This is a genomic window from Streptomyces fragilis, assembly GCF_003112515.1.
Lineage (GTDB): Bacteria > Actinomycetota > Actinomycetes > Streptomycetales > Streptomycetaceae > Streptomyces > Streptomyces fragilis.
Map to the genome: position 1 here is coordinate 1937094 of NZ_BEVZ01000002.1, position 56888 is coordinate 1993981.

General features: G+C 71.6%; 48 protein-coding genes and 1 pseudogene (1 of these 49 only partly in view). 28 read left to right on the forward strand and 21 right to left on the reverse strand.

Translation table 11 applies throughout. The features are described 5' to 3' along the window. Positions 1 to 85 precede the first annotated feature (85 nt). Complete coding sequence (locus Sfr03f_RS10280) at positions 86 to 2233, forward strand: MMPL family transporter (protein ID WP_108953332.1); 2148 nt, start codon at positions 86 to 88, stop codon at positions 2231 to 2233. A 96-nt stretch (positions 2234 to 2329) separates the two neighbouring features. On the opposite strand, the gene Sfr03f_RS10285 is transcribed toward Sfr03f_RS10280, so the two are convergent. The 7 genes from Sfr03f_RS10285 to Sfr03f_RS10315 all read right to left on the reverse strand — a co-directional run bounded on the left by Sfr03f_RS10285 (position 2330) and on the right by Sfr03f_RS10315 (position 10531). Then, positions 2330 to 3331: a sugar phosphate isomerase/epimerase family protein gene (locus tag Sfr03f_RS10285; RefSeq protein WP_108953333.1), complete on the reverse strand. Its 1002-nt coding sequence runs from the start codon at positions 3329 to 3331 to the stop codon at positions 2330 to 2332. A gap of 85 nt (positions 3332 to 3416) precedes the next feature. Then, positions 3417 to 4610, reverse strand: a complete 1194-nt coding sequence (locus Sfr03f_RS10290; RefSeq protein ID WP_108953334.1) for a Gfo/Idh/MocA family protein — start codon at positions 4608 to 4610, stop codon at positions 3417 to 3419. 104 nt (positions 4611 to 4714) lie between these two features. Beyond that, a complete protein-coding gene (locus Sfr03f_RS10295) occupies positions 4715 to 5752 on the reverse strand; it encodes a substrate-binding domain-containing protein (RefSeq protein ID WP_108953335.1) in 1038 nt (345 codons plus the stop codon). Between the two features lie 31 nt (positions 5753 to 5783). Further along, positions 5784 to 6833 carry an ABC transporter permease gene (locus Sfr03f_RS10300; protein WP_108953336.1) on the reverse strand — a complete coding sequence of 350 codons (1050 nt, stop codon included), beginning with the start codon at positions 6831 to 6833 and terminating at the stop codon, positions 5784 to 5786. After that, positions 6830 to 8338, reverse strand: coding sequence for a sugar ABC transporter ATP-binding protein (locus tag Sfr03f_RS10305; RefSeq protein WP_108953585.1), 1509 nt, complete (start codon positions 8336 to 8338; stop codon positions 6830 to 6832). The genes Sfr03f_RS10300 and Sfr03f_RS10305 overlap by 4 nt, the downstream gene beginning before the upstream one ends. 171 nt (positions 8339 to 8509) lie before the next feature. Beyond that, positions 8510 to 9691 (reverse strand): ROK family transcriptional regulator, encoded by a 1182-nt coding sequence (locus Sfr03f_RS10310; protein ID WP_108953337.1) that lies wholly within the window; start codon positions 9689 to 9691, stop codon positions 8510 to 8512. Positions 9692 to 9898: 207 nt separating this feature from the next. Beyond that, positions 9899 to 10531 carry a helix-turn-helix domain-containing protein gene (locus tag Sfr03f_RS10315; RefSeq protein WP_108953586.1) on the reverse strand — a complete coding sequence of 211 codons (633 nt, stop codon included), beginning with the start codon at positions 10529 to 10531 and terminating at the stop codon, positions 9899 to 9901. Between the two features lie 140 nt (positions 10532 to 10671). On the opposite strand from Sfr03f_RS10315, the gene Sfr03f_RS10320 reads away from it, so the two are divergent. Next, a complete protein-coding gene (locus tag Sfr03f_RS10320) occupies positions 10672 to 11658 on the forward strand; it encodes an alpha/beta fold hydrolase (protein ID WP_108953338.1) in 987 nt (328 codons plus the stop codon). 113 nt (positions 11659 to 11771) lie between these two features. Here Sfr03f_RS10320 and Sfr03f_RS10325 read toward each other — a convergent pair whose 3' ends face one another. The 5 genes from Sfr03f_RS10325 to Sfr03f_RS10345 form a co-directional block, all read right to left on the reverse strand. After that, positions 11772 to 13091 carry an extracellular catalytic domain type 1 short-chain-length polyhydroxyalkanoate depolymerase gene (locus Sfr03f_RS10325; RefSeq protein ID WP_108953339.1) on the reverse strand — a complete coding sequence of 440 codons (1320 nt, stop codon included), beginning with the start codon at positions 13089 to 13091 and terminating at the stop codon, positions 11772 to 11774. A gap of 186 nt (positions 13092 to 13277) precedes the next feature. Then, the gene (locus Sfr03f_RS10330) at positions 13278 to 14246 is read right to left on the reverse strand and encodes an acetylxylan esterase (RefSeq protein WP_108953340.1); all 969 of its coding nucleotides are present in this window, start codon (positions 14244 to 14246) and stop codon (positions 13278 to 13280) included. A 307-nt stretch (positions 14247 to 14553) separates the two neighbouring features. After that, positions 14554 to 17103 (reverse strand): NACHT domain-containing protein, encoded by a 2550-nt coding sequence (locus Sfr03f_RS10335; RefSeq protein ID WP_108953341.1) that lies wholly within the window; start codon positions 17101 to 17103, stop codon positions 14554 to 14556. A gap of 193 nt (positions 17104 to 17296) precedes the next feature. Continuing rightward, positions 17297 to 17704: a hypothetical protein gene (locus Sfr03f_RS10340; RefSeq protein WP_108953342.1), complete on the reverse strand. Its 408-nt coding sequence runs from the start codon at positions 17702 to 17704 to the stop codon at positions 17297 to 17299. Between the two features lie 406 nt (positions 17705 to 18110). After that, on the reverse strand, positions 18111 to 18953 hold the full coding sequence (locus Sfr03f_RS10345) for a MerR family transcriptional regulator (protein WP_108953343.1): 843 nt from the start codon (positions 18951 to 18953) through the stop codon (positions 18111 to 18113). 851 nt (positions 18954 to 19804) lie between these two features. On the opposite strand from Sfr03f_RS10345, the gene Sfr03f_RS10355 reads away from it, so the two are divergent. After that, on the forward strand, positions 19805 to 20368 hold the full coding sequence (locus tag Sfr03f_RS10355; RefSeq protein ID WP_108953345.1) for a GNAT family N-acetyltransferase: 564 nt from the start codon (positions 19805 to 19807) through the stop codon (positions 20366 to 20368). Positions 20369 to 20551: 183 nt separating this feature from the next. On the opposite strand, the gene Sfr03f_RS10360 is transcribed toward Sfr03f_RS10355, so the two are convergent. After that, positions 20552 to 21232 (reverse strand): NAD(P)H oxidoreductase, encoded by a 681-nt coding sequence (locus tag Sfr03f_RS10360; protein WP_108953346.1) that lies wholly within the window; start codon positions 21230 to 21232, stop codon positions 20552 to 20554. A 117-nt stretch (positions 21233 to 21349) separates the two neighbouring features. On the opposite strand from Sfr03f_RS10360, the gene Sfr03f_RS10365 reads away from it, so the two are divergent. After that, positions 21350 to 22309, forward strand: a complete 960-nt coding sequence (locus Sfr03f_RS10365; protein WP_245967480.1) for an AraC family transcriptional regulator — start codon at positions 21350 to 21352, stop codon at positions 22307 to 22309. A gap of 116 nt (positions 22310 to 22425) precedes the next feature. Here the strand turns inward: Sfr03f_RS10365 and Sfr03f_RS10370 are convergent, their stop codons facing one another. Then, on the reverse strand, positions 22426 to 22869 hold the full coding sequence (locus tag Sfr03f_RS10370; RefSeq protein ID WP_108953348.1) for a winged helix-turn-helix transcriptional regulator: 444 nt from the start codon (positions 22867 to 22869) through the stop codon (positions 22426 to 22428). A 130-nt stretch (positions 22870 to 22999) separates the two neighbouring features. On the opposite strand from Sfr03f_RS10370, the gene Sfr03f_RS10375 reads away from it, so the two are divergent. From Sfr03f_RS10375 to Sfr03f_RS10455, 17 genes are all read left to right on the forward strand, one after another. After that, positions 23000 to 23872, forward strand: a complete 873-nt coding sequence (locus Sfr03f_RS10375; RefSeq protein ID WP_108953349.1) for an aldo/keto reductase family oxidoreductase — start codon at positions 23000 to 23002, stop codon at positions 23870 to 23872. 1210 nt (positions 23873 to 25082) lie between these two features. Next, positions 25083 to 26603: a nitroreductase family protein gene (locus Sfr03f_RS10380; RefSeq protein ID WP_159105607.1), complete on the forward strand. Its 1521-nt coding sequence runs from the start codon at positions 25083 to 25085 to the stop codon at positions 26601 to 26603. A 43-nt stretch (positions 26604 to 26646) separates the two neighbouring features. Beyond that, positions 26647 to 27831: an acyl-CoA dehydrogenase family protein gene (locus Sfr03f_RS10385; RefSeq protein WP_108953351.1), complete on the forward strand. Its 1185-nt coding sequence runs from the start codon at positions 26647 to 26649 to the stop codon at positions 27829 to 27831. After that, positions 27824 to 29281 carry a class I adenylate-forming enzyme family protein gene (locus Sfr03f_RS10390; protein ID WP_108953352.1) on the forward strand — a complete coding sequence of 486 codons (1458 nt, stop codon included), beginning with the start codon at positions 27824 to 27826 and terminating at the stop codon, positions 29279 to 29281. The genes Sfr03f_RS10385 and Sfr03f_RS10390 overlap by 8 nt, the downstream gene beginning before the upstream one ends. 38 nt (positions 29282 to 29319) lie before the next feature. Further along, entirely contained in the window at positions 29320 to 29580 is a 261-nt protein-coding gene (locus tag Sfr03f_RS10395; RefSeq protein ID WP_108953353.1) for an acyl carrier protein, read from the forward strand. 14 nt (positions 29581 to 29594) lie between these two features. Continuing rightward, the gene (locus tag Sfr03f_RS10400; RefSeq protein WP_108953354.1) at positions 29595 to 30590 is read left to right on the forward strand and encodes a hypothetical protein; all 996 of its coding nucleotides are present in this window, start codon (positions 29595 to 29597) and stop codon (positions 30588 to 30590) included. Continuing rightward, positions 30587 to 31324, forward strand: a complete 738-nt coding sequence (locus tag Sfr03f_RS10405; RefSeq protein WP_108953355.1) for a 4-hydroxy-tetrahydrodipicolinate reductase — start codon at positions 30587 to 30589, stop codon at positions 31322 to 31324. Before Sfr03f_RS10400 ends, Sfr03f_RS10405 begins: the two co-directional genes overlap by 4 nt. Next, the gene (locus Sfr03f_RS10410) at positions 31321 to 32085 is read left to right on the forward strand and encodes a 4'-phosphopantetheinyl transferase family protein (RefSeq protein ID WP_108953356.1); all 765 of its coding nucleotides are present in this window, start codon (positions 31321 to 31323) and stop codon (positions 32083 to 32085) included. Before Sfr03f_RS10405 ends, Sfr03f_RS10410 begins: the two co-directional genes overlap by 4 nt. Then, a complete protein-coding gene (locus Sfr03f_RS10415; protein ID WP_159105608.1) occupies positions 32082 to 33983 on the forward strand; it encodes an AMP-binding protein in 1902 nt (633 codons plus the stop codon). Before Sfr03f_RS10410 ends, Sfr03f_RS10415 begins: the two co-directional genes overlap by 4 nt. Then, complete coding sequence (locus Sfr03f_RS10420) at positions 33983 to 39607, forward strand: type I polyketide synthase (protein WP_108953357.1); 5625 nt, start codon at positions 33983 to 33985, stop codon at positions 39605 to 39607. The genes Sfr03f_RS10415 and Sfr03f_RS10420 overlap by 1 nt, the downstream gene beginning before the upstream one ends. 61 nt (positions 39608 to 39668) lie before the next feature. Then, a complete protein-coding gene (locus tag Sfr03f_RS10425; RefSeq protein ID WP_108953358.1) occupies positions 39669 to 40544 on the forward strand; it encodes a 3-hydroxyacyl-CoA dehydrogenase family protein in 876 nt (291 codons plus the stop codon). Positions 40545 to 40606: 62 nt separating this feature from the next. Then, positions 40607 to 40855, forward strand: a complete 249-nt coding sequence (locus tag Sfr03f_RS10430) for an acyl carrier protein (protein ID WP_108953359.1) — start codon at positions 40607 to 40609, stop codon at positions 40853 to 40855. Positions 40856 to 40881: 26 nt separating this feature from the next. Next, the gene (locus Sfr03f_RS10435; RefSeq protein ID WP_108953360.1) at positions 40882 to 42090 is read left to right on the forward strand and encodes an acyl-CoA dehydrogenase family protein; all 1209 of its coding nucleotides are present in this window, start codon (positions 40882 to 40884) and stop codon (positions 42088 to 42090) included. Then, positions 42087 to 43163 carry an HAD-IIIC family phosphatase gene (locus tag Sfr03f_RS10440; protein ID WP_108953361.1) on the forward strand — a complete coding sequence of 359 codons (1077 nt, stop codon included), beginning with the start codon at positions 42087 to 42089 and terminating at the stop codon, positions 43161 to 43163. Before Sfr03f_RS10435 ends, Sfr03f_RS10440 begins: the two co-directional genes overlap by 4 nt. Further along, entirely contained in the window at positions 43160 to 43939 is a 780-nt protein-coding gene (locus tag Sfr03f_RS10445) for a thioesterase II family protein (protein WP_108953362.1), read from the forward strand. The genes Sfr03f_RS10440 and Sfr03f_RS10445 overlap by 4 nt, the downstream gene beginning before the upstream one ends. Beyond that, positions 43936 to 44667 carry a 4'-phosphopantetheinyl transferase family protein gene (locus Sfr03f_RS10450; RefSeq protein ID WP_108953363.1) on the forward strand — a complete coding sequence of 244 codons (732 nt, stop codon included), beginning with the start codon at positions 43936 to 43938 and terminating at the stop codon, positions 44665 to 44667. The genes Sfr03f_RS10445 and Sfr03f_RS10450 overlap by 4 nt, the downstream gene beginning before the upstream one ends. Further along, positions 44660 to 45301: a LysE family translocator gene (locus Sfr03f_RS10455; protein ID WP_108953364.1), complete on the forward strand. Its 642-nt coding sequence runs from the start codon at positions 44660 to 44662 to the stop codon at positions 45299 to 45301. Before Sfr03f_RS10450 ends, Sfr03f_RS10455 begins: the two co-directional genes overlap by 8 nt. 280 nt (positions 45302 to 45581) lie before the next feature. On the opposite strand, the gene Sfr03f_RS10460 is transcribed toward Sfr03f_RS10455, so the two are convergent. Next, positions 45582 to 46577, reverse strand: coding sequence for a helix-turn-helix transcriptional regulator (locus tag Sfr03f_RS10460; RefSeq protein WP_108953587.1), 996 nt, complete (start codon positions 46575 to 46577; stop codon positions 45582 to 45584). A 158-nt stretch (positions 46578 to 46735) separates the two neighbouring features. Between Sfr03f_RS10460 and Sfr03f_RS10465 the strand changes: the two genes are divergently transcribed. Both Sfr03f_RS10465 and Sfr03f_RS10470 read left to right on the forward strand, forming a co-directional pair. Further along, positions 46736 to 47158 carry a VOC family protein gene (locus Sfr03f_RS10465; protein ID WP_108953365.1) on the forward strand — a complete coding sequence of 141 codons (423 nt, stop codon included), beginning with the start codon at positions 46736 to 46738 and terminating at the stop codon, positions 47156 to 47158. A 267-nt stretch (positions 47159 to 47425) separates the two neighbouring features. Then, the gene (locus Sfr03f_RS10470) at positions 47426 to 47998 is read left to right on the forward strand and encodes a DUF4352 domain-containing protein (protein WP_108953366.1); all 573 of its coding nucleotides are present in this window, start codon (positions 47426 to 47428) and stop codon (positions 47996 to 47998) included. A gap of 116 nt (positions 47999 to 48114) precedes the next feature. Here the strand turns inward: Sfr03f_RS10470 and Sfr03f_RS10475 are convergent, their stop codons facing one another. Then, positions 48115 to 48786, reverse strand: coding sequence for a hypothetical protein (locus Sfr03f_RS10475; RefSeq protein ID WP_159105609.1), 672 nt, complete (start codon positions 48784 to 48786; stop codon positions 48115 to 48117). Between the two features lie 193 nt (positions 48787 to 48979). On the opposite strand from Sfr03f_RS10475, the gene Sfr03f_RS10480 reads away from it, so the two are divergent. After that, positions 48980 to 49183, forward strand: coding sequence for a cold-shock protein (locus tag Sfr03f_RS10480; protein WP_108953368.1), 204 nt, complete (start codon positions 48980 to 48982; stop codon positions 49181 to 49183). A 209-nt stretch (positions 49184 to 49392) separates the two neighbouring features. Here Sfr03f_RS10480 and Sfr03f_RS10485 read toward each other — a convergent pair whose 3' ends face one another. Beyond that, positions 49393 to 49770 (reverse strand): STAS domain-containing protein, encoded by a 378-nt coding sequence (locus Sfr03f_RS10485; RefSeq protein WP_245967481.1) that lies wholly within the window; start codon positions 49768 to 49770, stop codon positions 49393 to 49395. A gap of 160 nt (positions 49771 to 49930) precedes the next feature. Between Sfr03f_RS10485 and Sfr03f_RS10490 the strand changes: the two genes are divergently transcribed. After that, on the forward strand, positions 49931 to 50422 hold the full coding sequence (locus Sfr03f_RS10490) for an ATP-binding protein (protein WP_108953370.1): 492 nt from the start codon (positions 49931 to 49933) through the stop codon (positions 50420 to 50422). A 170-nt stretch (positions 50423 to 50592) separates the two neighbouring features. Here Sfr03f_RS10490 and Sfr03f_RS10495 read toward each other — a convergent pair whose 3' ends face one another. Beyond that, positions 50593 to 51531 carry a GlxA family transcriptional regulator gene (locus tag Sfr03f_RS10495; RefSeq protein ID WP_108953588.1) on the reverse strand — a complete coding sequence of 313 codons (939 nt, stop codon included), beginning with the start codon at positions 51529 to 51531 and terminating at the stop codon, positions 50593 to 50595. 196 nt (positions 51532 to 51727) lie between these two features. Between Sfr03f_RS10495 and Sfr03f_RS10500 the strand changes: the two genes are divergently transcribed. From Sfr03f_RS10500 to Sfr03f_RS10510, 3 genes are all read left to right on the forward strand, one after another. Then, on the forward strand, positions 51728 to 52417 hold the full coding sequence (locus Sfr03f_RS10500; RefSeq protein WP_108953371.1) for a DJ-1/PfpI family protein: 690 nt from the start codon (positions 51728 to 51730) through the stop codon (positions 52415 to 52417). Positions 52418 to 52482: 65 nt separating this feature from the next. Continuing rightward, a complete protein-coding gene (locus Sfr03f_RS10505) occupies positions 52483 to 52800 on the forward strand; it encodes a hypothetical protein (protein WP_108953372.1) in 318 nt (105 codons plus the stop codon). Beyond that, positions 52797 to 53267 (forward strand): hypothetical protein, encoded by a 471-nt coding sequence (locus tag Sfr03f_RS10510; RefSeq protein WP_108953373.1) that lies wholly within the window; start codon positions 52797 to 52799, stop codon positions 53265 to 53267. The genes Sfr03f_RS10505 and Sfr03f_RS10510 overlap by 4 nt, the downstream gene beginning before the upstream one ends. A 188-nt stretch (positions 53268 to 53455) precedes the next feature. Here the strand turns inward: Sfr03f_RS10510 and Sfr03f_RS10515 are convergent, their stop codons facing one another. From Sfr03f_RS10515 to Sfr03f_RS10530, 3 genes and pseudogenes are all read right to left on the reverse strand, one after another. Further along, positions 53456 to 54526: a CU044_5270 family protein gene (locus tag Sfr03f_RS10515; protein ID WP_108953374.1), complete on the reverse strand. Its 1071-nt coding sequence runs from the start codon at positions 54524 to 54526 to the stop codon at positions 53456 to 53458. 266 nt (positions 54527 to 54792) lie between these two features. Next, positions 54793 to 55401: pseudogene (locus Sfr03f_RS10525) on the reverse strand (RNA polymerase sigma factor); the annotation flags it as partial. 149 nt (positions 55402 to 55550) lie between these two features. Beyond that, positions 55551 to 56888 carry the 3' portion of an endo-1,4-beta-xylanase gene (locus tag Sfr03f_RS10530; RefSeq protein WP_108953375.1) on the reverse strand. The gene runs 405 nt beyond the window's last position, so only the last 1338 of its 1743 coding nucleotides appear in the window; its start codon lies off the right edge, out of view; the stop codon is at positions 55551 to 55553.

Genomic DNA, 56888 nt, shown 5'->3' on the forward strand with positions numbered 1-56888 from the left:
ATTCTAAGATCTCTCGATTGTTGAGATACTTTCTCTTTGAGATATGTTGACCTTCGTCATCCGCTCCACGTCCGTTGGGAAGTGCATGAACACCCTGCGTCGACCAGTCCGCTGGCTGGTCCCTCTCGTCCTCGTCGTCGTCTGGCTCGGCCTCGGGGGAGCCTTCGGCTCCTACGCGGGCAAGCTCGGGGAGGTCGCCACCAACGACCAGGCGGCGTTCCTGCCGCAGAACGCCCAGTCCACCAAGGTCATCGAGGAGCAGAAGGCCTTCAACCAGGAGGAGACGCTCCCGGCGGTCGTCGTGTGGACCGCCGAGGGCGGCGGCCCGGTGGACGAGGCCCAGCAGAAGGCCGCCACCGGGCAGCTCGCCTCACTCGCCGACGCCGACGGAGTGGCCGGCACCCCCTCACCCGCGCTCCGCTCCGAGGACGGGGAGGCCCTCCAGGGCGTCGTTCCGCTGAGCCCCGACCTGGGGGACCGGCTCGCCGAGGTGCTGGACGACGTGAAGGCGGCCGCCGCCGAGGTGCCGGGCACCCGCGCGCAGCTCGCGGGCCCGGCCGCCACCCAGGGCGACCTCGGCGAGGCGTTCGCCGGCATCGACGGCATCCTCCTGGGCGTCGCGCTGGCGGCCGTCCTCGTCATCCTGCTGCTCGTCTACCGCAGCGTCCTGCTGCCCTTCACCATCATCGTCAGCGCCGTCTTCGCGCTCGGTGTGGCGTGCGCCGTCGTCTACGTCCTCGCCGACCACGACATCGTGCGGGTCGACGGACAGGTGCAGGGCATCCTGTCCATCCTGGTGATCGGCGCGGCCACCGACTACGCGCTGCTGCTGACGGCGCGCTTCCGCGAGGAGCTGTCGCAGAGCGGGGACAAGGTGGCCGCGGCCGTCGCCGCGACGCGGGGTTCCTTCGGCGCCATCACCGCCAGCGCCGCGACCGTCGCCCTGGGCCTGCTCGCCCTGCTGCTCAGCGACCTGACCAACAACCGCGCCCTGGGTCCGGTCGGCGCGATCGGCATCGTCTGCGCGGTCCTGACCACGCTGACGTTCCTGCCCGCGGTGCTCGCCCTGATGGGCAGGGCCGCCTTCTGGCCGGCCAAGCCCCGCTCCGCCGACGCGGAGACCGGCGGCCACGGCATCTGGCGACGGGTCGCGCACCGGGTGGACACCCACCCGCGACGGCTGTGGCTCGCCACGACGGCCCTCCTCGTCGCCGGAGCCGCCTTCTTCCCCGCGCTGCAGTCGAAGGGCGTGCCGCTGGACGAACTCTTCGTCAACGACGCGCCGTCGGTGGCCGCGCAGCAGACCCTCGGCAAGCACTTCCCCGGCGGCTCCGGACAGCCCGCCGTGATCATCGCGGACGCCGGCAAGCGGGCGGACGTGACGGACGCGGCCGCCGCCACGCAGGGCGTGGCCGACGTCCGTGTGGTCACCGCGTCCGGCAGGCCGGACGCGGAGCCCCTGGTGGCCGACGGCCGGGTCCGCATCGACGCGACCCTCACCGCCGCACCGGACAGCGACGCGGCCAAGGACGCGGTGAGCGCCCTGCGGGAACGGCTCGACACGGTCGACAGCAGCGCTCTGGTCGGCGGATACACCGCGCAGCAGTACGACACCCAGCGCACCGCCGAGGACGACCGGACCCTCATCATCCCTGTCGTCCTCGCGATCATCCTGGTCATCCTCGTCCTCCTGCTGCGGTCCCTGCTCCTCCCCGTGCTGCTGGTGGCGACCGTCGCGCTCAACTACCTGGCGACGCTGGGCATCGCCGGCCTGGTGTTCGAGCACGGCTTCGGCTTCTCCGGGACCGACGCCTCCGTCCCGCTGTACGGCTTCGTCTTCCTGGTCGCCCTGGGCGTCGACTACAACATCTTCCTGATGTCCCGCGTGCGGGAGGAGACGCTGCGCCTGGGCACGCGGCAGGGCGTCCTGCGCGGACTGGTCGCGACCGGCGGGGTGATCACCTCGGCCGGTGTCGTCCTGGCGGCCACCTTCGCGGCCCTCATCGTGATCCCGCTGGCCTTCCTCGCGCAGATCGCCTTCATCGTGGCCTTCGGCGTGCTGCTGGACACCATCGTGGTGCGCTCGCTCCTCGTCCCCGCCCTGGTGCGCGACATCGGCCCCAAGGTGTGGTGGCCCAGCCGTCTGACCCGCGAAGCGGAGGGCGCGCACGAGGACCAGGGCGGCCCCTCGCCCCGCTCGGACGCGGCGACCGCACAGGCGGAGACGAGCTGACCCGTCCCGCTCCCGGGGCCTCGGGGCAGGCCGTGGCCCCTGGGCGCCGCCCGTCGCGCCGCGCGAGGCACGACGGGCGGCGCCGTCCGCCACGGCCTAGTTGCCGCCGAAGGCCGCGTCGAAGGAGGCGGCGGGCGGGTCGAAGTCGAAGGCCTTGAGCCGCCGCAACGCCTCGGGGGCGCCCTGCAGCCGGTCCATCCCGGCGTCCTCCCACTCGACGGAGATCGGACCGGCGTAGTCGATGGAGCGAAGCATCCGGAAGACGTCCTCCCAGGGAACGTCGCCGTGCCCGGCCGACACGAAGTCCCAGCCGCGCCGCGGATCTCCCCAGGGCAGGTGCGAACCGAGCCGGCCGTTGCGCCCGTCGAGCCGTTTGCGGGCCTCCTTGCAGTCCACGTGGTAGATCCGCTCACGGAAGTCCCACAGGAACCCGACCGGGTCGAGGTCCTGCCACACGAAGTGCGACGGGTCGAAGTTGAGCCCGAAGGCGGGCCGGTGGTCCACCGCCTCCAAGGCCCTCAGCGTGGTCCAGTAGTCGTAGGCGATCTCGCTGGGGTGGACCTCGTGGGCGAAGCGCACGCCCTCGGCGTCGAACACGTCCAGGACCGGGTTCCAGCGGTCGGCGAAGTCCTGGTAACCGCGCTCGACCATCGACTCGGGGACGGGCGGGAACATGGCCACCAGGTGCCAGATCGCCGAGCCGGTGAAACCGACGACGGTCTCCACGCCGAAGGCGGCGGCGGCCCGGGCGGTGTCGGCCATCTCCGCCGCGGCCCGCCGGCGGACGCCCTCCGCCTCGCCGTCGCCCCAGATGCGGGCGGGGAGGATCGCCCGGTGGCGCTCGTCGATGATCGCGTCGCAGACCGCCTGTCCCACCAGGTGCTGGGAGACGGCCCGGCACCGGAGACCGTACTTCTCCAGGAGCCGGCGCCGGCCGTCCAGGTAGGACGGATCGGCCAGAGCCTTGTCGACCTCGAAGTGGTCGCCCCAGCAGGCGAGTTCCAGTCCGTCGTAGCCGAAGTCGCGGGCCAGCCGGCAGACCTCCTCGAGCGGCAGGTCGGCCCACTGGCCGGTGAAGAGGGTGAAGTCGCGGGGCACGGTACGTCTCCTCGGTCGGTTCGCGTGAAGGTTGTCGCCCGCGGGGCGGCGGTGGTTCCCCGAATGGCGGGGGCGGGGGAGGGGCTCACCAGACGGGGGTGTAGGCGGACCCCTCGGCGGCGCTGGCCTCCACCGCCGCCAGCACCCGCTGGACGCGCAGGCCGTCGGCGAAGGTCGGGGCGGCCGGCCGGCCGGTGTGCACGGCGTGCACCAGGTCGCGCGCCTGGTGCACGAAGCTGTGCTCGTAGCCCAGACCGTGTCCGGGCGGCCACCAGGCGTCGAGGTAGGGGTGTTCGGGCTCGGTGACCAGGATCCGGCGGAAGCCGGCGCTCGGGGCGGGCTCACGGTGGTCGTGGTACTCCAGCTCGTTCAGCCGCTCCAGGTCGAAGGCCAACGAGCCCTGCGAACCGTTGAGTTCGATGCGCAGGGCGTTCTTCCGGCCGGTCGCGAAGCGGGTCGCCTCGAAGGTGGCGAGGGCGCCCCCGGTGAAGCGCCCGGTGAAGAGCGCCGCGTCGTCCACGGTGACGGCGCCCCTGCCGTCCGACGCGTCCGTGACGGCCAGGCCGCTCGACGCGACCGCGGGCAGCGGGCGTTCGCGGACGAAGGTCTCGGTGAGCGCGGACACCCCGGCGAGGGTGTCGCCGGTCAGGTACTGGGCGAGGTCCACGATGTGGGCGCCCAGGTCCCCGAGCGCACCGGAACCCGCGACCTCCCTGCGCAGCCGCCAGGTCAGCGGGAACTCGGGGTCCACCAGCCAGTCCTGCAGATAGACGACCCGCACGTGGCGTAGCGTGCCGAGACGGCCGGCGGCGACCATCTCCCGGGCCAGGGCGGCCGCGGGCACGCGGCGGTAGTTGAACCCGACCATGGCGATCTGTCCGCGCTCCTCGGCGGCCCGCGCCGCCGCCGTCATGGCCTCGGCCTCGGCGACGCTGTTCGCCAGCGGCTTCTCGCACAGGACGTGCTTGCCGGCCTCCAGGGCGGCGATCGCGATCTCGGCGTGGCTGTCGCCGGGGGTGCAGATGTCGACGAGGTCGACGTCCTCGCGGGCGATCAGGGCACGCCAGTCGGTCTCGGCGACCGCCCAGCCGTGCCGCTGCGCGGCGGCGCGGACCGCCCGGCGGTCCCGGCCGCCGATCGCGGCGAGCCGGGGCTCCAGGGGCAGGTCGAAGACCCGGCCGACGGTGCGCCAGGCCTGGGAATGGGCGGCACCCATGAAGGCGTGGCCGACCATGCCGATCCCGAGGACGGGTCGTGCTGACGGATCGGGCTGTCGCATGCGGTATCTCCTCCTCGTCGAGGTGCGCTGCCCGGACGGGCCCCGCCCGAGCAGCGCACCGTCCGCCCGGCCCCACGGCCGGGGCCGGGACCCGGCGCGCGGGATCAGTCGAAGCCGACAGGCATGTACTGGTCGACGTTGGACTTGTCGACGACGGCCGAGTACGCGGTGACCTGCGAGGGGATCTCGAACTCGGCGAGGCCGGCGACCCCCTTGCCCTGCCCGAGGGCGCGCGCCAGGTCGATCGCGGAGGCCGCCATGGTCGGCGGATAGAGGACGGTGGCCTTCAGCACCCCGTCGTCCGCCTTGATCGCCTCGAAGGCCGACAGCGCGCCCGCCCCGCCGACCATCAGGAAACCCTTGCGGCCCGCCTGGTCGATGGCCCGCAGGGCGCCCACCCCCTGGTCGTCGTCGTGGTTCCACAGGGCGTCGAACTTCGGCTGGGCCTGCAGCAGTTGCGCCATCTTGGCCTGCCCGCTCTCCACCGTGAACTCGGCGGCCTGCCGGGCGACCTTCTTGATGTTGGGGTAGTTCTTCAGCGCGTCGTCGAAGCCCTTGGTGCGCTGCCGGGTGAGTTCCAGGTTGTCCAGGCCGGCGAGTTCGACCACCTTGGCGTCCGGTGTGTCCTTGAGCTTCTCGCCGATGTAGTGGCCGGCGTTGAGACCCATGCCGTAGTTGTCGCCGCCGACCCAGCAGCGGAAGGCCTGCGGCGAGCTGAAGACGCGGTCCAGGTTGACCACCGGGATGTTCGCCCGCATGGCCTTCAGACCGGTCTGGGTGAGCGCCGCGCCGTCGGCCGGCAGGATCACCAGGACGTCGACCTTCTTGTTGATCAGCGTCTCGATCTGGCCGATCTGGGTGGCGGTGTCGTTGGAGCCCTCGGTGATGTCCAGGGTTACGTCGGAGTACCTCCCGGCCCGGGCACGGGCCTGCTCGTTGATGGCGTTGAGCCAGCCGTGGTCGGCCTGCGGTCCGGCGAAGCCGATGGTGACGGCCTTGCCGGGCTTGTCGTCGGCGGCCTGCTGGGAGGAGCCCGTGCTCCCCTTCTCCTTCTCGTTGCTGGTGCAGCCCGCGAGGAGGGCGCCGGCCGAGACGGCGGCGGTCCCGAAGAGCAGTCCCCTGCGGCTCGTGAGGTCTGGCATGGCGGTGGACCCTTCTGTCGGCTCGGACGAATCAGGTCAGCTCGTTCCTGACGGTGCGGGACTGCACCAGGACGGCGGCGACGATGATCGCGCCCTTGGCGATCTGCTGGACGTCGCTCTGCGCGTTGTTCAGCGCGAAGATGTTGGTGATGGTGGTGAAGATCAGCACACCGAGGACGGAGCCGACGATGGTGCCGCGGCCGCCGCTGAGCAGGGTGCCGCCGATGATCGCGGCGGCGATGGCGTCGAGCTCGTAGAGGTTCCCGTTGGTGTTCTGGCCCGAGCCGGAGAGCACGACCAGCATGAACGCGGCGATGCCGCAGCACAGCCCGGACAGCAGGTACAGGTACAGGCGCTGGCGGCGCACGTCGATGCCGGCCAGCCGGGCCGCCTCCGCGTTGCCGCCGACGGCCACCGTGCGGCGGCCGAAGGTGGTCCGGTTGAGCAGCAGCCACCCCGCGACCGTGACCGCGGCGAAGACCAGCACCAGGGGCGGGACGCCGAGCACGTAGGCCTCGCGGCCGCCCAGGTCCAGCACCCCCTCCACGGTCACCCGCTGGGTGCGCCCCTCGGTGATCAGCAGGGCCAGTCCGCGCGCCGAGGCCAGCATGGCGAGGGTCGCGATGAACGGCACCATCGCGCCGTAGGCGATCAGCGCCCCGTTCACCAGACCGCAGCCGAGCCCCACCACGACCGCGGTGAAGAGGACACCGGTGAAACCGAACTCCTGGGTGGCCACGGTGGTCGCCCACACCGACGACAGAGCCACGACCGCCCCGACCGACAGGTCGATCCCACCCGCGGCGATCACGAAGGTCATGCCGACGGTGACCACTCCGATCACCGAGGCCTGGGTGAGCACCAGCCGCAGGTTGTCGACGTCCCAGAACGCCTCGGGCCGGGTGACGCAACCGGCCACGACCAGCGCGGCGAGCACGCCCAGCAGGGACAGGGTCCGCACGTCCAGCCGTGCGAACACGGCCGGCGGTGCGGTGCGGCGGCTCTCCGCAGGCGGCGCCTGCTTCTCCGCGCCGGAGGCGGGCGGGACCCCGCCGGCCGGTGGGGACACGGGGTGCGTCATCTCTGGCTCCCTTCGGCAGCCGTGTCGGTGGCGTGCAGCACGAGATCGAGGACCCGGTGCTCGTCGAGCTCGCCGGCCGGCGCCGTGTGCACCACCCGGCCCTCCCGGAGCACCAGGACGCGGTCGGCGAGGCCGAGCACCTCGGGCAGTTCGCTGGAGACCAGCAGCACCGCGAGCCCCTCGTCGGCCAGGCGGCGGATCACCGCGTACAACTCCGCCCGGGCGCCGATGTCCACACCCCGGGTGGGCTCGTCCAGCAGCAGGACGCGGCAGCCGCGCAGCAGCCAGCGGGCCAGCACGGCCTTCTGCTGGTTGCCGCCGGACAGGGTGCGCACGGCCGTCCCCGGGTCGTCCGGGCGCAGTGACAACTCCCGGGTCGCCGCGCGGGCGGCGGCACGCTCGGCGCGGCGGTCCAGCCAGCCGCCCCTGGCGAACCTGCCGAGTGTGGAGACGGAGACGTTGCGGGTGACGCTCTCCAGCATCAGCAGCGCCTGCGCCTTGCGCTCCTCCGGCGCCAGGCCCAGGCCGGCGCGGACCGCGGCGGGCACGCTGCCGGGCCTCAACGGCCGTCCGTCCACCAGAACCCGTCCGGCGGTGGGCCGGCGCGCGCCGTAGAGGGTCTCGAGGATCTCGGACCGTCCGGAGCCGACCAGCCCGGCCAGCCCGACGATCTCGCCGGGCCGCAGGTCGAGGTCGAGCGGCTGGAACCTCCCCGCCAGGGCGAGACCCCGGACGGTGAGCACCGGCGCCGCCTCGGGCGGACGGGCGGCCCTGGGCGGGAAGGCGTGCTCGACGCTGCGGCCGGTCATCAGGGAGACGATCTCCCGGGTGGGCGTGGTGCGCGCGGGCAGCGCCCCGGCCACCGCCCGGCCGTCCTTGAGGACGGTGACCCGGTCGCCGATGCGGCGGATCTCCTCCAGCCGGTGGGAGATGTACACCACCGCGACGCCCTCGTCGGTGAGGGAGCCGACGATCCGGAAGAGGTTGTCGACCTCACCCGGATCCAAGGCGGCGGAGGGCTCGTCCATCACGATCAGCCGGACGTCGTGGGACAGCGCGCGAGCCATGGAGACGATCTGCCGCTGCGCCGCGGACAGCGCGCCGACCGGGCGGGCCGGGTCGATCTCCGGATGCCCGAGACGGCGCAGCAACCGTGCGGAGGCCTCACGGGCGACACGGGGCCGGACCACGAACCCGGCCCGGGTGGGCTCGTGGCCGAGGAAGACGTTCTCGGCGACCGACAGGTGCTCGACCAGGTCGAGTTCCTGGTAGATGGTGGCGATGCCCCGGCGCACGGCGTCGCTGGGGGAGCGCAGGGAGACCGGCTCCCCGGCCCAGGTGACGGTGCCGCCGTCCGGCCGGTGCACCCCGGCCAGCACCTTGATCAGGGTGGACTTGCCCGCGCCGTTCTGCCCGAGCAGGCAGTGGACCTCGCCGGCCCGCACCTCCAGGTCCACCCCGTCCAGCGCGCGGACACCGGGGAACGACTTCGTGATCGCGGTCATGGTGAGCAGCGGTGCGGACACTTCGGACGGCATGACGCATCTCCCGGCGGTAGGCAGGGCGGTACGGATCGCGAGGCAGGGCGGTACGGATCGCGCGAGGTCACGGCAGGTACGGCTCGGGACCGGGCGGTGGCGCGGCCCCGGCCGTCGGGGGTGGAGCGGTGGCTGCGGTCAGGCGGGGGAGAACACGTGGTCGCTGATCAGTCGGGCGCCGCCGACGACTCCGGCGGCGGACCCGAGCTCGTCCAGGACGATCGGCAGGTTGCCGGTCGCCAGAGGCAGGGACTGGCGGTACACCTGGGTACGGATGGCGGCGAGGAGGTTGTGGCCGAGGCCGGTGACCCCTCCGCCGATCACCACCAGACCCGGGTTGAAGAAGCTGACGAGCCCCGCGATGACCTGCCCCACGCGCGTCCCGCCCTCGCGGATCAGGTCGAGGCAGGCGGCGTCGCCCGCCGCGGCAGCGGCGCCGACGTCGGCCGCGGTGAGCCGGCCGCTCTCGGCCAGCCGCGCGGCGAGCTGCGGTGAACGCCCCTGCTGGGCGGCCTCCACCGCGTCCTTGGCGAGCGCGGCCCCGCCGAAGTGCGCCTCCAGACAACCGCGGTTGCCGCAGGCACAGGGACGGCCGTCGGGGACTGCCTGGATGTGGCCGATGTCGCCGGCGCTGCCGGTGACACCGCGGTGCACCGTGCCGCCCACCACGATCCCGCAGCCGATGCCGGTGCCGATCTTGACGCACAGGTAGTCGTCCACGGAGCGGGCCACCCCGGCGTGCATCTGGCCCAACGCCATCAGGTTCACGTCGTTGTCGACCATGACCGGACAGCCCAGTTCCTGGCTGAGCGCCTCCCGCACCGGGAACCCGTCCCAGCCGGGCATGATCGGCGGCGCGACCGGCACCCCCTCCGGAAAGCGCACCGGCCCCGGCACCCCGATGCCGGCGCCGTCGAATCCCTCCGCCGAGCCCGAGGCCCTCAGCTTGGCGGCCATCTCCAGGACCTGCTCGAAGACCGCCACGGGCCCCTCTCGCACGTCCATCGGCTGGGTGAGATGGCCCAGCACCTCCAGCTCGGCGTTGGTGACGGCGACGTCGACCGAGGTCGCACCGATGTCCACACCGAGGAAACGCAGACCGGGGGCCAGACGGACGTTGTGCGAACGCCGGCCGCCCCGTGAGGCGGCGAGACCGTCGGCGACGACCAGCCCCGTCTCCAGCAACCGCTCCACCTCGACGGCGAGCCGCGACCGCGACAGGTCGACACGGTCACCCAACTGCGCACGGGAGCGAGGACCCTCGTCCCGCAACAGCCGGAGCAGGCGGGCCTGATGGGCGTTCACGGGTCGCGCGGTCATGCGTCTCACGATCCCCTCCCGGCCCAACTGCCCTGACTGAGGCGTGCTTTCGCGGAGAACGTAGCAGCGGCCGCGTGGGGTGGGAAGAAGTCGCGCACGAATCCACGCGACTTCTTCCCGCGACAGGACAAAGCCCCGCCCGCACTCTCCCCGCCCGCACTCTCCCCTCCCGTCCGGGGTCCGCCGGTTCGCTACGGACGCCCGGACTCAGTCGCCGCCGCCCCTGCCCCCACCCCTCCCGCGACCACGTGCCGGAGGGGTGCGCCACCGCAGCCGTTCTCCTTGCGGCCCGAACAGGACCAGGTACTCGACCGGTCCGGCGGAGCCGGCGTTCGCGACCGCGTGCGGAACCCGGGTGTCGAACTCGACGGCGTCCCCAGCAGCCAGGACGAGGTCCTGGTCCCCGAGGGCGAGCCACAGCCGCCCGTACAGGACGCACACCCACTCGTGGCCCTCGTGGGAGACCTGCCGCGGTCGCGCGGGCGGCCCGTCGAGGGCAGGCAGGACGTGCTTGTGGGCGTGCAGACCGCCGAGGTAGCGGGTGAGCGGCAGCACCACCTTGCTGTCGCCGAAGGTCGGCGGAGCCGGAGCGCGCGGCTCACCCACCGCGACGGGTGCCGTGCCGGCCAGTTCGTCCAGGGAGACGCCGTACTCCCTCGACAGCCGCAGCACCACCTCCAAGGTGGGCCTGCGCCGGCCGGTCTCGATCCGCGACAACGTGCTCGGTGAGATGCCGGTCGCACAGCTGACGGCGGCGAGCGTGGCGCCGTGCCGCTCGCGCGCGGCGCGCAGCCGGGGTCCCATCGCCGCCACCGTGCCGTCCACCTCGTCGACCGCCACGGTGACCACTCCCTCCGACCGCCCGCCCCTACCGTTCACCTGCGAGTTTGCCAGTCCGGCACGTTCGGTCGCGTCGCGGGGGCCTCACGCCGCATGATCGACGGGCAACCCGCTTCCGCCCGCGAACCGAGGAGACACCCATGCGATCCGAGCCCGGCACCGCGCTCCGCCACCGCACCGTCGAGGCCCCGGCCGGACGGCTCCACCTGGTGGAACAGGGCACCGGTCCGCTGGTCCTGCTCGTGCACGGATTTCCCGAGTCCTGGTACTCCTGGCGCCGCCAGCTTCCGGCCCTCGCCGCGGCCGGCTACCGGGCGGTGGCGATCGACGTGCGCGGCTACGGCCGCTCCTCCAGGCCGACCGGGACCGACGCCTACCGCATGGTCCACCTGGTGGACGACAACGTCGCCGTCGTGCGCGCCCTAGGCGAGGAGAACGCGGTGGTCGTCGGCCACGACTGGGGATCCAACATCGCCGCCGTCTCCGCCCTGCTCGCCCCGGAGACCTTCCGCGCCGTCGGCCTGCTCAGCGTCCCCTACGCGCCGCCCGGTGGCCCCCGGCCCTCCGAGGTCTTCGGCCGGATCGGTGGCCCCGACCAGGAGTTCTACGTCTCCTACTTCCAGGAGCCCGGCCGCGCCGAGACGGAGATCGAACCCGACGTCCGAGGCTGGCTCGCCGGCTTCTACGCCGCCCTGTCCGCCGACACCATGCCCACCGGCGCCGCACCCGACCCGCACTTCGTCACCCCTGGCGGCAGGCTACGCGACCGCTTCCCCGCCGGCCCGCTCCCCGCCTGGCTGACCGAGGACGACCTCGACGTCTACGCCGCGGAGTTCGAGCGCACCGGCCTGACCGGCGCCCTCAACCGCTACCGCGCCATGGACCGCGACTGGCAGGACCTCGCCCCCCACCGCGGAGCTCCGATCACCCGGCCCGCCCTGTTCGTCGGCGGCACGCTGGACGCGTCCACCACCTGGATGGCCGACGCCGTCGACGCCTACCCCACCACCCTCCCCGCCCTGTCCGCCTCCCACCTCCTGGACGGCTGCGGCCACTGGGTGCAGCAGGAACGCCCCGACGAGGTCAACAGCCTGCTGACCGACTGGCTCGCCACCCTCCACGGCTGAACGGCGAAGTCCCGTGACGGTCCTCTTCGCACGCCACCGGCGGGCCGGACCCCGCCCGGGCTCGCGTCGCGTCGTCCGCGGCGCCGGGCGAGGTTCGGCCGGTGGGCACGGGCTCAGCTCGTCTGGCAGGCCGCGCCGTTGAGCTTGAAGTTCGTCGGCCGGCCGGAGTCACCCGTGTGCGTGGCCTGGAACCCGATGGTGGTCGCGGCGCCGGGGGCGAGCGTCGAGTTGTAGCTGACCCCCTTGGCCGTGACGTTCCCGGTGCTGGGGGAGTAGGTCGCGTTCCAGCCGGAGGTGATGGTCTGCCCGGACGCGAGGGTGAACGTCAGGGTCCATCCGGTGAGCGTGGACGAACCGGTGTTGGTGACGGTGATGTTGTCGGTGAGGCCGGTGTTCCACGCGCTGACGGAGTTCGTCACCCGGCAGGCGCCGCTCGGCGGCGGCGTGGTCGGCGGGTCGGTGGGCGGCGGCGTGGTCGGCGGCGTCTGCTGGTCGAGGCCGAAGAAGGCGATGGCCTTCGCCGCCATGCCGGAGGTGGGCAGGGTGTGGCCGACACCCGCGAGGCTGATCGCCTCGACGGGGGCCTGCGTGCCGGTGCCGCCGTAACGGGTGCGGGTCCAGCCCGACTGGGGGGTGTCCGTGACCGTCGGCGTCTGGCTCACGCCGAGGACGTTGGTCCACTGCTTGATCTCTTCGCCGAAGTTGTTGTAGTGCAGCGTGGAGTCGGTGGCGCCGTGCCAGAGCTGCATGCGCGGCCGCGGACCGCTGTAGCCCGGGTACGCGGCCCGCACCAGGTCGCCCCACTGCTGCGCGGTCCTGCTGATCTGGCCGTTGGCGCAGGCGCTGTTCCAGCCGGAGCCGTCGGTGGTGGCGAAGCATCCGAACGGCACTCCGCTGAAGGCCGCCCCCGCCTTGAACAGGTCGGGGTAGTCGCCGAGCAGGACGTTGGTCGTCATGGCCCCGGACGAGGCGCCGGTGACGTAGACCCGGTCGGCGTCGGCCCCGTGGCGCTGCACGACGTTGCGGACCATGGAGGCGATGCTCGTGGGGTCGCTCCCGCCGTCGTGCTTGAGCGCCTGCGGGGACGACACGTCGAAGCACTGACCGCTGACGTTGGCGTCCGGGTAGACGACGATGAACCCGTACCGGTCCGCCAGCGAGGCGAACTCGGTGCCCGAGTGGAAACCGGGCCCGGTCCCGGTGCAGTAGTGGACCGCCACCAGCACCGGCGGGTGCGCTCCGGCGCTCGTGGGCACGTACTCGTACATGCGCAGGTTGCCCGGGTTGCTGCCGAAGTTGGTCACCTCGGTGAGGGAGGCGGCCTGCGCGGTCGGGGCCGCGAAGAGATAGGCGGCGAGCAGGGGAACCACTCCGCCGAAGAGCGACAGCAGGAGGGTTCGTAACCAGGGCCTTGACTGGGATCTGTCGGTCATGTGCACCCCTTCGGAGGGCCGAAAGTTTCGAGGCAATCCCCGTAATTTGCGGATCAAGTTAGGAACGTCAGCGCCCCGGCGTCAAGACCTCACGCAGAGGGCGGCGGATCCCGCAGGAGGATCCGCCGCCCTGTCGCCGCCCTGTCGCGGGTGAGCGAGCGGGGCGTGCGAACCGCGTCGACAGCGTCAGGCGTACGACCGCAGCCAGCGCAGTTTGGCCGCCACATGCTGAGGGCCACCGCCCTCATGGTCGTTGAAGTCGTAGACCTCGATGGCCTTGTCGGAGCCGGCCCAGGCGTTGAACGCCGCGAAGACCGTCGACGGCGGGCACGTCTGGTCCTCCAGCGCCGCCGAGAACAGCGCGGGCGCACGGCCTCGGGCGGCGAAGTGGACGGCATCGAAGTAGGACAGCGTGCGCAGGGCTTCCTCGGTGCGGCCCCGGTGCGTCCTGAGGTAGAGGCCGACCTCGCGGTACGGGTGTCGGTCCGTGAGCGTCGTGGCGCGGGGGAAGTCGCACAGGAACGGCACGTCCGGCGCCACAGCGACCAGGTCCGGCACCAGGCCGCCCACGGCGATGGAGATGCCGCCGCCCTGGCTCCCGCCGAGCACCACGGTCCGCGACGCGTCCGTCAGCGGGTGCGAGCGGGCCGCCTCCACCGCGCGCACGGCGTCGGTGAACACGCGCCGGTAGTAGTAGTTCTCCGGAGCGTCGATGCCCCGCGTCATGAAGCCGGGGTACGCCGGGGCGCTGCCCACCGGGTCGGCGGTTCCGCCACCGCCGCCCCAGCCGCTGCCCTGTCCCCGGGTGTCCATCACGAAGTGCGCCCGACCACTGGACGCCCACAGCAGATCCTCATGGGGAAGGCCGCGCCCGCCGCCGTACCCCAGGAACTCCACCACCAGCGGTACCGGTTCCTTGGCATCGGCCGGGAGCCGCAGCCAGCCCTTGACCGGGTGACCGCCGAACCCGGCGAAGCTCACGTCGTACACGTGGACCGTCGAAAGCCCCGCGTCGACCGGCTCGAACCGGGCATCCAGGTCGAACTCCCGTGACTCCTCGAGCGTCCTGGCCCAGAAGTCGTCGAAGTCCTCGGGGGCGACCGAGTCGCTCCGATAGTCACGGAGCTCGTCGAGGGGGAGGTCGAACAGGGCCATGCAGGACCGCCTTAGATCAACGGGATGATTGATCACACCGTACGTGGGAGTGTGCACAGCTCACCAGTGCGTTGCGGGCCGCCCCGCCCACGCCCGGTGTCCCGTCCGCATGCGGTGCGGTCCCGCCCCGGACGCCGGTGCCACCGTGGCGGTGCGCACCGCCCCTTCCGCGGACCGGCCGTGGTCGACGCCCCGCTGCACGACCGGCTGATGGCCGCTCGCCCGGGTCTGGCCGACCTCGCCGGCGACACCACCCGGCCGTTCCCACTGGGCCCGCACCGGTCCGGCAAGGCCCACAGGCCCCGCGTCACGTCCCCGCCTGGGGCCGCCACCGTTCGCCCGCGAAGCGTACGAGCGCGTTGTGCAGTTCGGGCCGAATCGCCGCGTCGGCCGGTTCTCCGGTGGGGCTGTCGAGCGGCCACAGGGCGATCCAGCCCGTGCTGTTGACACGGATGCGCGGCCCCGGAGCGGTCTCGGGCCTCAGCCGCAGGTGGAGCATGACGGTGCCGTCGTTCTTCCCGAACGGCGGTTCGTAGGGCCGCGCCGCGACCTCCGCGATGTCCTGCCACTCGAAACGTGTGGTTCGCTTGCCCACCGCGAACTCGACGCCGCCGTCGTCCAGGCGCAACTCGGCCCTGCGCCAGGTGAGGGGCGGGAGCAGCAGGTCGACGACAGGCGGAAGCGCCACGAAGAAACCCACGGTCTGCCAGGCGCCGGGATCGTGCCAGGCGTTCTGGAGGGTGATGACGCCGGTCCATACCAGGGCCAGCGTCCACATCGCCACATAGGCGGCCGGGTTCCCCCGGGTGACCCGGACCCCGACATGGCCGGGGATGCGTACGGACCGCGGGGTGCTGTCCGCCGCGGGAAGCGGCCGGACCGGCCAGGGCGCACGGGTGGCGTCGCGCTGCCGGCGGGGCGCCGGCGCGCCACCGTGGCGGTTGGCCGCGAGGCGTTGCTGAAGTTGGGCGTGGCGGAACTGGTACACGCCGCCGACCTGCCGCAGCAGGCCCACCCGGCGCGCGTCCTCAAGGAACGCCATGGTCGACCACGGCAGCCTCCCCAGGCTCGCGAGCACCACCTTCGCCAGCAGCCACTGCGCCCAGGGACTGAGGGTCACGATCACCGCGGCCGCGCCCACGGATCCGGAGAGCCAACTGCCGAGCAGCACGGCGCGGTCGGGTACCTGGACGGTGAACAGGGTGCCGATGGCCCCGATCACGGGGGCGACACCCAGCAGCATCAGCACCGTGCTGGCCCGCTCGCCGTTCAGCAGTGCCCGCGGTCCGACGGCCTGCGCGGTGTCGGCGGGCGCGCCGACGACCAGCATGAGCAGCGCCGGAACGGTGAGCCCCAGCGCCAGAAGCGGCTCGTCCCGGTACAGGAGGAGGACGACGGGCGTCAGGAACACCAGGAGCCAGAACAGGCCCGGGATACGGGACCGGTGCCTGCCGAACCCGGCGGGCCGACGGGGCAGAGGCCCTTTCCAGACCTGCGAGAGCAGCAGGAGCATGCCGCTCATGATCCCGAACGTCGTGGCGACATGAGCTCCCGCGGCCACCTGGAAGGTCAGGAACGGATTGCCTCCTGCGACCCGGTTCTGGAACCACGAGGAGCCTGCCATCAGCAGGACGTAGCCGGCCACCAGGACCGGCGCCTTGAGGACCGTCGGCGGCTTCGCGCGGTGCAGCTCCCACCAGGCGAGTTCCTTGGTCTTCGTCGCGGTGAGATGGGTCGCGAGGAAGCCGAGGGCGCGCCGCGCTCTCGCATGCCCCCACTCCCGTACCGGGTGGGGCTGGTGGGGCGAGGCCGGCCCGGTGGGGAACGCCGCGGGGACGACGGAGTCGAGCAGATGCCGTTCGATCGCCGCCGCGTCGGGGAAGCGGGACTCGTCGGCGAGTTCGCCGGGGTCGGCGTCCGGGCGGGCGTACACCGTGCGGGCCAGCCACAGCATGAGCGGAGACGAGAGGGCTCTGGTCGCCGCGGCTCCGGGGTGGTGTGCGAGGTGATCGAGGAGCGCCTGCCACTGCCGAGTGCGCTGCGGGTGCGCGGAGCCGCGCAGGTACTCCGCCGACGCCGCCCCCACCACGGGTTGTGCCCTGATCACGGCCGCTGCTTGTAACACGGTCTCCGCTGCGACGAGTTCGGTGTACTCCTCCGTGCGGGAAGTCAGGATCAGCGGCATGCCTTCGGTGCCCGCCCTGTTGAGCCCGGCCAGCGCCGCGGACCGCAGTGGGCGAGGTAGTTCGTCCAGACCGTCGAGGACGGGCAGCACCCGCCGGTCGCGTACCAATGCGCGGATGCGGGCTCGGTTCAGGTCCTTGGACAGACCGACGTACTCCTCGTGGATGCGGCGCGCGAGCCAGACGTCGAAGTGTTCCTTGCCCGCGTCCCAGGAGGACACCAGCAGCAGCACGGGGATGGGCCGCGTCTCGTCCCGCAGGCTCAGCAACTCCAGCGTGAGCAGCATCATCAGGGATGTCTTGCCCGAGCCGGGAGCGCCGATGATCACCAGGCGTCGAGCGGGCAGGGCCTGGAAGGCGGCGGCGAGTTCGGTGAGGCCCGCGGTGCTGCCGGTGATGTCGGCGCCGACGTGCTCACGGTGGTCGGCGACCGTCCAGTCGGCCCGCCAGCCCACCGCGAGCCTGACGCTTCCGGTCAGACCCAGGGCCCCCGCCTCGTCCCGCCACTGGGCCAGCACCACGCGCGCCAACTCGGCGGCGGCACTGTCCTGTGTCGTCCGCGGCGGCGGCGGCAGGTGCAGGTGCACGGCGCCGAAGTCCCGGCCCTGGATGACATACGTGGCGCTGCCGCCGGAGAACACGTTGTGCACATCGCCCTGTGCCCGCTCCGACATGGCCGCTCAACCGGCCTTCCGTCTCGGCCCGCGAGAGGGCTCCACCCCGTACACCCCCGTCACACCGGCGTCGTGTTCGTGTCCCCGCCACGACATCCGGCCCGGGCGAACCGCCCGGGCATGTCTGTACAGGGAGGCAACTGCTGGTTCCGTCTCAGGATGACACAGCACGGACAAATCGTGTCGCTTTCCGTCACGGTTGGTTGAAGGTGATGGGGCCGTGGAAGTCCCGCCCCATGACGACGGTGCTCTGCGTGCCGCCCGTGATCCGGTTGTGTACGTCTCCCTCGCCGGTGCGCACCACGGTCTCCTCCGCGGCGCTCCGCCAAGCCGCGAGGTCCGCGCGGAAGGCATCGTCGTACGCGGCCCGCAGCCCCAGCACGCGGGCGAGCGCACGCGCGCGCTCCACGCTCTCGGCCCGCTCGTCCAAGGCCGCGAGCTCCTCCTCTCCCGACGGGATGCCCTCGGGTGCGTCGGGCGCCAACTCCGGCTCGCTGCGGCGCCGCACGAGATCACGCAGCGACGTCCACGCTTGCTGCCCCGCCGCACCTGCCGTGCCACTGGCCAGGGCCACCAGAAGATCGGCCGCGATCGCTTCCATGGTGTCCTCCGCTCTCCGTCTTCCCCCACGACGAGCCGGGTTCGACGACCTCACCTCCCGCAGGAGGCCGCCATCGAACACGCCCCCTGGTTGCTCCCCACCGGAGGAGCGGTTTGAACTTTCCCGCAATCAGTGGCGGGCAGCAGAAGAGGGGCACCGCCCCGCCGGCCATCCTCGTCGTCCGGGCGCGCGTTCACCACGACCACTCGTCGCTCTCGCGGAGAGGGCTGCGGGCTGGGCCGGCACGGTGTTCGAGCCTCCCGGCGCGGCAGCGGAGCAGGCCAGGCCCGGCCCGGCAGTGGCTACGTGGGGCGGATACCGGAGTTGTACGGCTGGCCGAGGTGGCCGAGGTGGCGCCTCGCCGGTGCTCGGTTCTTCTCGGTGGGGCGGCCCGCTGGGTGCGAGGTCATCCGGCCATGTCGGTCTCGTCGAGCGTGCAGATTGCCGCGGTGGTTTCGACGCCGTCGTGGTGCAGCAGTTGGCGCATGCGGGAGACGTCGATGAAGGCGGCGTCGAGGGGATGCGCGAACAGGCGTGAGAGCGCAGTGCCGTACTTGGCCATCGAACTCTTGCCCGGGATGAAGATCGACAGTTCGTCCCGAGCTTCGAAGAACTGCACCGTGATGTCGCCGGGCAGAGCTGTGACCGTTTCCTCGTCCCCCGTGATGGGGATCTGCACCAGCCAGCGCTGTCCCTCGGCGGTACGCCCCTGCCTCTCCTGCTCCGGGGCCTCTGTGGCCCAGACACGCCAAGGGGTCCCCGAGACAACGACGCCGCACGACTCCACAGTCTTGACCACGTCCTGAACGGTGGCGATTACGGCGGCATCGATTTCCGCCCAGTCGCGAGGGCTGTCCCCGATCCAGGTCCCGGGCACCAGCTTGGACGCCACGGTCATCGCGGGTACGTGCCTCAGGCGCACCGTCGGCCATGAGCTGAGGAGCTCGCGCGCGTCGCTGATCGCCTCGTCCTGGGCCTGCCGCTGGCGATGCACCTCCGTACTGTGCTGCTGCAACAGGGCCGGGGCCACGTCCGGCTCGTCGAGAGCACGTCGGACCAGCTTGACGCTCATCCCCGTGCCGCGCAGTGCGGTGATGAGCATGGCCTGCTCGACCTGCTCGAAGGTGTACGCGCGGTAGCCGGTCCGCTCATTGACGTCGGACGGCACGAGCAACCCCTCGGAGTGGTAGAACCGCAGCGTCTGCGGCGGCAGATGGCACATTTCGCTGAATTCGCTGATCGACAACATGACGCCCAGTCTGGCCTTTACAGCAACTACAAGGTCAATCAGCGCGTCGGGCCCGGGCCCGGGTTGAGCTGGGCCGGGTCAGTTCCACAGGCCCTCCGGGCCCGACCTGTGGTGGTGGCGGCGACACCCGCGCGTCCTCATCGGAGACCTCGGGCGTTCGCTCCGCTCAGCCGGCGCCATCGGCGCTGGCCCGGACGGAGACTGACCGACTGTGGGACAACTTTCTGGCCCCGGAGGCCACCGCCCGGGCCGCTGAGCTAAGGAGCCAGATCGAGCACCTCACCGCCGCCCTGGGCCGAGACGCCTACACCAGGCCATCGTGCACGCCTTCAACCAGCATCCCGACGAGGAGGTGCGAAGCCCGTGACCTCATCGGTGCCGACGCCCGACTGGTCGTCGTGGCCGGCCGACCGCCCGCGGACAACCGCAGCGACTGCAAGGCATAGGTTTCATCAGGGGTAGCTGACGCAACTACTAACGCAGTCGTCGGATACCGCGCCTGCGATCATCAGCCCTAGAACGAGAAGAGCCAGGAAGATCACAGGTACTTTATCGGCGGCCCAGCCAATGTGGGAGGGGACTTCCGGATCGCTGCTCTGGGGGACCTCACCGTGGCTCTCGGACTCGCTATCGGGTCCGTCGTGTCCCTCTGCCGCCATCGTGTCATCCCCCGTCATGATTTGTCCTCTCATCACACGACGTCAGGTTCCGTCCGTCAAGACCTGCGGCGGGTCGCTGTCGAGAAGAACCGCACCGGTTCGACGGATCGTCGCGGACGGGCAGGAAGGACCTCATTCGCGTGGGCGTAATCAACTTGCTCCCCGTCTCGTCGGGCGGGCAGGGTCTGCAGCATGCTCGAACTACGCACCTTGGGAGCAGACGACTGGCCTCTGTGGCGGGAGTTGCGGCTGGCCGCGCTTGCTGAGGCGCCCTACGCGTTCGGATCGACGCTGGCCCAGTGGCAGGGCTCCGGCGACCGAGAGGAACGCTGGCGTGCCCGTCTGTCGATTCCGGGCGCGCACGATCTCATCGCGCTCCTCGACGGCCTCCCAGTCGGCATGGCCAGCGCAGTGCCGGGCGCGGGAGCAGGAAACGTGGAGTTGATCTCGATGTGGGTCGATCCCGCGGCTCGAGGCAAGGGAGTGGGTGACTACCTCATCCAGGCGGTCGAGCGGTGGGCGGCGGAGCGCGGTGCCACGACGCTGTGGTTGTCCGTCATGCCGAGCAACGGCAAGGCGGTCGCGCTGTATGAGCGGCACGGCTTCACGGACACGGCTGAGCCCGGCGATCTTCTGCCCGACGACACGGACAGGGAGCGGGTCATGGCGAAGAGCCTACCCAGCTCGCCCCCAGCCACGAGGATCGGTGCCTCGTCGAACAGCGACCATCGCTGCCCCCGGGCGTCCGTGAACTGAACCTCGACCACACCGGGCCACGGCTTGCCGTCGACCCAACGGTCTGCTCGCACCGCAGCTCAGACGCTCACACTCCCGCAGTCGAACAAGGTCAGCGACGTACGCCGGCATGCCGCGAGACCTCAGCTGTGACATGCGGGACCGCCCTAACGGTGCCCCCTCACATGCGCACCTTCCCCGGCCTCAGGCCGCCACGAACTCCTCGGCGATGAAAGCCTCTACGAACTCCTGTGTGCGACGGTCGAAAGCCGTGTACTGGGCCTCCCGTTCCGCGCCCGTGACCGCGTCGCCGACCAGGAGATTGCCTTCGGTGTCGATGCGCTGAGGGCGCTCCTCCGCGTCGCTGAGCAGGCCGACGGTGGAGTGGGAGAAGCCGCAGTAGTAGGCGATGCCCTCGTTCAGGCTGGTTTCGAGTACGGCCCGCATGCCCGCCGTGATCGGATCGTCGGCGGTGGCGCCGGCCAGGCCCAGCCACAGGATGCGCTTGCCGGCGAGGCGGGGCTTGCTGCGGCCGTAGGCGAACCCGTAGTTCCATACGCGGTCGATCCAGCCCTTGAGAATGGCGGGCACGCTCTGCCAGTACACCGGGAAGACGGCGACGACGGCATCAGCGTCGAGGATGCGCCGCATGTGGGTGCGCACCTCTTCCGAGTACTCCTTCTCCCGGTTTCCCCAGTCCGGCTGGTCCTCCACGGTCATCCGAGGGTCGAAGCCCTCGGCGTGCAGGTCGAGCAGGTCGACGCGGTAGCCGGCTGTTTCGAGCTGTGCGGCAGCACGGCGGGCCGTGTGCGCGGTGAGGGAATCGGTGCGGTGGTGTGCGACGACGACGAGGGCGGTCCTGGCACGGCTGTCGTGCTGCGTCACGGTGTCTCCCGATTGGTCTCGGTCGGTTCGCTGTAGGAGTCCAGTTCAGCCGCGGTGACGTAGATGATCCATGGGAGAACCGCTCCGAAACATAGGAGATCGTCTACCGTGCTGTGCGTGGATCCTTTGAGTTCGTTACTGAGCGGCATTCGGGCCGAGGGGTCGGTCGTCAGTCACGTCGTACTCACGGTGCCCTGGGCCGTCCGCTTCGCCGACATCGCGCCCCTCACCATGATCAGCGTGCTGCGAGGCGGAGGCGTCCTGTTGCTGCCCGATGGAACGCAACGAGCACTCGGCGCCGGTCACACCGCCCTCGTGCGCGGCCCCGGACCGTTCCACCTCGTGGACCACCCCGCCGCCCTGGACAGCTCCCACGCCGCGTACGAGATCACCTGCTTCACCGAGAGTTCCGAGTGCGGTACTCAGGAACTCAGCGGTATCCGGTGGGGCTCCGACTCGGAGGAGGCGGCCGCGCTGATCGTGGGCGCCTACCGTGCGTCGGGCCACCGCCACGAGCGGCTCCTGCGCGCACTGCCACCCGTAGTGGTGGTCGAGGAGGACGCCGAGGTGTGCGCCTGGCTGGAGGCGGCCGCCGCCGACGCCGCCAGCCTCTCGGCCGGTTCGCAGGCGCTGATGGACCGGCTCCTCGACTGGGCCCTGGTGTGCACGTTGCGCAGCTGGTTCGACAGGGCGGGTGCCGACGCACCCAGCTGGTACCGGGGCCTCGCCGACCCGGTCCTCGCGCCCGCCCTCCAGTCGTTCCACGACCGGCTCGCCGAGCCCTGGACGGTGGCCTCCCTAGCCGCTCGAGCAGGCGTTTCCCGGGCGCTGTTCGCCAAGCGCTTCACCCACCTGATGGGTCGCCCTCCCCTCGCCTACGTGACCGAATGCCGTATGGACGAGGCCGAGACGCTGCTCTCCGACACCGACCTCGGCATAGCGCAGATCGCCAGGTCCGTCGGCTATGCCGACGCTTTTGGCTTCAGTGCCGCCTTCAAACGCCACAAGGGCCGAAGCCCCAGCACCTACCGGGCCGCGGCGGCTGGTGCAGCGTCCGGTCCTCGTGCGACGAGGTAGACGAGGTAGCGGCAGGCACAACAGGCGGGGGTCGCGCAGACCTGCCTGCTCCGCCCGACCGGAGTCGGGCGAGGAGCCGTGCGACTGTTCTTGCTGCTCGGCAACCTTGGTGTGGTTCAGGCGTCGCGAGTGTCGTAGGTCTCGCGATTGGCCAGCACGTCGTCCATGTGCGCCTCGGCCCAAGCCTTGAGGCCGCGCATCATCTCGTACAGCGACAGGCCGAGATCGGTCAGCTCGTAGGACACCGTGACCGGCACGGTCGGCACCACGGTCCGGGACACCAGGCCGTCGCGCTCCAGGGAGCGCAGCGTCTGGGTGAGCATCTTCTGACTGACGCCGGCCAGGAGGCGCTGCAGCTCCGAGTAGCGCATCACCCGGGGCCCGCCGGCGCAGTCGGCACCGGGCTGATGCGCGCTGTCGCTGCCGAGCGCGGCCAGGATCAGCGTGACCCACTTGTTCGAGATCCGGTCGAGCAGCTTGCGGCTGGGGCACGCCGCCACGAAGGCGTCGTACTCCACCTTGGCCTGTGCCCTCTGCTGGGCCGCTGTCGTCGTCGCCATGGACCGTTCCTCTCACCCGCGGGTGCCCTACGCACTTCGAAGTGCCTACTTCCTGCTTGGAAGTTACGCACCAATAGTGGTGCAAGGCGCCGCTAGGCACCATCCCCTGGCTCAACACGAAAGGCACACCATGAGCACACCCACCGCCTCGCTTCCCGGCGGCACCTGGACCCTGGGCGACCTGACCGTCACCCGGTTCGGCTACGGCGCCATGCAGCTCGCCGGCCCTTGGGTCATGGGTCCGCCCGCCGACCGCGAGGGCGCACTGGCCGTTCTCCGCGAGGCCGTCGCCCTCGGCATCACCCACGTCGACACCGCCGATGCCTACGGGCCACACATCACCAACCAGCTGATCCGCGAAGCGCTGCACCCGTACTCCGACTCGCTGCACATCGTGACCAAGGTCGGGGCGACCCGCGACGAGGAGGGAGGCTGGCCTCCGGCACGAAAGCCTGAAGAGCTGCGCCGGGCCGTCACCGAGAACCTGGAGAACCTCGGCCTCGACACGCTGGACGTGGTCAACCTCCGGCTCGGCGACGCCCAGGGCCCCGTGCCCGGTTCGCTCGAGGAGGCGTTCGGGGCGCTCGTCGACCTCCAGCGGCAGGGTCTCATCCGCCACCTCGGCGTGAGCAACGCGACGGCGGAGCAGGTCGCCGAGGCGCGCTCGATCGCGCCGATCGTGTGCGTGCAGAACATGTACAACCTCGCCCACCGCCACGACGACGACCTCATCGACGATCTCGTCGAGCAGGGCATCGCCTACGTGCCCTTCTTCCCCCTCGGCGGCTTCAGCCCGCTGCAGTCCTCGGCGCTCACGGCCGTAGCCACCCGGCTGGACGCGACACCGATGTCAGTTGCCCTGGCCTGGCTGCTGCAGCGGTCGCCGAACATCCTGCTGATCCCCGGCACCTCGTCGGTGGCACACCTGCGCGAAAACGTCGCCGGTGCGGGACTTCTGCTCTCCGAGGACGATCTCGCCGAGCTTGACAAGATCGGCTCCTGATCCCACGGCGTTACACCGGGGTGGGCCAGATCGATTCTGAAATGCTCAGTGAGTAACGGCGCATTCCAGGAGGGAACATCAAGAGAAAACGACCTCCAAGCAGCGTCATCTCGCTCCTTGGACGGGGGGTTGCCGGTAACAAATCGATTACTTAGAGTCTTGCCCGTGATCAAACCGTTGCTCCACACTCTGTAAGGGTGAGAGGGCAGGGTTCAGTCTCGACCCGCAGGCGTTGAGAATCGGCCGCGTCGGCAGTCGATCAGCGCTCGTGCGCGGTCAAGTTTTCTCCATCCCTGCCGACGCGGTGCGGCGCGTTAGGGAAAAACATCCTCTGGCGAAATATAGACCTCCGTGGTGATGTCTGTTTCAGGCATCGAAGCGCAAGGTCAGGTCACAAGGAGGCATGACTTGAGTCCCGTGACGGGTAAGGCAACCGGCCAGGATGTACTTTTCGGCAGACGGCTCAGACGTGGTGGAACTCGGTTCGAAGTGTCCGCCGGCACCTTCCCGTCAGCTCACACGTTGCATCTCTGGGGCAACCCGGAGGCCATCACGTACGCGAGACGACGGGCCACTGCCTCGAGGCCTGATCCGGCCACCCACGTCCGCGTCCCGTGAGCCGTTCCCGCAGGCCGGCAGCCTCGCCGTCCCCGCGGCTCGGGCCGACGGATCGGCCATCTTCTCCAAGTCGTGCGACATGTTTTCCGGCCGCACGTAATGTAGTCGTCAATCTTCCGGTGGCTGATCGCCGGGGGTGCGAGCTGCGCTGTACGAACCCCGGGAAGCAATTCCCGCCCACGAACGCGCAAGCGCTCCCTCCGGTTACAGGTCGGTCTGAAGTCAGTGTTCGCTGCAGGCGGTGTTTGCGCAGAACATGCAAGCCGACTGTGCAGCGGGCCGAGCCGCAAGCAAGTGGAAAAATGTGCGTCGCGGGATCGAACTTTGGATGACGCGAAGCTGCGGTGTGAAAGCCGTCCGGACGCGGCTATCGGTTCGGCCTGACCGGGACGCCGACATCTTCAGGACAACCAGTTCGCGCCACCCGAGAAATGCCACCCGTTTCGGACTTTCTGGTTCCACGGTGCCGCCGCTCGTGAAGCGCGTGCGTAGTTTTCGTCGCCGGTGGTCCTCTCAATAATCTCGCCGGAAGTCCACGGAGACCCCGAAAGGGCCGGCGTGAGTGGAACGAGCCATGAACGCGAGGAGTGGAATGGATGTCGAAGAGCGGCTGGATCCGCTGCTGACGAGGTTCTGGGAGGAGACGCGGCTGCGCGCCGTCGTCCCCGACACGCCTCCGCGTTCCGCCGACCCACCACAGCCCTTACGCGCCACGTGGACCGCGATAGCGGATCTGCTGGGACTCGGTTACGGGGAGCGTGACGGCGCGGTGATCACCAAGGGGAAGACCCTGATGCGCGCCCGCACCACGCCGTCCGCAGGCGCCCTCTATCCGTTCGAGGTCATGCTCGCCCTGCGTGGCGACACCGGGTACGAGTTGTACGCCTACGACGTGGTCGGCTGCTGTCTGCGCCACACCGGGGCAGCCTCCTTCACCGACGTGGCGGAGCTCCTGGACCGGCCCGCCAGTGGCCCCCGGCTCCCGGACGCGGTCGTCGTGCCGGCCGGCCGGCCCTGGCAATCCATGCGGAAGTACGGCCGGCGCGGCTACCTCTACACCCTCCTCGACGGCGGGCACGCCGCGACCAACATCGCGCTGGCCGCCGAGGACGCGGGATTCCGCGCCCTCGTCCGACTGCGCCTGGACCGGAGGCGGGCCGCGGACCTCCTGGGACTGGCCGGCCGCTGCCGGGAACCGCAGGCCCTCGTCGAGCTGACCGCACCGGCCGACCGACGCACGCACCCCCACGGCCCCGCCAGCAACCCCTTCGCCGTCCCCATCTGGAGAGGCCGCGACGAGGCGCCGGTGGAGGACCTCACCGCGGCGGAGATCGCGGCCTGGAAGTCGGTACAGTCCATCAGCGCCTTCCACAATCCGACGACCCTCCCACCCGCGTACGGCAGTTCGCGCTCCCTCGCGGCCGGGCCCCGCCCGACTGCCGAGCCGTCCACCGAGGGCGCCGCAGCGGTGCGGCTGGCCCCGGCCGGGAACCCCGGACCGCTGCGGTTCCGCACCGCGGTCCTGCGGCGCCGGTCCGCCAAGGGGTTCCGCCCCGCCCGCATCGGCGCGGACGACCTGGGGAAGGTGCTCGTGCACACCGGCCGGCGCACCGCCATGGACTGCGTCGACGGCCCCCTGCCCGCTCTGCGGGTGCTGATCCGCGATGTCGAGGGCATCGAACCGGGGAGTTACGTCTACGATCCCGACGACCACGTGCTGCTGCGGATCGGCGACGGCGGGGACGATGCGGCACTGACCGGAGCATGCATGGGGCAAGGCGTGGTCCACAACGCCGCGCTGCTCCTCGTCCTGCACGCCCCGGTGCGGCCGCTGCTGGGCGCGCGCGGCCGGCAAGGGCTCGCCGAACTCCACTTCCACGCGGCGGGGGCGGCTCAACGCCTGTGCCTGGGCGCCGCCGAGCAGGGCTTGGGCATCACCTGCCTGGGCGGGTTCGACACCGGCCGGGTCGCGGACCTCGTGCACCTGGAGGGACCCGAAGAGGTGGTCTACGTCCTGGCGGGCGGGGTCCCCGACGAGAGCGCGGTCAAGTGGGACCGGGCTCCGGTCGCCTACAGCCACGGCCTGGGACCGGGTCCCGCGCAGGACCGCTGAGCGTGAGTCTTCGATCAAGACGACAGAGAGCGTGGGTTCCCGCATGTTGAGCAACAGCGTCCTGTCCACCCGGATGACGCCACGTCATCACACGTTACGTGAGCGGGCCATGGCCTGCCTCACCCCGCAGTGGCTCGAACGGTGGCGCACCGCCCCCGGCGGCCACATCCGCAAGGACGCCTGGCAGGACCTCGCCTCCCAGGGCCTGACGGGTGCCTCGCTGCCGGCCGAGCACGGCGGGCAGGGCCTGGGCCTGCTGGGCGCCCTGGTCCTCGGCGAGGCCCTGGCCCAGGTGGGTGACGGCGGGCTCGCGCTGGGCATGCACGTCCAGAACGAGATCGCCTGCGACTGGCTGGTGTCCTCCGGTGATGCCGCACTGCGCGACCGCTACCTGCCGGGTCTGGTCGCCGGCACCCTGGTGGCCTGCCAGTGCGACACCGATCCGTCCGCCGACGAGCCGACCACGGCCCGTACCGAGGGGGACGAGGTCGTGGTGCACGGGCGCAAGAAGTTCGTGGTGAACGGGGCCAACGCCGACCTGTGCTTCGTGAGCGTGCGACTCGACGGCGAACCCGCCATCGTGCTGGTCGACAAGAACACCCCGGGCGTGCGGGTACGCGAGGTCTACGACAAGTTCGGGACCCGCGCCATCGACTCCGCCCTGGTCGAGTTCGACCGGACCCGGGTACCCGCCTCCCAGGTGGTGTCGCGCAGGGGCCTCAGCCAGCTCATGCGCTGGAACCGGGTGATGTCCCGGATGAGGTTCCTGATCGCCGCCGACGCCTTCTTCACCCACCGGACGCTGCTCGCGCACATCGTCGGGCACAGCACCGCTCGGGAGCTGGGCGGCAGGCCGCTGGCGAGCTGGCCGGTGAACGAGCACGCGCTGGCGCGGGCCCGAGCGGACCAGGAGCTGATGGAGGCCGGTCTGACCGAGTGCTTCCTGCGGCTGACCGAAGGTGGCAGCACCGTTCCCGAGATCGCCGAACTCAAGTGGTTCTGCGTGGAGCGGACCACGGAGCTCGCCGGACTCGCGACGGACCTGGAAGGCGGCGCCGGGTACATGTGGGACAGCGTCGCGCTGCGCGCGCACGCTCAGGTGCGCGGCTTCCGGATGTCGGGCGGCAGCCAGACCACCATGCTCACCGTCGCCAACCACTCGATGGCCTGCCGCGCCGAACTCGACGCTCCGGCCCTCGCGGCGGCCCCGGGCAGGCGCCGTGGCTGACAGGCGAGCACTCCACGAGCTGTTCCTGGCCGCCTGTGCGCAGCACGGCGACCGGTGTGCCGTCGTCGACGACGGCACACAGATCACCTACCGCGAGTTCGCCGCGCGAGTGCGCGAACGTGCCGACCGGCTGGCGCGGTCGCTGTCCCCGCGTGAACAACGGGTCGCCCTGTACGCCTCCAACAGCGCCGACTACCTCGTCTCGTACTACGCCCTGCTGGCCGGCGGCCGGCTGCCCTTCCTGGTGGACGCGCAGTTCGGCGCGACCGAACTGCACGGCATCGTGGGCAGTTGCGGTGTGCGAGTGTTCCTGACCGACAAGCCGCACGCGTTCCCGCTCCCGGGCACCGCGACGCCCGTGGCGGGCAGCCTCCTCACCCTGATGCGGCCCGCACCGGTGGCGGCGCCGCCGGTGCCGGTCCCGGTGCCGGCGCCGACCACCGCGACCTGCCGGTTCACCTCCGGCACGACCGGGGCACCCAAGTGCCTGGAGTTCTCCGCCGCCGCCGTGCACAGTGCCGCGCGCAACTGGATGACGGGCACCGGACTCGAACCGGACGACCGGGTGCTCTGCATGGCGGCATTCACCAACGGCCTGGCCTTCAACACGTCCTTGCTGGCCACCTTCCTGGCCGGCGCAGAACTGCACGTGTACCGCGGCCTGCCGACCTCCTCGGGCGTCATCCGGGCGCTGCGCGGTGCGCGGGCCACCCGGCTCGTGGCGTTCCCCCTGGTCTACCGGGTTCTCGCCGAGGCACCGGATCCCGATCCGGAGGCTTTCGCCCACCTGCGGAGGGCGATCTCGGCCGCGGCCACCCTGCCTCCGGAGCACCGGGCGGCGTTCGAGTCGCGGTACGGCGTCCGGATCGCCGACTACTACGGCATCGCGGAGACCGGCCCGTGCACCTACGAGCGGGACCCGGACCGCACCGCGGGCCTGGGCACCGCGCTGCCCGGCGTCGCGCTGCGGATCGTGGAGCGGGAGACCGGCGAGCCGGAGGTACTGGTGCGTACCGAGTCGATGGCCAGCAGGTACCTCAACGTCCCCGGAGGGCTGGAAGCGCGGATCGACGAGGACGGCTTCTACCGAACGGGAGACCGCGGACACCTCGACGACGGGCGGCTGTTCGTATCCGGCCGCCTCGACGGTCCCCTCAACCTCGCCGGGCGGAAGGTCGACCCCACGGAGATCGAGCGCGTCCTGACCGGACTCGACGGAGTTCACGACGCGGTGGTCTTCGCCGACCACGACGCCCAGGGCGGGACCGTGCTGCACGCGGTCCTCAGCGGCCCCCGCGACCCCGGGCGGGCCGAGGTCATCGACGCCTGCCGGGTGCACCTCGCACCGTACAAGGTCCCCGGCCGGGTCACCCACCTCCCGGCCATCCCACGGTCCTCGGCCGGCAAGGTCCGGCTCACCGAACTGAAGGAACTCGTCCGGACCGCGTAGCGCGGCCACCAGCGGCACCAGTACAGGAGCGGATGCACATGACCAAGGACACCGTCGGGACGGGTCTTCACGAGCAGATCGAGCACCTGGTGGAAGTGGCCACCGGAAAGGTGGTGACCGTCGCCGACCTGCGAGCCAGCGGGGGAGCACTCGACCGGGCCGGGGTGAACTCCATCGGCTACATCAACCTGATGGAGGCCCTGGAACAGCGGTTCGGCGTCGTCATCGACCCGGAGGCCGACCCGCAGTACCTGGTGTCGATCGAGTCCATCGCGCAGTTCGTCCGCGCCCATTCGTGACCTGGAGGAGAACCGTGACCCACGTACACGCGACAGCCGCCCCTCCGGCCGGCACGGGGCCCGAGGACCTGCGGCGTTACCTGGACGGGCTCTGGGAGAAGGAACCGTTCGTCCACGCCGCCGCGTGGACGGAGCACCTCTGCGGAGTGCTGCCGCTGCTCGACCTGTTCCCCGACGCCTCCCACGACCCCCAGGAACCCAGGCGCCTCGTCGAGGGCGTCCGCACCGGTGCGCTCCTGGCCGCACTGGGCCTGTTCACCCCCAACACGCACTTCGCGCCGTCCCTCCCGGCGGTCCGCGCCGAACGGGTACCGGGTCTCGGCCTCACCCTCGAAGGACGCTTCCGCTACGCCTCCCCGCAGGCGGACCTCTCCCTGGTGCCGCTGCGGGTGGCGGGGGAGGAGCAACTGCGCCTGGTCCTGCTGCCGCACACGCACGACGGCCTGCGGACGTACGGTGCCGGCCGTGCCACGGAGCCGGGGTGGGGGGAGCTGACCGGCGCCGTCGTCCAGGAGGCGGAGCTGTCCCACCCCGTGACCTGGGACCTGGACGGGCCGCTCGTGCGGGTGCTCGACAGTTACGGCTGGGAGTTCGCGCGTCGTTCCGTCACCTGGAGCGCCCGGGTGATCGCCGACCTGCGCAGGTCGCTGGCGGCCACCGGCAGCGGCACCGAGGCGCTCAGCACCTCGCAGTACCTCGCGCACGAACTGAGCAAGCTGGAGATCGAGATCTCCCTGGCTGCCGCGGCGGCCAGCTTCGGGGCCGAGCTGAAGGGCGAGGAACCCGGCGGGCAGTCCGCCGCGGCGGTCCTGCTCGCCGCCACCGACCTGCTGACTCGCACGGCCCGGGTGGTCGAGGACATGAGCACCGAGCTGGGCCTGACTCCCAGCCCGTGCGCCGCCGATTCCTGGCCCGCGGGGCAGATCCAGGGCTACTTCGGCGGGCGGCGGATGGCTGAGAGTCAACTGGCCCGCCGCATGGGCCTGGTGCCGGAGGCCGTGGCGCGATGACGATCCCCACTGTCGTCTGCGGCCGCACCGGCCGCATGACGCGGCTGATCGCCGGAGCCGTGGAGCAGGCGCCCGGCGTCCACCTCGCCGCCCGCTTCACCGCCCGCGGCGCCGCGGCGGCCACGCCCGGAGCGCCGCCGGTCGTCGCCGACCTCGCGCACCTGTCCTGCTCCACTCCGGTGGTGGTCGACTTCACCGCCCCCGAGGCCACGGCCGCACTGCTGCGGCAGGCCCTCACGCACGACTGTGCGCTGGTGATCGGCACCAGCGGACTCGGTGCGGCGGAGCGCACCCTGCTGGCGGAGGTCGGCCGCGTCCGCCCGGTGGTCGCGGCGGCCAACTTCAGCTTGGCGCTGCTGGCGGTGGCCCGCTTCGTACGGGAGCTGGCGCAGCAGGTGGACGACAGCTGGGACGCGGGCGTGCTCGACGTGCACTTCGCCGGCAAACGGGACCGGCCCAGCGCCACGGCGCGATACCTCGCAGACCAGTGGCGGCGACCCGAGGAACGCGGCGAGGCCCCGGAGATCAACGCGTTCCGGATGGGCGACGCGGTGAGCGAGCACCGTCTGCTGGCGGCAGGCGCCGGCGAGCACGTCGAGGTACTGCACCGGGTGGCCGACCGGGCCGCGTTCCTGCCCGGCGTCCTGCGGGCCGTGCGCTTCGCCGCCACCGCACCGCCGGGCGTCCACACCCTGGAGGACGTGGCGCGCACCCCCCTCCCGGCGGCGCGGTGAGCGACGTCATGGGCCACCGGGTGGCAGCGCGGACGTGGCTGTGGTGGTGTCCGGTCCCCGCGGACCGGTCGCCCGACCCCACGCCGGATCCGGATCCCACCGGGGCGGAGCTGGGCGCGGTCTCCCCGGCCCGCCGGGCACAGGGCGCGGCGGCACGGTACGCGCTCCTGGAAGGACTCGGCCGACTGGGGCTCATCCCGGACGGGCCGGACCGGGCGGCCCGCACCGGCCTGACGGGGCCCGGAGCGGTGCGCCGGGTGACATGGGACGGCCGGCCGGTGGGTGCCGGTGTCCAGTTCTCGCTGGCCCACACGGCGCGGTGGGCGCTCGCCGCGGTCCGCCAGGCCGACGGGGCGCCGACCGGGTTCGGGGTGGACGCCGAGGACGACTGGGACGGCGCCGCCCGCAACCTCCACCGGTTCGCCACCCCGGCCGAACTGGACGTACTGGCCGCGGCGCTCCCCGAGCGCCCGGAACCCGCAGGACCGGTCCCCGTCCACCTGTGGTGCGCCAAGGAGGCCCTCTCCAAGGCCACCGGGCGCGGCTTCGTCGTGGCCCCGCGCCGGTACCGCCTGCAGCCGGGCACGGACCCGGCGCATCCGCTGCTGCTCGCCGTGGACGCGCCGCGGCAGGCGGAAGCGCCCCGGTGCGTCCAGGTGCGGGCCGGCACTCGCCGGGTCCTGCCGCCGACGGCCTGGGCGGTGGCCGAATACCCCCTGCGGAGCACCGAACACGAAGGAAACGAGGCCTCACAACCGTGACGGAAGACCAGACGATCAACAGCTTCGGACGGCTGCTCGACCACCAGGCGGCGCTCCGCCCGGAGGCCCTGGCCCTGTACGCACCCGGCCGGGCCCCCCTCTCCTACGGGGCGCTGCGCCGGCGGGTCGCGGAGACCGGGCAGGCCCTCAACGGCTTCGGGCTGGGACGGGGCAGCCGGGTGGCCATCGTGCTGCCCAACGGACCCGACATGGCACTCGCCTTCCTGGCCGTGGCCACCCACGCCTGCGCGGCACCCCTCAACCCGGCATACCGGGCGGCGGAGTTCGCCTTCTACCTGGACGACATGCGGGCCGACGCCCTGCTCGTCGCACAGGGCAGCGACTCGCCCGCGGTCGAGGTCGCTCGGGAGCGCGGCATCCGGGTCGTCGAACTGGTCACCGACCCCGCCGCGCCCGCCGGGACCTTCACCCTGCGCGCCGACCCCGGGAACGTGCCGCCCACCCGTACCGGCGCCGCGGAACCGGGGGAGACGGCGCTGATCCTGCACACCTCCGGCACCACGTCCCAGCCCAAGCTGGTGCCGCTCACCCACACCAACCTGTGCGCGGCCGCGCACAACACCCGGGCCGCGTTCGACATCGGGGAGCAGGACCGGTGCCTGAACGTCATGCCGCTGTTCCACGCGCACGGCCTGATCAGCACCCTGGTCGCCACCCTGGCCGGAGGCGGCGGCATCGTCTGCGCCCCCGGCTTCTCCGACAGCCGCTTCTTCGGCTGGCTGACCGAGTTCCGTCCCACCTGGTACACGGCCGTGCCCACCATGCACCAGGCGCTCCTCGCGGTGGCGGCAGAGCACAAGGAGGAGCTCGCGGCCGCCGGACTGCGGTTCGTCCGGTCGGCGTCGGCCCCGCTGCCCGGCCCGGTCCTCACCGCCCTGGAGGAGGCATTCGGTGCGCCGGTGATCGAGGCGTACGGCATGACCGAGGCGGGCTCCCTGGTGACCAGCAACCCGCTGCCCCCGGGCGTGCGCAAGCTCCGGTCCGTCGGCCTTCCCGTGGGGGAGGCGATCGCCGTGCTGGACAAGAAGGGCCGCCGGCTCGGCCCCGGCGAGGCCGGGGAGATCGCCATCCGGGGCGCCAACGTGATGGGCGGCTACGAGCACAACCCGGAGGCCAACCGGCTGGCCTTCACCGACGACGGCTGGTTCCGCACCGGCGACGAAGGCCGCCTCGACGAGGACGGGTACCTCTACGTGGTCGGCCGCACCAAGGAGATCATCAACCGCGGCGGCTCCAAGGTGTCCCCGGCCGAGATCGACGACGTTCTCAGCGGTCATCCCGACGTCGGACTCGCCGTGGCGTTCGGGCTGCCTCATCCTTCCCTCGGCGAGGACGTGGCCGTGGCCGTCGTCCCGCGGGCCGGCGTGTCGGTCGACGAGCGCGAACTCCGCGAGTTCGCGGCGGAGCGGCTCGCCGACTTCAAGGTCCCCAGCCGGGTGTTCACGGTCGCCGACGTTCCCAAGAGCCCGACGGGGAAGGTGCAGCGGCTCAAACTCGCCGAGCTCCTCGCCACCTCCGCACGGCAGCCGGTGCGGGAGCCCCGCGGTCCCTTGGAGAAGCAGATCACACAGCTGTGGGCACAGGTCCTCGAGCGTGACGACGTGGGGCCGGACGAGAACTTCTTCGACCTCGGCGGCAACTCCCTGCTCATGGCCAGGGTCTCGGCCCGGCTCGGTGAGGTCCTGGGCCGCGAACTGCCCGTGGTGGTCCTCACCATGTACCCCAGCGTGTCCGCCCTCGCCGCACACCTCTCGGGATCCGAGGACGGCCAGGCACCCGCCACCGGGCCCGCCGCTGACCGGATCGATCGCGGGAAGGACCGGCTGTCGCGCCAGCGCGGCCTGCGCAGGCGCACCGCGACCAAGGAGAGCGACTGATGCCGCACCGCGACGCCCCACCCACCTCCGACGCGCGACCGGAGCCCACCGGCCTGGAGATCGCCGTCATCGGACTGGCCTGCCGGTTCCCCGGTGCCGCGGACGCACAGGAGTACTGGCGCAACATCAGCTCCGGCACCGAGTGCATCACCGTCCTCTCCCGCGAGGAACTGGCCGCCGCCGGCGTCCCGCAGGCCCACCTCGACGACCCCGACCACGTCCCCGCCCACGGTGTCCTGGAAGGCGCCGACCTCTTCGACGCCGAGTTCTTCGGCTTCAACCCCAGGGAGGCGGACCTGATGGACCCGCAGCACCGGGTCCTGCTCGAATGCTCCTGGCACGCCCTGGAGGACGCCGGCTACGACCCGAAAGCGGTGCCCGGCCCGGTCGGCGTCTTCGCCGGCGCCTACTACAGCAGCTACCTGGCGCAGCTCACGGCGGACGCCGACCCCACGGACGTCGCCGAGGAGTTCGCCCGCAACCTGGCCAACGAGAAGGACTACCTGGCGACCAGGCTCGCCTACAAACTCGGGCTGACCGGCCCCGCCCTGACAGTGCAGACCGCCTGCTCGACCTCGCTGGTCGCCGTCCACCTCGCCTGCCAGGCACTGCTCAGCGGCTCCTGCGACACCGCCTTGGCGGGCGGTGTCACGGTGCGGGCCCGCCAGGCCGGCTACCTTCACCAGCCCGGGGGCATCTTCTCGGCCGACGGGCACTGCCGGCCCTTCGACGCCGCCGCGCAGGGCACCGTCGCCGGGAACGGCGTCGGCGTCGTGGTGCTCAAGCGGCTGGAGGACGCGCTCGCCGACGGCGACCCGATCCGCGCGGTCGTCAAGGGATCCGCCGTGGGCAACGACGGTGCGGAGCGGGTCGGCTTCACCGCCCCCGGCGTGGCCGGCCAGGCCCGGGTCGTCGCGGCCGCCCTGCACATGGCGGAGGTCGACCCGGCGACCGTCTCCTACGTCGAGGCCCACGGCAGCGGTACCCCGGTCGGCGACCCCATCGAGATCGAGGCCCTGACCCGCGCGTTCGGCAGCGGACCCGCTCGGGGAAGCTGCGCGATCGGCTCGGTCAAGAGCAACATCGGGCACACCCACGCGGCGTCGGGCATCGCAGGGCTCATCAAGACCGTGCTGGCGCTGCAGCACCGCCAACTGCCGCCCAGCCTGCACTTCGACAAGCCCAACCCCGACATCGACTTCGACGCGACGCCGTTCCACGTGAACACCCGCCTGACACCCTGGACGGCGGACGGCGGGCCCCGCCGGGCGGGCGTCAGTTCCTTCGGGATGGGCGGCACGGGCGCCCACGTCGTCCTGGAGGAGGCCCCGGCACCTCGGCGGTCGCCGGCCGCGCACCGGCCGCACCTGTTACCGCTGTCCGCCCGCAGCGCCACCGCGCTCGACGACCTGACCGGCCGGCTCGCCGACCGGCTGGACGGCGACCCCGACCTGCCGCTGCCGGCCGTCGCCCGCACCCTGCAGAGCGGCCGGCGGCACTTCGGCCACCGCCGCTTCCTGGTCGCCGAGGACTCCGCCGCGGCGGTCACCGCCCTGCGCGACCGCGACCCACGTGTGCTGCGCGACGGAGCCCCGGAGGGGACCCGGCCCGGCGTCGTCTTCCTGCTGCCGGGCCTCGGCGAGCAGCGGCCCGGCATGGGCCGCGAACTCTACGAGCACCAGCCCGAGTTCCGGGCAGCCGTCGACCGCTGCGCCGAAGGGCTGCGCCCTCACCTCGGCCTCGACCTGCGCACCCTGCTGTACCCCGCGACGGTACCGACGGCAGCCGGCGGCGACGGCCCGGACCTGCGGCGGCTGCTGGGCCGCGGGCCGGCCGCTCAGGCCCCGGCCACCGCTCTCGACCGCACGCTGTACGCCCAGCCCGCCATCTTCACGCTGGAGTACGCGCTGGGCTCGCTGTGGCAGTCGTGGGGCGTACGGCCCGACGCCCTGATCGGGTACAGCATCGGCGAGTACGCCGTGGCCTGCCTCGCCGGGGTCGTCGGGCTCGACGACGCGCTGCACCTCGTCGCCCAACGGGCCCGCCTGATCGAGGAGCTGCCCGGCGGCGCCATGCTCGCCGTGCCCCTGCCCGAGGAGCGGGTGCGCACGCTCCTCGGCGACGGCCTGTCGCTCGCCGCGGTCAACGGGCCGTCCCTGTGCGTGGTGGCGGGCGACCACGCCTCCGTCGACGCCCTGCGGGCGCGGCTCGCCCAGGAGGAGGTGGCGACGCGCCAACTGCGCACCACGCACGCCTTCCACTCCCACCTGATGGACCCGATCGTCGACCGATTCACCGAACTGGTCGACGGCGTCCGTCTCAGCCCGCCGCGGCTGCCGTACGTCTCCAACGTCACCGGAGACTGGATCACCCCGCACGAGGCCACCGACCCCGCCTTCTGGGCCCGCCACCTGCGCCAGCCGGTGCGCTTCGGCGACGCCGTGGCCCGGCTGAGGGACACCGCCGACCGGGTCCTGCTGGAGATCGGGCCGGGCCAGTCCCTGAGCAGCCTGGCCCTGCAGGCCGTGCAGCGCGCCGAGGGCTCCGGCACCGGCCGCCTCGCCGCCCACGCCTCTCTGCCTGGTGAGTACGACCGGCAGGGCGAGGAGGCATTCCTGCTCAACACGGCCGGCAAGCTGTGGCTGTCCGGCGTGGACCTGGACTGGCCCGCGGTGCGCGGTGCCGATGACGCTCCTCGCACGTCGCTGCCCGGCTACCCCTTCGAGCGGCGCCGCCACTGGATCGACCCGGCCCCCGCCCGGCCGGCCCCGCACGAGCCGTCCCTGGCGAAGAAGCCGGACCTCGCGGACTGGTTCCACGTCCCGGTCTGGGAGCCGGCCGCCCCGCACTCCGTCCGTTCCTCTCCCGCACCGGCCCGGCCGGGCCGCGACTGGCTGCTGTTCCTGGACGACACGGGCACCGGCGAGGCCCTCGCCGAGCGGCTCACGGCGGCCGGACACCGGGTCACCGCAGTGCGACCCGGCCCGCAGTGGCTCTGCCGGGCAGCGGACGCCTACGAGATCCGGCCCGGCCACGAGGACGACTACCGACGCCTGGTGCGCGCCCTGGACGAAGAAGGACGGTTCCCGTCCCACATCGTCCACCTGTGGACGGTCGGACCGCGGGTCCCGGTGGCGGACCTGCTGGAACGCGGCTTCTCCAGCCTGCTGCGGCTCAACCGTGCCGCGGCCGGCCGCTCCACCCCGCGGCCGCTGGACCTCGCCGTCGTCACCAGCGACGCCTACTCCGTGCTCGGCACCGAGACCCTGGCACCGGAGAAGGCCACCGCGGCAGGTCCCTGCCTGGTTCTCCCGCTGGAGCAGCCGGACACCACCTGCCGAGGCATCGACGTGTCGCTGCCCGCCGGCGGACAGCGACACGTCGACGCCGCGGACGTCGACCGGCTGTACGCCGAGCTGCTGCGCCCCTCCGGGCACCGGCTCATCGCGCTGCGCGGGCGCCGACGCTGGGTGCCGGGTCACCGTCCGGTCCGCCTCGACGAGGAGGGCTGGCACGTCATCCGCACCCGCGGCGTGTACCTGATCACGGGTGGCTTCGGTGGGGTCGGCCTGACCCTGGCCCGCCATCTGGCGGACACCGCGGCCGCCCGGCTGGTGCTCGTCGGGCGGAGCGGACTGCCGCCACGGGACGAGTGGGAGCGGTGGCTCGCCGACCACCCCGGGCAGGACCGGACGTCGGCCCGCATCCGCACGGTCCGCGAACTGGAGGCCCTGGGCGCCGAGGTCTGGCCGGTCGCCTGTGACGTGACCGACGAGGCGGGCATGGCCGCGGTCGCCGACGAGGCGGTGCGCCGGTACGGAGCGGTGCACGGCGTCATCCACGCCGCAGGCCTGCCGGCCACCGGCCTGGCGCAGCTCAAGGACGCGGACGAGGCGCTGCGCGTGCTCGCGCCCAAGGTGCACGGCGGTCTCGTCGTCGAGGCACTGGCACGCCGCCTCGAGCCGGACTTCACGGTGCTGTGCTCCTCGACCCTCGCCCTGACCGGCGGCGTCGGCCAGATCGACTACGTGGCGGCCAACGCGTTCCTGGACGCGCTGGCGCAGTACAACGACGTGACCGGCGGGCCGCGGATGGTCTCCGTCAACTGGGACGGCTGGCAGGACGTCGGTATGGCCGCCCGCCTCATCGGCGCCGACTCGGAGCCGACGGCGGAGTCGGCCACGGGCGCCGGCCGCACCGGCGTCGTCGACCACCCGCTGCTGGAGGAGTGCCTCACCGACGACGAGCACCAGGCGGTGTACTCCGTCTCCCTGAGCGTCGCGTCCTCCTGGCTGATCGACGAACACCGCATGGCGGGCCACGCCGTCGTCCCTGGCACCGGGCACCTCGAACTGGTCCGCGCGGTCCACGAGCACCAGTACGGCGGCCTGGGCGTAGAGCTCCGCGAGGTGACGTTCCTGTCGCCGGTGGTGATCGGCGAGGACCAGCAGCGCGAGCTGCGCGTCGTCCTGGAGAAGGGGGCCTCGCCCTTGCGGTTCGCGGTGGTCAGCCGCGTCGCGGGGACGGCCGCCGGGCCGGAGGCGGAGACCGACTGGGACCTGCACGTCACCGGTGAGGTAGGTCCGCTGCCCGCCACCGCGCCGCCGCCCGCACGGCACGACGTGGCCGAGCTGGTCTCCGCGGCGGGCATGCGCGACCTCGGAGCAGTCGAGCACTCCGGGCCGATGGGGTTCGGGCCGCGCTCGCGCTGCCTGCGCCGCGTCCACCTCGGTGAGCTGGAGGCACTGGCTGAGCTGGAGCTGCCCGCGGAGTTCGCCGGCGACCTGGAGCACATCCGGCTGCACCCCTCGCTGCTCGACCTCGGGGCCGGATTCCACGGTATGAACCTCGCCGAGGAGTTCCGGATCCCGCTCTCCTACGGTCGGCTCACCCTGCTCGCGCCGCTGCCGCGGCGGATCTTCAGCCTCCACCGTTTCCATGAGCGCGACCGGCCCGGCAAGGAGACGTTCACCTCGGACTTCACCCTGCTCGACGAGCAGGGCCAGGAGGTGGCCAGGATCGAGAACTTCGTCCTCAAACGGGTGGCGGACCTGGAGAACCACCTCGGCGCACTGCGCGGCGGCACCTCCGCGCAGGTCGCCCGGTACCGCTTCCCGGCGTCCGGCGGAGCGTCCCGGCCGGTCGTCGACGCGAGCGGACTACGTGCCCACCTGGACCAGGGAATCCGGCCCGAGGAAGGGGTGGCGGCGCTGCTGCGCGTACTGGCCGAGGGCCTGGAGCCACAGATCGCCGTGGTGACCAAGGACCTCGACGCCGTACGGGAGCACATAGCCCGAGGCAGTGCCGCCGTGGCCGACGGACCCGCTACGGACGGGCGTGCCGCGCACCCGAGGCCGCGGCTCGCCGCCGGCTTCCAGGCACCGACCGACGAGACCGAGACCCGCCTCGCCGCGCTCTGGGCCGAGCTGCTCGGCCTGCGTGAGGTGGGCGTGCACGACAACTTCTTCGAGCTGGGCGGCCACTCCCTGCTCGGAGTCCAGCTCGTTGCCCGCATACGCCGCGAGTTCGGGGTGGATCTGCCGCTCAGCGCCCTGTTCGAGGCGCTGACCGTGGCCGAACTGGCCGGGACGCTGCGCCCGAGGGCCGCGCGGACCGCCCCGTAGAGCACCGACGAACCCACCGAAGAGCCCGAGAGAACCGAGTTCGAGCAGGAGCGGAGGAACGATGACGGAACGCATCGGCACAGTAGGTGTCGTAGGCGCCGGAGTGATGGGAACGGGCCTGGCCCAGGCCCTGGCCCAGAGCGGGCACGAAGTGATCCTGGTGGACCGCAGCGACGAGATCCTGGCACGGGCGGAACAGGAGATCCACAAAGGACTGCGCCTCGGCCGGCTCCTGGGGACCCGCAGCCCCGCCGAGGACCGCACGGTAGTCGCCAAACGCATCGCCTACACCACCGAGTACGAGGGCTTCGACGCGGTGGACTTCGTGATTGAGAACGTCACCGAGGACTGGGAGATCAAGCGCGGCGTCTACCAGCGCATCGATCCGCTGTGCCCGCCGCACTGCGTCTTCGCCGTGAACACCTCGGTCATCCCGATCACCCGGGTGGGGGCCGCCACCACCCGCCCGGACCGCGTCCTGGGCATGCACTTCATGAACCCGGTGCCGATGAAGCCGATGGTCGAGGTGATCCGGGGCCACCACACCAGCGAGGCGACCCTCGACACCGCACGCCGCCTGCTCACCCAGATGGGCAAGGAGTGCGTGGTCGTCCAGGACTCCCCGGGCTTCGTGTCCAACCGGGTGCTGATGCTCACCGTCAACGAGGCCGTCTACCTCGTACAGGAGGGCGTCGCCACCGCCGAGGAGGTCGACCGCATCTTCAAGAGCTGCTTCGGGCACCGCATGGGGCCGCTGGAGACCGCCGACCTCATCGGCCTGGACACCATCCTGCAGTCCGTCCAGGGACTCCACGATGCCTTCAGCGACAGCAAGTACCGGCCCTGCCCGCTACTGACGCGGATGGTGGACGCCGGGCTGCTCGGCCGCAAGAGCGGCCGGGGCTTCTTCGACTACAGCACCGCCGCGGCCTCCTGACGAGGGCCGTCCGCATCCGCCCGTCATCCGCACCGGCCGACGACACGACCACGGAGCACACCATGGCAGACACCAAGCAGACCATCCGGGACTTCCTCGCCCAGTTCTTCGGCGACCACCAGCTCGCCGACGACGAGGACATCTTCGCCACCGGCTTCGTCAACTCCCTCTTCGTCATGCAACTGGTCCTCTTCGTGGAGAACGAATTCTCCATGACGATCGCGGACGAGGACCTGGAGATGGCCAATTTCCGCACGGTGTCGGCCATCGAGGCTCTCGTCGCACGGAAACACACCACTGTCGTCAGCTGATCCGGCCACCCGGTACGGAGACATCCATGGCCTTACGCGTACAACTCACCGACCAGCAGTCCGCCGCCCGCGAGGAGTACGAAGCCTTCGCCCGTGAGCACGTCGCCCCGAAGGCCGGAGCGTGGGACCGGGACGAGGAACTGCCGGAGGACTTCTTCACCACGATCGGCGCCGCGGGTTACCTCGGGGCGGCCGTGCCCGCCACATACGGCGGCGGCTCCCTGGACGCGATCTGCTTCGGACTGCTCAACGAGGAGATCGGACGCGCCTGCTCCTCCGTCCGCAGCCTGCTGACGGTGCACGGCATGGCGTCCCGAGCCGTCGCCCGGTGGGGCTCGGCGGCGCAGCGGGAGCACTGGCTGCCCCGGCTCGCCACCGGCGCCGCGATCGGGGCGTTCGCCCTGACCGAGCCCGGTGCGGGCAGCGACGTCAAGGGCCTGGCGACCGAGGCCCGCCGCACCGCGGACGGATTCGTCCTCGACGGCGCGAAACGGTGGATCACCTTCGGCCGCCGGGCCGACGTCTACCTGCTCTTCGCCCGGCTTGACGGCCGGGAGACCGCCTTCCTCGTGGAGCGCACGTCGCCCGGTCTGCAGGTCACCCCGGTCCCCGGGATCCTCGGCACCCGCGCCTCGATGCTCGCCGAGCTGGAGCTGCGCGCATGCCAGGTGCCCGCCGAGGCCCTGCTCGGCCGCCCCGGTTTCGGCCTCAGCGCGGTGGCCGCCGACGCCCTGGAACTCGGGCGCTACAGCGTTGCCTGGGGGTGCGTGGGCCTGTCCCAGGCGTGCCTGGACTCCTCGCTGGACTACGCCGGCGAGCGCGAGCAGTTCGGGGTGCCGCTGCGGGACCACCAGCTCGTGCAGCGCATGCTCGCCGACATGGCCACCGGCACCAGCGCCGCCCGGCTGCTGTGCCAGCAGGCCGGCTGGCTCCGCGACGCCGCGGACCCGCAGGCGGTGCACGCCACCTGGCTGGCCAAGTACTACTCCTCGACCACCGCCTTCCGCTCCGCGACCGATGCGGTGCAGGTCCACGGCGCGCACGGCTGCGGCGCGGAGTACCCCGTACAGCGCTACCTGCGCGACGCGAAGGTCATGGAGATCATCGAGGGCAGTACCGAACTCCAGCAGACGACCATCGCGCACACCGCTTACCACAGCCGCCGCGCGGCCGCCTTCCGGCCCGCCGCCGACCGCCGGGCCACCGGCCCGGCCGAGAGGACGATGACGGTATGACGACCGACGACACCGTCGAGGCCAAGCCCGCCAGGACCGTGAAGTGCGTGGTCTGGGACCTCGACCACACCCTCTGGCAGGGCGTCCTGCTGGAGGACGGCGACGTGCCGCTGCGCCCCGGCGTCCGGGAGGTGATCGAAGAGCTGGACCGCCGCGGAATCCTGCAGTCCGTCGCGAGCCGGAACGACGGCGAGGCCGCCACACGTGCATTGGAGCGCCACGCGCTGCTCGACTACTTCCTCTACCCGCAGATCAACTGGAACGCCAAGTCATCCTCCGTGCGCGAGATCGCCGCAGCCCTCAACCTCGGCCTGGACGCGTTCGCCTTCGTCGACGACGACCCCTTCGAACGCGGCGAGGTGGCGCACGAGATACCCGAGCTGCTGGTCCTCGACGCCGCCGAGGCCACCGGACTGCCGCAGCGCACGGAGTTCACCCCTCGGTTCGTCACGGACGACTCCGCCAAGCGGCGGGCGATGTACCGCGCCGACCAGGTCCGCGGCGAGGTGGAGCGCGAGTACACCGGCCCCAAGGAGGAGTTCCTCGCCACCTTGGACATGACCTTCACCATCGCCCCGGCGGCCGAGGAGGATCTGCGCCGCGCCGAGGAACTCACCGTCCGCACCAACCAGTTGAACACCACCGGCTACACCTACTCCTACGAGGAGCTGGACGCCTTCCGCAAGTCGCCCGACCACGAGCTGCTGGTGGCCCGGCTGACGGACCGGTACGGCCCCTACGGCACCATCGGCCTGGTACTGATCGAGCGGGGCTCCGACACCTGGGAGATCAAGCTGCTGCTGATGTCCTGCCGGGTCATGTCGCGCGGTGTCGGCGGCGTGCTCATCACCTATCTGCGGCAGCGGGCCAAGGACGCCGGCGTCCGCCTGGTCGCGGAGTTCGTACCCAACGGGCGCAACCGCATGATGTTCGTGACGTACAAGTTCTCCCAGTTCCGGGAGACCGGACGTGACGGGAACCTGGTGCGGCTGGAGGCCGACCTGACGGAGGTTCCGCCGTTCCCGGCGTACATGAAGGTGTCGGTGCCCGCCGGGACAGGCGGCGACCGGTGACCCAGGCGTTCCCCGCCGCCGGACGGGACTGGCTGGTCCGCCCCCGACCCAACCCGCGAGCCCGGCTCCGCCTGCTGTGCTTCTCCTACGCCGGCGGCGGTAGCGGAGCCTTCAGCGGCTGGGCCGAGCAGCTTCCGTCGTCCGTGGAGCTCGCGGCCGTCCGGCTGCCCGGCCGCGAGTCCCGGATCATGCAGCGCCCCTACGCCGTCCTGGAGGACCTGCTGCCGGACCTGGGTGACGCGGTCGCGGACCACTGCGCGGAGCCGTACGTCCTCTTCGGCCACAGCATGGGGGCGCTCATCGCCTTCGAGTGCGCCCGCTGGCTGCGCGCGCACGGGCACCGCGCGCCGGAACACCTGGTGGTGTCGGGCCGGCGCGCCCCGCAGTTGCCGCACAACCGGCCCCTCATCCACACGCTGCCCGACGACACCTTCGTGGAGCGGCTGCGGGAACTCGGCGGCACCCCGGAGGAACTGCTCGCCGACGCCCGGGTCATGCGTCTGGTCATGCCAGGGCTGCGCGCCGACTTCCAGCTCAACGACAGCTACCGGTACCAGCCGCAGGCTCCGCTGGACTGTCCGCTCACGGCCTTCGGCGGCCGGGCGGACCGGCACGTCGACGAGCCCGGCCTGGCCGCGTGGACCGAGCAGACCACAGGTGCGTTCCGGCACATCATGTTCGACGGCGGGCACTTCTTCCTGCACTCCGCGCAGGAGGAGGTTCTGGGCGAGCTGGCCGGGATCCTGCGCCGGACCACGGAGGCCGCCGTCGAATGAGAACCCTTCCGGGCAGCTGGGACCCGGGACCGGCGCGGGTGGAGCCGGCGGACCGGCGCGTCCACGTGTGGCGGGTGCCGTTGGACGTCGCACCGGCCCACCGGGCGCAGCTGAGCACCTCCCTCTCCCGGGAGGAGGAGGAACGGGCCCGGCACTGCCGCATGCCCGTCAATCGGGACCGTTCCGTCGTCGCCTGGGCGGCGGTCCGCGACGTTCTGTCCCGTTACACGGGCACACACCCGGGGAGCCTGTGCTTCGTGCGCGGCCCCCGGGGCCGGCCGCGGCTGACGGGCCCGCACGGTGCCCGGCTCGACTTCAACCTGTCCCATTCCCGAGCCGTCGCGCTGATCGCGGTGGCACGCGGCGGCCGTGTCGGGGTCGACGTGGAGACGATTGATCCGAGCCTCGACCACCGGGCCATGGCCCGGCGCTTCCTCGGCCCGGACGCGGCCGTCATCCGGGAACTGCCCGACGCGGCCGGTCGCCTGGAGTTCTTCACCCGGTGGACCTGGCGCGAGGCGTACGCGAAGGCGGTCGACTGTCCCATTCCCCGGACACTGGACGTGCCCGCGCCGTGGCGACTGTGGAATCTTGCTGTCGGTCCGGGCGTCCGCGCCGCACTCGCGGCGCACGCCCCGACCGGTCCGCCGTGCTGCTGGCAGTGGGAGGCGCCGACGGAGCGGTTCCGACAGGAAGAAGAGAGCGAGGAACACAACGGCCATGCCTGAGATCTCGACATTTTGGTGGTTCTTCACCGCGGCACTCGTCCTGCTGCTGGTGCCCGGGCCTTCGGTGCTCTACGTCACCGGCCGCACCCTCGACCAAGGCTTGCGGGCCGGCCTGCTGTCCACCCTCGGACTCGCCTGCGGCGATCTCGTCCAGGTGCTTGCCGCGGTCGTCGGGCTGTCGGCCCTCGTCGCATCGTCCGAGGTGGCCTTCGAAGTGGTCAAGTACACCGGCGTGGCCTACCTGGTGTGGCTGGGCGTCAAGCGGCTGCGCACCCCTGTGACCCTCACCCCCGCCGCCGACCGGCACAACGAGGCGGTACCCGGCCGGCGCCTGGTGCTGGAGGGCCTGCTCGTCAATGCCCTCAATCCCAAGAGCACCCTGTTCTTCCTCGCCTTCCTCCCCGCCTTCGTGCACCCGGGACAGGGGCCGGTGTGGTCGCAGACCCTGGCGCTCGGCGTGGTGTTCGTCCTCGTCGGTGTGGCCACCAACGCGGGATGGGGACTGCTGAGCGCCTTCGTTCGCGGCCGGGTCGAGGAGAGCAAAGGGTTCCTCAACGCCCAGCGCTACGTCGGCGGCGGGGTGTTCCTCCTGCTGGCCGGCGCCGTCCTGACCACAGGAAACACCCACAGCTGACACGACCCAGCCCCGCCCCATGAGGAGACCGGCGCGTGACCGCCCACGCCACCGTGCCGGCCGGGCCCGCCTGGACGTGCCGGCCGGACACCTCGTCACACGGACCGACCTGGTGTGACGAGGTGTCCGGCCCGGGAGTCGGCGTCCTGTTCGCAAGAACTGGGCGCGGGTGAGCGTCGGCGCCTTCCCCGGGAGGAGACCGCCGTCCGCGTGGCCGCTCCGCCGGGCAGGGAGGGTCACCGGAGCCGAAGAGGCGGACGGCTGAGCGACGCAGGGGGGCTCACGACGGCGGGACGGTCCCCGGTCCTGCGGCGCGCGCGTAGCGGGCGGCGAGTTCTGCGAACGCCGTGGCCAACTGCGGTGGACCGACGACCTCGAGGCCCGTGTCGAAGTAACCGAGGGTGGTGGCGAGTCCGGTCCAGGACCAGGAGCCGAGGGTGAGCCGGCAGCGGCGAGGGCCGAGTTCCTCGACGATTCCGTCCCGGGCGAAGGGGGCGACGTCGGCGGCGGGGAGGTGGAGGACGACTTCGCCCCGGCAGGGCCAGTCGGTCGTGGTGCCGTCGTTGCCCCGGAACCGGCTGGTGACGAAGGCGGAGACGTCGCCCCCGGGGACTTCACGCGGAGTGAAACGGGGGCCGGCGGGTGTACGGGGCCGGATGCGGTCGACGCGGAAGGTGCGCCAGTCCTCCCGGTCGAGGTCCCAGGCCACGAGGTACCAGCGGTGGCGCCAGGTGACCAGGTGGTGGGGTTGTACGCGGCGCGGGGCACCGGCCGAGATTCCCGGGCCCGGGCCCGAGGTGTGGTCGAGGCGCAATTCCTGGCGGGCGTGGATGACGTGGCTGAGCTCCATCAGGACCTGGGGGTCCACCTCGGGGGTGTCACCGGCCGCAGGTGGCCGGACGGCGGTGGCGCGCAGCAGGTCGATGCGGTGACGCAGGTGTGACGGCATGACCTGGCGGAGGGTGGCCAGGGCCCGGGCGGCGTCCTCGGCGACGGCGGTGCCGGCGGCCGCGGTCTGCAGGGCGACGGCCAGGGCGACGACCTGGCCGTCGTCGAACAGGAGGGGCGGCATGCGAGTGCCGGCCTCCAGCCGGTAACCACCGGCCGGTCCTTTGACGGTGGTGATCGGGTAGCCGAGGCCACGCAGCCGATCGATGTCACGGCGCACGGTGCGTGAGGTGACGTCCAGACGCCCGGCGAGGTCCTCACCGGACCAGTCACGGTGGGTCTGGAGCAACGAGAGCAGCACGAGCAGCCGGGAGGACGTCTTCTGCATGGGATCCATGGTCCCCGAAGTAGAGGACGCATCCTGTCCGGTACTCCTGCCAAGGTGGCGTACAAGCCGCTCAGGAGACATCACTCCTGGTCACGGCGGTCGTCACCCGCACTGGACGGGTCGGCGGCGCATCCGTCACACCGCACAAGGAGCAACCCATGTCCGTCACGACCACCACCCACCTGAACTTCCGGGGCACCGCACGAGAGGCACTGGACCACTACCGGTCCGTCTTCGGCGGACGCACCGTCGCGGTCACCTACGCGGACGCGGGCGCCGTGCGGAACGAGAGCGAGGCGGACTGGGTGATGTGGGGCGAGGTGGCAGGCGACGACGGCTTCCACGTCATGGCCTACGACGTGCCCTCGGACCTGCCTTGGAACCAGGGCGAGAACCCGTTCTTCGTCTCCGTACGCGGTGACGACGCCGAGGAGATCCGCGCCCTGTGGGGCAGGCTCGCCGAGGGCTCGGCCGTCGTGCGCCCGCTGGAGCCCGCGCCGTGGGCACCTCTGTACGGCATGCTCACCGACCGCTTCGGCGTCACCTGGGTCCTGGACGTCGCCGCTCCCTACAACGGCTGAACCGGCCGACCGACGTGAACCGCCCCGTCCGGGCCACCGCGGTGACACGCGCGGCCCGGACGGCGCAGGCACCGCACACCTACGCCCGTCTCACGAACCGAGCCGCAGCCGGAGTACTCCTCGTATGCGGACGAGTTGGCGGCCGGGAGACCGCAGGGAAGGCTGGGTTGAGGAAGGCTCCTCACCGTGCGGTCCCCCGCCGCCGGAGGGACGATGGACGTAAGCACAAGGCCGCGCCTCACCGGGCGCCGAGGCCAGGGGGACAGCATGTCTCGTCTGTCGGTATGCGCGCTGGCAGCGGTCCTCGCCGTCGGCGGCACCGCCTACGGCGCCCGGACCGGTTCGGAAGCGCCGACGTACGGCGGCACGGCATGGTCCGCAGCCTCAGCCGGCGCGCACGCCCCAGCTCGCACCGACCCCTCGCCCACCGACGCCGAGGTGGGCGACACCGTCCACCTGACGGGGCTCAAGAATGGCGAGAAGCTCGCGGTCACCGTGGTGAAGGTGGTCGACCCGGTGACCGGCAAGGACACCGGCCCCGGAACAGGGGAGCGGTACGTCGCCGTCCAGTTCCGTCTGCACAACACGGGATCGCAGCAGTACCGCGACGCCCCGATCAACAGCGCCAAGGTCGTCGACGAGCAGGGGCACGAGTTCGGCTCCTGGATCGCCGAGACCACCGCCGGCCCGGGCTTCACCGGCACGACGACCCTCTCCGTCGGCGACACCGCGCTGGGATACGTCACGTTCAAGGTGCCGGAAGGGTCGGAGATCGCCGAGATCCAGTTCACGATGGACAGCGGTTTTGCCGACGACACCGGCAAGTGGCGCGTGCCCTGACGGTGAGGCGCTCCGTGGCCGGCCCTGGCTTGCCACCGGTGACGATGGGGCGCCAGACCTCACCGGGGTTCGGCCACGCCTGGCGCAGTGAAGTGACAGGCAGTGCCTGTACCAGCTCATTCCTCGAGTGCGAGGCCCTCCCCGACGAGACCGGCCGGGTATCCGAAGCGGTCCCCGAGCATGGTCATCTCGGCGCGCAGCGCGACGGTGACCGGCAGGGCGTAGAACTTGACCGCCCGAAGGAAGAGCCGGTAGCCGAGGTCCGCACCTGCCTCCTTGGTGACCCGCCGGAACGCCGGCATCAAGGCGGGCAGCGGGTATGGGTTGAAGACCTGGGCCTCCGTGTGCGCGGTGGCCAGCGCGTCCGCGAGCGGACGCATCACGCGGAGGACCTCCGCGCCGGTGACCTCGTCGGCCTCCGGTCGGGCCGACGGAGGGACGAAGCCGGGGTCACGCCGCCGTTCGGCTGCGAGCCAGGTCTCTTCGAGCCTCCCCAGCCAGGCGCGAGGAGTCACGTCCTCCGCGACAGGATCGAGCGCGTAGTCCGTCGAACCGGCCCAGGCGGTTCTGATGGTCTCCTCCGGCAGCGAGGAATCCAGCAGGCACCGGACGTCCCGCCCCAGCCGCAGCCGAGCGGACCGGTCCAGCTCCGCCACGGCCCGCTCCACCGTCAGGACGACGGCCGAGACGGGACCCCGCTCGACGAGGGCGTCGATCTCCGGTGCCGGCAGGTCGGCGAGGTCCGCGCACTGCAGCGAGAGCCATGACAGGCCCACTTCCTGTGCCATCGTTCCTACTTCGGATAGGAGGTGGAGGCGACCCATGTCTTGGGCCTGTTGTGGCTCTCGACGAATCGGTGACGGATGATCGTATGACAGGGCTCCGGTTGGGGTAGGACAGACGCTGGCGGTCTTCCTTGCAGTGGACGACCCCGCTGTTGACACCGGCCGGCACCCCCGGCGAGATCGAAGGATACGCAGTATGGCCAGCGGCACCGTGAAGTGGTTCAACTCCGAGAAGGGCTTCGGTTTCATCGCCCAGGACGGCGGCGGACCGGACGTCTTCGCCCACTACTCCAACATCTCCGGCAACGGCTACCGCGAGCTGGTCGAGGGCGAGGCGGTCACGTTCGACATCACCCAGGGCCAGAAGGGCCCCCAGGCCGAGAACATCGTCCGCGGCTGATCTCCGTGACGCCCCGCGGAAGCCGCACCACGGACGCGGGGTAGGACAACGGGGTAGGACAACAAGGAACCCGGCGGCCGGCGGCAGACCAGCCCTGGCCGCCGGACTCTCCCGTAGGCACAAAGCGTTCGGCGGCCTCCTGCGCGACCGCAGCGCCCCGGTGAACTCGCCCCGGGCGACGGGCCTTGCCCGTGGAGGCGGGTGGCCGGTCAGTGGGCGAGTGCTTGGGGGAGGGTTGCCCGGCAGTCGATGACAGCGTCGACACCGACGATGCTGAGGGTGCGCGTCACGGCTTCGCCGGCAGCGGCCAGGCGCAGCCAGCCGCCGGCCTCGCTGAGGGCGCGGTGGGCGGCGATGAGGATGTTGATGCCGCTGGAGTCCATGAAGGTGACCTGGCGCATGTCGACCACGACGTGGGGACAGGGAGTGCCGGAAGCGTCCAGGGCTCGGCGGAACGTGTCGCCGGTGTGGTGGTCGATCTCTCCGGACAGGGTCAGCACGCGGATGTTGTCGGTGGTGGTGGTCACGACCGACAGGTAGTCGGCCTGCCCGGCGGGTTCGGGGTCCGTCATCTCTGCCTCAGACATGACAGTGATCCTGGCACACCCAGACCCTCACCCGCAGTGCCGCAGGCATGGTATGTGCGGTGCGGAAGTGAGCCGGTCGACAGAAAAGACATGGCGTGATTCGAAACTGTGAGGGTAGACGGGCGAAGAATCTTGTAAACGCTGGTGAGCGGGGGAACGAATGGCGGTCCTGGTGGACGCGGATCCGACGTCGGCAGGTGGTGGGGCACCGGCCCGTCCCGCCGTACAGACCGGCAGGGCCCTCGCCGGAGACGGCGAAGACATCGCTCACGCCCGCCACCTGGCCGCCGGATTCCTCACCAGGGTCCAAGCCGAGCACGGCCTGCCCGTCTCGCAGCGTGCCATGGACCTCACCCAGCTGGTGGTCAGCGAACTGGTCACCAACGCCCACAAGTACGCCCCCGGACCGGTACTGCTGGACCTGCGCCTCACCGGAGACATGGTCGAGGTTGCCGTGTGGGACTCCAACCCGGCTCTGCCGATAGCCCGGGCCGCGGACACCGGCCGGGTCGGCCAGCACGGCTTGGAGATCGTCATGGCCGTCGCCCAGGGCTTCCAGGCGCAGCGTGAGCCGGTGGGCAAACGCATCACCGCCCGCATCGCCCTGGCCGACGACCCGGGCGGCGCCGTCTCCGGACGCCAGCCCCTGTAGAGCCTCGGCCGTGTACCTCGGACGCGATACCGGACGACCGATCTCTCGCCCCTCGTGAGGACAGCCCCCGCCTCATGATCCGCCGTGCGCTCGTCGACGGCTGCCCACGGCCACCTGTGACCGACCGGCTGCACCGCCGCCTGAACCCGGAGCCCGCACGTCTTCCTGGGTCAGCTGAAGGTGCGGCGGTAGGTCCGCGGGCTGACGCCTGTGGCGCGCTTGAAGCGGTCACGGAAGGTAGTGGATGAGCCGAAACCGACCTGGCTGCCGATGCGCTCGACGGAGTGCTGTGTGGTTTCGAGAAGGTGTTGCGCCTGGCGGATGCGGGCCCGGTGGAGCCACTGGAGCGGAGTGGTGCCGGTCTGGTCGCGGAAGCGCCGGATCAGGGTTCGGGTGCTGGTCCCGGCGCGCGAGGCGATGTCGGCGAGCGTGAGGTCGCGGGAGAGGTTGTCCCGCAGCCAGGCGAGCAACGCATCGAGTTCGGCGCCCTGCGGTGTGGGGGTGTGATCGTGGACGATGAACTGCGCCTGCCCGCCCTCCCGTTCCAGGGGCATCACCGACAGGCGGGCGGCGTCGGCGGCTACGGCCGAGCCATAGTCACGGCGGATCATGTGCAGACACAGGTCCATTCCTGCGGCGGCGCCGGCCGAGGTGAGGAACTGGCCGTTGTCGACGTAGAGGACGTCCGGGTCGACGTCGATGTCGGGGTGGGTGGCGGCCAGCAGGCCGGCCGCGCGCCAGTGGGTCGTGGCGCGTAGCCCGTCGAGGAGCCCGGTGGCAGCAAGAGGGAAGGTGCCCACGCAGATGGACGCGATCCGGGTGCCGGCGGTGGCGGCCGAACGCAGCGCGTCGCGTACGGCGGGCGGGAGCGCGGCCGTGAGGTCATTGACGCCCGGCACGATGATCGTGTCCGCGTCCCGCAATCCTTCCAGGCCCCAAGGCGCGCGCAGGGTGAACGCTCCGGCGTCGATCTCGTCGCGCTCGGCGCATACCCGGACCTGGTAGCCGGGCCGTCCATCGGGCAGGCGGGTACGCGAGAACACCTCGATGGGAGTGGACAGGTCGAATGGAATCACCTGATCCAGCGCGAGAACGGCAACGGTATGCATGGCCAGAACATACCCCGTCATCGGATTGTCTCAGTCATGCAGTTAACCCGAGAACTGCCAATCTCCGCAGCTCAGGGCGACTGGCAGCGGGTTGGCATTATTCCGTTGAAACATGGCACTAGTGCCACTGGGCAGTCGCGGGGACAGCCGGTTGACTTCAGAGCGTCGATGGCAAACGCTCCTGAAGGAATCGCCCATGCACATCCAGATCGTCCTGTTCGACGGCTTCGACCCGCTCGATGTCATCGCCCCGTACGAGGTGCTGTACGTCGGCGGCTCGGCCTCAGGCGGCGCAGTGAGCGTCGAACTGGTCACCGCGGAGGGCCCTCGCGAGGTGGTCAGCGGCACCGGAGGGCTGGCGCTGCACGCCGCCGGCACCCTCGACCTGGAGCGCGCCGACATCCTTGTTGTGCCCGGTGCCTCCGGCCGCGTGGGCGAGCCCGGCGAGGACCCGGAAGAGGAAGCGGACGCCGGCGAGTGGAAGCAGGACGAGTTCATCCCGGTGCTGCTGGGCCGGACGCTGACCACCGACCTGCCCGCACTCCTCAAACAGGCGATGGACGACCCGCACATCACGGTTGCCACCGTCTGCGGCGGCTCGCTGGTCCTGGCCATGGCCGGCCTGCTGGAAGGGCGTCACGCCACCACCCACCACATGGGCCTCGACATGCTGGATGCCACCGGCGCCCACGCGGTCCACGCCCGCATCGTGGACGACGGCGACCTGATCACCGGCGCCGGCGTCACCTCCGGGCTCGATCTGGGCCTGTACCTGCTGGAACGCGAGGTGGGTCCCCGCATCGCGCACGCCGTCGAAGAACTCTTCGCCCACGAGCGGCGCGGCACCGTCTGGCGCGCCCAAGGGCCGACGCCCATCACCCTCTGAGCACTCGTCTGCTTCTCCGGCCAGTCGCTCACCATTCCCCTCGCACAGTCAGGAAGAGCATCACCATGTCCGTCGACGGCACCTGGAACCTGTCCATCTCCACCCCCATCGGCAAGATCAAGCCCGTGGTCGAACTCCGTGAACAGGACGGCACCCTGACCGGCGTCGCATCCGGAGCCGGCGAGGACGTACCACTCACCGACATCTCCCTCGACGGCGACCGGCTCACCTGGAGGCAGGCCATCACCAAGCCCATGCGGCTGAACCTGGCATTCGACGTGACGGTCGACGGTGACACCCTCCGGGGAACCTCGAAGGCCGGCCGCCTCCCCTCCTCGACGGTCACCGGCGAGCGCCGGACCGCCCCGGAGCACCAGTCGTGACCAAGTTCTTCCTGTCCCTGCACGTCCTGGCTGCCATCATCGCCGTCGGCCCGGTCACCGTCGCCGCGAGCATGTTTCCCGCGACGCTACGCCGCGCCCTCGGCGCCCCCGGTGAGGGTGACGCCTCCACCGCCCTGCGGACGCTGCACCGCATCTGCCGCGTGTACGCGGGCATCGGCATCGCGGTTCCCCTCTTCGGCTTCGCCACGGCCAGCAGCCTCGGTGTCCTCGGCGACGCCTGGCTGCTCACCTCGATCCTGCTGACCGCGGCGGCCGCCGGTCTGCTGTTCCTGCTGATCCTGCCCGCTCAGAACCGCGCCCTGCACGAGGTGACAGGCTCCACCGCGCCGACGTCAACCCCCGTGGCACCGCACCGGCTCGCCATGCTCACCGGCCTCTTCAACCTGCTCTGGGCCACCGTCACCGTACTGATGACCATTCGTCCCGGCTCCACCACAGGGACATGACCATGCACCTCCAGCCTCCCCTCCACCTGCGCATCGCGGCTCACACCGAGCTGATCCTCGCCCACCGAGGCCTGATCGATGAGCTGGGGACCCTCGCCGCCGAAGACCATCGCCCCTTCGGGATGGCAGGGCGGCCCTCGGCCCTTCCCGTACAGCATCTGTCATGCGGTCAGGTCAGGGCCATCGCGTCAGGCCGTTGTCCCCGGCTTCTCGCGGAGGGCGTTTACCACCGCGCGTTCCAGGACCGCCGACGTGTTCGTCACGGTGCCCTTCCTGCCCATGGAGGTGTCCCGGGTGAGGTAGGTCCGCTCGCCCAGGTACTCCAAGGTCTTCGCGTCGAAGATCCAGGCGGTGCGCCAGCCGGCGCGCTCGTCGTCGCGGGCCACGCCGATGCCGTGCCGGCCGGCCGCGTCCACCGCGTCGGAGTCCACGCTCACGCCGGGGATCCTCGCCGCGGCCTTGTACAGGGCGGCCGCGGTCTGCGGAGGCATCAGGGTCTCCCGCAGCAGCCCGCCGATGGCGTCGAAGGCGTCCTGGTCCGGGCTCCGCTCGTCGGCCGGGACACCGCGCGCGTCCTGGTCCGCGGTGATCTCGGCGGCGAGCCGGCGGAGCAGGGCGTCGGGGTCGGTGGGCAGGGAGGCCAGCCAGGAGTACGTCGGGCGGTTGAGGCCCGCCGGTGAGCCGACGGGCTTCTCGCCGTCCGGGACGCCGACCTTGATCGGGAAGTACGTGCCGTTCTGGTGGATCAGGCCCTCGTCGATGACCGGCCCGGACTTCTGGGTCATCCAGACCTCGCGCTCACCGGGCTTGCCCAGTTCCACCGGACCGCCGAACACGCCTTCGTTCTCGGCCTGCAGCGTCCTCACGTACACGAACTGGCCCTCGGTAACTTTCTGCGCGTCGCTCTTCGAGGCGATCGTGGCGATCCGGTCCAGCAGCATGGTCGCACCGCGAGGTGCCGTGTCCGAGGAGCGGGCGGCGGAGGGCGGCGGGGTGTGGTCCTGCCCGGCCACGGCGAGGCTGGTGAACAGGACCCCGCCCAGGGCCAGGCCGGCGGCGGGCAGCAGGACGTCGAGGCGGGGGAGGCGGCGCCGGGGGCGTGCGGAGGCGCGGTCGCTGTCCTGGTCGATCAGCTGCATCAGCTTTTCCTTGTGGTGGAGATGGCGGCCCGGGGGCAGGTCCCGTTCGGCCGGGACCGGCAGCAGCCGGGCCAGTTCCTCGCGTTCGGCCCGGTCGGGGCCGGAGGCACGGTCGTTCATCGGGTTTCCTCCTGGATGGGCAGGACCACGCATGCGGTCCTGCCCTCTACCTCTCCGCGGCGGTGGCGGGGTTCTCTGCCGGGACGGACGCTTTCTCGCGGGCGCGCGGTGCCGGCTCCCCTGGCGGGGGAGGGGGGCCTGGCCTCTCCGGAGCGTGGGGCCTTGGTGCCTTCGGGACGCGCGGGCGCGGCGTCCTCGGGGCGCGTCGGGCGGCCAGGTGTGCCGTCCCGGGGTCGTACGGACGCGCCCGGTCCGAGGCGTGTGGGCCCGCCGCCGTCCCCGGGGCGTGCTGTCGACGCCGGTTCTCCGGGGCGCACGGCCGGCGCGAGCCCACCCGCTGCGCTGTCCAGCCGTGCGTCCGTGAGCCGCCGAAGCCGCTCGCGGGCGCGGGACAGCCGCGACCGCACCGTGCCCACCGGGACGCCCAGCGCCTCGGCGGCCTCCGCGTAGTCGAGGCCGGACCAGACGCAGAGTGCCAGCACCTCGCGGTCCTGGTGCCGCAGTCCGTCCAGCGCCTGCCGGACCGCGGCGAGCCGCCGGGTGTCGTCGACGTGTCCGGCCGTGGCGTCCGCGATGTCCGCGACGGGGTCCGGGGCGGGGCGGCGGGCCAGGAAGGCCCGGCGCCGCCAGGTGCCCCGGTTGGCGTTGCGCGCCTTGTTCGTGGCGATGCCGAGCAGCCACGGCAGCAGCGATTCGCCCTCCGGTTCGAGGGCGTGCCGGGTGCGCCAGGCGGCGAGGAAGGTCTCGGACATGACCTCCTCGGCCGTCGACCAGTCGCTGGTCAGCCGGTAGGCATGGTTGTAGACCGGCCTCGCGTACTCCTCGTAGAGCGCGCCGAACGCCTGGCGGTCGCCCGCCCTGATGCGTGTCCGCATGCGCTTCCGGTCTTCCTGATCATCACATCTCACACCCCTACCTCTCCGGCCGGCCCGGCCAGTTCCCGTGACCCCTGCCACATGCCCCGGGGCCGGCCGACCGGCCGCCCGTCACACAGCGGCGACCGCAGACGTCGACTGCGCGACCCTCACGCCTCGTCGAAGGCCTCGAGCAGGCGCTCGTACGCCGGCTTCGGCCGCAGGGCGGCGTCCCACGGCAGGGAGTCGGCCGTGCGCGGAGGATAGATCTCGGTGTCGGCGGTGGAACCGTACCGGTCGGTGAATCCCCATGTGGAGAACGATGTGCAGTTCGGCTCCTCCAGGCAGACCCGCAGCTTGCCGGCCATCTCATCAGCCTGAATCTGCCGCCCGTCCTCCTCGTCCTCACCTACGGGGACGTCCATCTCCGACACCCGCGCCTGAACCCCGAGCTCCGCCAGATCCCGCACATGGCTGCGGAAGGTCTCCGGGTCGACGCGGTCGCCGGGTGCGTACTCATGGTTCTGGAAACCCACGCCGTCGATCGGCACGCCGCGTTCCTTGAGCCGCCCGACCAGGTCGTAGAGGGCGTCCCACCGCTCGCCTTCCTCCTCGACCCCGTACTCGTTGAGGAACAGCCGTGCCTCCGGGTCGGCCCGGTGGGCGGCCCTGAACGCCTCGTCGATGTACTCCTCGCCCATGGCCTCGAACCACGGGCTCTGCTCGGAGCGCAGACCGAGATCCCCGTTGGTGTAGCTCCTCTCGTCGTCGGACATGGGCTCGTTGACCACGTCCCATTCCGCGACCTTTCCCTTGAAGTGCCCGGCGACCACGGCGATGTGCCGGAGCATGGTTCGGCGCACCTCCTCGGGGTCGTCGTTCTCCCGCATCCAGTCGGGCAGAGCCTCGTGCCAGACCAGGGTGTGCGCGTGCACCTTCATGTCGTTCGCGCGGGCGAAGCGTACGAGCAGGTCCGCGTCGCGGAAGTCGTAGACGCCCCGGCGCGGGTGGAGGAACTGTGGCTTGAACGCGTTCTCCGGAGTGAGCATGGAGAACTGGCTCCCCGCGAGCGCCCGGTAGCGTGAGTCGGTGAGCAGCGGGTTCTCGGCCATGGCGGCGCCGATGTCGAACGGCCGCCCCACGTCTGCGGCCCGCGCACGCAGTGAGTCGTCGGACTGCTCCTGGCGCAGCTGCGGCGCCTTGATCACGCGGAGCGCGTCACCGCTCTCTGCCCGCGCGGTCAGCCGCGTCAGACGCCATCCCTCGCGGCGCTCGTCCTCGCCCGCGTCGGCCTCCAGACCGAACCACACAGTGCCCTCGGCGAACACCCCCGGGTCGGGAACGGTTCCCAGCCGCCGCCCGTCGGCTTTCACGCGGAAGGTGTCCCCGATGCTCGACACGGCGAGCGTCACCGTCCCGGAGCAGCCGCAGTCGAATTGCTCGGAGGCCGCCGGCTCATCGCCCTCGCCGTCCCATATCTGCACCTTCACTCGTCCGTCGCCGGTCAC

Excerpts from the sequence above, each read along its gene's own strand:
- Sfr03f_RS10420 (WP_108953357.1), top strand. The coding sequence starts at position 33,983 with ATGCCGCACCGCGACGCCCCACCCACCTCCGACGCGCGACCGGAGCCC.
- Sfr03f_RS10280 (WP_108953332.1), top strand. The coding sequence starts at position 86 with ATGAACACCCTGCGTCGACCAGTCCGCTGGCTGGTCCCTCTCGTCCTC.
- Sfr03f_RS10305 (WP_108953585.1), bottom strand. The coding sequence starts at position 8,338 with ATGACCGCGATCACGAAGTCGTTCCCCGGTGTCCGCGCGCTGGACGGG.
- Sfr03f_RS10340 (WP_108953342.1), bottom strand. The coding sequence starts at position 17,704 with ATGGAAGCGATCGCGGCCGATCTTCTGGTGGCCCTGGCCAGTGGCACG.
- Sfr03f_RS10300 (WP_108953336.1), bottom strand. The coding sequence starts at position 6,833 with ATGACGCACCCCGTGTCCCCACCGGCCGGCGGGGTCCCGCCCGCCTCC.
- Sfr03f_RS10480 (WP_108953368.1), top strand. The coding sequence starts at position 48,980 with ATGGCCAGCGGCACCGTGAAGTGGTTCAACTCCGAGAAGGGCTTCGGT.
- Sfr03f_RS10450 (WP_108953363.1), top strand. The coding sequence starts at position 43,936 with ATGAGAACCCTTCCGGGCAGCTGGGACCCGGGACCGGCGCGGGTGGAG.
- Sfr03f_RS10395 (WP_108953353.1), top strand. The coding sequence starts at position 29,320 with ATGACCAAGGACACCGTCGGGACGGGTCTTCACGAGCAGATCGAGCAC.
- Sfr03f_RS10435 (WP_108953360.1), top strand. The coding sequence starts at position 40,882 with ATGGCCTTACGCGTACAACTCACCGACCAGCAGTCCGCCGCCCGCGAG.
- Sfr03f_RS10330 (WP_108953340.1), bottom strand. The coding sequence starts at position 14,246 with ATGGCCCTGTTCGACCTCCCCCTCGACGAGCTCCGTGACTATCGGAGC.
- Sfr03f_RS10490 (WP_108953370.1), top strand. The coding sequence starts at position 49,931 with ATGGCGGTCCTGGTGGACGCGGATCCGACGTCGGCAGGTGGTGGGGCA.
- Sfr03f_RS10380 (WP_159105607.1), top strand. The coding sequence starts at position 25,083 with ATGGATGTCGAAGAGCGGCTGGATCCGCTGCTGACGAGGTTCTGGGAG.
- Sfr03f_RS10425 (WP_108953358.1), top strand. The coding sequence starts at position 39,669 with ATGACGGAACGCATCGGCACAGTAGGTGTCGTAGGCGCCGGAGTGATG.
- Sfr03f_RS10440 (WP_108953361.1), top strand. The coding sequence starts at position 42,087 with ATGACGACCGACGACACCGTCGAGGCCAAGCCCGCCAGGACCGTGAAG.
- Sfr03f_RS10325 (WP_108953339.1), bottom strand. The coding sequence starts at position 13,091 with ATGACCGACAGATCCCAGTCAAGGCCCTGGTTACGAACCCTCCTGCTG.
- Sfr03f_RS10485 (WP_245967481.1), bottom strand. The coding sequence starts at position 49,770 with ATGTCTGAGGCAGAGATGACGGACCCCGAACCCGCCGGGCAGGCCGAC.
- Sfr03f_RS10295 (WP_108953335.1), bottom strand. The coding sequence starts at position 5,752 with ATGCCAGACCTCACGAGCCGCAGGGGACTGCTCTTCGGGACCGCCGCC.
- Sfr03f_RS10495 (WP_108953588.1), bottom strand. The coding sequence starts at position 51,531 with ATGCATACCGTTGCCGTTCTCGCGCTGGATCAGGTGATTCCATTCGAC.
- Sfr03f_RS10475 (WP_159105609.1), bottom strand. The coding sequence starts at position 48,786 with ATGGCACAGGAAGTGGGCCTGTCATGGCTCTCGCTGCAGTGCGCGGAC.
- Sfr03f_RS10290 (WP_108953334.1), bottom strand. The coding sequence starts at position 4,610 with ATGCGACAGCCCGATCCGTCAGCACGACCCGTCCTCGGGATCGGCATG.
- Sfr03f_RS10370 (WP_108953348.1), bottom strand. The coding sequence starts at position 22,869 with ATGGCGACGACGACAGCGGCCCAGCAGAGGGCACAGGCCAAGGTGGAG.
- Sfr03f_RS10470 (WP_108953366.1), top strand. The coding sequence starts at position 47,426 with ATGTCTCGTCTGTCGGTATGCGCGCTGGCAGCGGTCCTCGCCGTCGGC.
- Sfr03f_RS10405 (WP_108953355.1), top strand. The coding sequence starts at position 30,587 with ATGACGATCCCCACTGTCGTCTGCGGCCGCACCGGCCGCATGACGCGG.
- Sfr03f_RS10355 (WP_108953345.1), top strand. The coding sequence starts at position 19,805 with ATGCTCGAACTACGCACCTTGGGAGCAGACGACTGGCCTCTGTGGCGG.
- Sfr03f_RS10455 (WP_108953364.1), top strand. The coding sequence starts at position 44,660 with ATGCCTGAGATCTCGACATTTTGGTGGTTCTTCACCGCGGCACTCGTC.
- Sfr03f_RS10345 (WP_108953343.1), bottom strand. The coding sequence starts at position 18,953 with ATGTTGTCGATCAGCGAATTCAGCGAAATGTGCCATCTGCCGCCGCAG.
- Sfr03f_RS10385 (WP_108953351.1), top strand. The coding sequence starts at position 26,647 with ATGTTGAGCAACAGCGTCCTGTCCACCCGGATGACGCCACGTCATCAC.
- Sfr03f_RS10310 (WP_108953337.1), bottom strand. The coding sequence starts at position 9,691 with ATGACCGCGCGACCCGTGAACGCCCATCAGGCCCGCCTGCTCCGGCTG.
- Sfr03f_RS10430 (WP_108953359.1), top strand. The coding sequence starts at position 40,607 with ATGGCAGACACCAAGCAGACCATCCGGGACTTCCTCGCCCAGTTCTTC.
- Sfr03f_RS10500 (WP_108953371.1), top strand. The coding sequence starts at position 51,728 with ATGCACATCCAGATCGTCCTGTTCGACGGCTTCGACCCGCTCGATGTC.
- Sfr03f_RS10335 (WP_108953341.1), bottom strand. The coding sequence starts at position 17,103 with ATGTCGGAGCGGGCACAGGGCGATGTGCACAACGTGTTCTCCGGCGGC.
- Sfr03f_RS10460 (WP_108953587.1), bottom strand. The coding sequence starts at position 46,577 with ATGCAGAAGACGTCCTCCCGGCTGCTCGTGCTGCTCTCGTTGCTCCAG.
- Sfr03f_RS10515 (WP_108953374.1), bottom strand. The coding sequence starts at position 54,526 with ATGAACGACCGTGCCTCCGGCCCCGACCGGGCCGAACGCGAGGAACTG.
- Sfr03f_RS10320 (WP_108953338.1), top strand. The coding sequence starts at position 10,672 with ATGCGATCCGAGCCCGGCACCGCGCTCCGCCACCGCACCGTCGAGGCC.
- Sfr03f_RS10465 (WP_108953365.1), top strand. The coding sequence starts at position 46,736 with ATGTCCGTCACGACCACCACCCACCTGAACTTCCGGGGCACCGCACGA.
- Sfr03f_RS10505 (WP_108953372.1), top strand. The coding sequence starts at position 52,483 with ATGTCCGTCGACGGCACCTGGAACCTGTCCATCTCCACCCCCATCGGC.
- Sfr03f_RS10375 (WP_108953349.1), top strand. The coding sequence starts at position 23,000 with ATGAGCACACCCACCGCCTCGCTTCCCGGCGGCACCTGGACCCTGGGC.